The following is a 56,444-nucleotide window of genomic DNA, read 5'->3' as shown; positions in this document are numbered from 1 at the left end:
CTTGAGCTCCTGCAATGCGCCTTCGGTGCGCGCCATCGATTCGGCGAGCCGCGCCATCAGATCCTGCTGGCTGTAGACGGTTGAGAATGAGCGGGACGTCATCAGCGCCTGAACGACGCCGAAGCTCAGCAGGAAGAATCCGCTTGCGAAGATCGCATGCGCGAGCCACCACATATGATTCCAGGGCTTGCCGAGAATGAATGCGACCGACGACAGCGCGAACCACATCACCGAGATTCCATAGACGAGCATCAGCGGCGTGCGGATGCGGCGCACGAGCAGCAGTGCGACGTTGGCGAGCGACACGATCATCGCGCCGCCCTCCATCGACACCCGCGTCCAGAGATTGCCGGCGATCGGCGAATACGCGATCGCGGCGACGATGAGGCAGACGACGACGTAGCCGGCGATCCACGGCAGCCAGGTCGAGCGCTGCGTACGCCGCTCGCGCGGTTCGGCGTCCTTGAAGTAAGTCAGTTGCCCGATAAGCAGCAGGAGCGACATCACGAGGCGCGACGCCGGCCCGTACAGCAGGAATAGCCAGATGTTCCGATGAGCCATCCCGGTGAATGCGCCGTGCAGCGAATAGATCAATGCGAAGCCGAAAAAGCCGAGCGTGAGCCAGCGCAGCAGCGGCTCGCCCGACGACAGGTAGCAGCGCCAGGTCACGTAGGTGACGAAGAGGCCCTCGAGCGTCGCGGCGGCGATCGCCAGTTCGTGAAACTGATGATTCTCGAATGTCAGGTGCGGGTCGATGAAGTACCACAGATATGCGATCAGGATCGCGGGCGCGAGCGCGAAGCCGATCAGCATGCATGCGGTATAGATCCGGGCGATCGTGCCGATCACGCGCGGCGATTCATGGGCGGTGAAGACAGTGCTCACGGTGGCCTCCGCAACGCTGTTCCGTATTTCGATGTGGGAAACCAGCGCGGAACGTCTTGCGGCGAAACGCCGTCACGTCTGGTGTCGCGCTGCCTCGTACCGCTATTCGTTAATCGCTTGTCTGACGAGAGTATAGGCGGCGCCATTCGTTTGACAATACGGTCATACCGGTTTCATGCACTCGGACGCGTGGCCGAAACGGCCGATTGTTCAACTTTGAGCAGCAGACGCGAGCCGCGAAATGGGTGATGAAACATTCGTGCGCGGCGAACGTGCGCGCCGGCGGGCCGTGACGCTCATCCGGATGCGTGTCGCGAGTAGTCGAAGCGAGCGACGCGGGACTGATCGGCGCGTTGGATGCGTTGCGGTCCGGCACCCTGCAGGCGGTGGCCGCGCGCATCCGGCGCGGCGCGATTTGTCGCGGCAACCCGTTTCGAGACGCGCTCGACATCCCGAAACGCGAACGCGGATTGCAAGCCGATCGCATCGCATCGATGCGGTGCTCGGTAAATGGAAAAACGGCGAACGGCGAACGCGAACGACGGCAAAAACAAGACGAATCGCCGTACGGTCCGCCTAGGGTTTTCATATGCCGCGAACGGCCCGCCGTGTCGAATCAACGTGAATATAGTTAACCGATGGACCGGCTCGAATCCGGTGGTTTCGTCGCGGTGGAGGTCATCATGAGCTACAGCCTGGAGGGACGCATACTGGAAGTGTGCGATTGCAAGGTGCTTTGCCCGTGCTGGATCGGCGAGGATCCGGACAACGGCACGTGTCGGGCGACGGTCGCCTACCACTACGACAAGGGAAGGGTCGACGACGTGGACGTGTCGGGGCTGACGGTCGCATTCGCCGCGTTCGTTCCGGGCAACATTCTGCAGGGCAATTGGCGGGTGATCATCTTCATCGACGATCGCGCGACCGACGCGCAGTTCGACGCGCTCGCGAGCGTCTATCGCGGCGAACGCGGCGGGCCGCTTGCCGACTTCTCGCAGCTCTTCGGCGACATCGTCGCGATCGAGCGCGCGGCGATCGATTTCGACGTGCGCGACGGCAAGGGCACGCTCAAAGTGGGCAACACCACGTACGCGGAGCTCGAACCCTATCTGGGGCCGACCGGCGAGCCGACGAAGCTCGTCGAGAGCATCTTCTCGACGATTCCCGGATCGCCGGCCTACGTCGGCAAGGCCAGCACGTTTCGCATGCGTGAACAGAAGCTCGGCATCGATCTCGATCTGAGCGGGCAGAATGCGATCCAGGGTTTCTTCACGTTCCATTCGTGATACGTATCCACGCCGACGCGGTCTTGCGCATGCGAGCCGTGCCTCGCCATGAACGCAACATCGTCGCGCCGCGTGTTCGTGCCGCTGGCGATCGCGATGATCGCCGCGGCATGGGTCACGCTGTGGATGTGGGATAGCAGCCCTTACGCGCGCTTTCTCCACCATGTCGACTGGTCCGAAACGAATCTCGCCGGGTTATGCCGGCTGATTCCGGCGGGCGATGCGATCGTGCCCGCGATGCTGCATGCCGCCGCGTGGCTGCTGATGATCGTCGCGATGATGTTGCCGACCGTGCTTCCGCTGTTGCGAACGTTCGAGCGCCTGACGGCCGCGCGGCCGGACCGGAACCGTCTGATGCTGCTGGTGGTGCTCGGCTATCTCGCGGTGTGGAGCATGTTCGGGCTGGCCGTCGATGCGGGCGACGCCGGCCTGCACGCGCTTGCGCGGCGCACGCCGTGGCTTGCATGGCACGGATGGCTAGTCGGCGCGATCGTGATGACGCTCGCCGGCGCTTATCAATTCAGTTCGCTCAAGTATCGATGCCTCGACAAGTGCCGGTCGCCGCTGATGTTCGTCAGCGAGCAGTGGCGGGGCGGAAGCGCGCGGCGGGACAGCTTCCTGCTCGGCGTGCGGCACGGCCTCTTTTGCGTCGGATGCTGCTGGATGCTGATGTGTCTGATGTTTGCAGTGGGGGCGGGCAGCGTCGGCTGGATGCTGGCGCTCGGGGCCGTGATGGCGGTCGAGAAGAATCTGCCGCGTGGCGGGCGATTGAGCGCGCCACTGGGTGTCGCGTTGCTCGGATGGGCGGCGTCGATCGTCGTGACGGGACTTCGCCTGGTTTGATCCGCGGGTGCGGTGCGAGGGCGTGCGCGTTAGCCCGTCCGCGGCGCGATCGAATCGGACCTTATGACAGTGGAGGGACGCTCACGAGCGGATCACGACCGGCGCGGCCGATGCCGCATCGGCCGCGTAGCGGGGCGCTGCGCGCAATGCCGGCACCGCGACGCGCGGCGGGGCGGCCTCGAGCAGGCGATAGCGGGGCTCGGTTATGGATCGAACGTCGCCGCCAACTGCTTGTGCCGGCGACATGCTCGTTTCGTGTCTTCCGGCGATGGTCGCTTCGCGTTCGGCCCGCTGAAAACAGACTTGCCCTGAACGAGTGGCGCGGTGGCGGGGCGACGCGAGCATCGGCGGATCGGAACGGCGACCGCCCGTTTTCCGCTTCGTTGAAAAGCTCGTCAGGAATGCGATCGAATGCCGCCGAATTGCCGGCACATGACCGGCGACGCTGGGGCAACGATCGAGACGGCGTTCAAGGATGACGACATTCAGGATCGGGAACGAAATGCGCGCGACGGCGACACCGGCTCGCTTATTCCGGTTTCTCCGTCGCCCGTGCGAGCATCGCATCGCCGATCAGATCGTTCCCGCGCGCCTTCAGTGCTTCGGCGGCCCCGCGGATGTCGCGCACTTCCTTGTTCTGCCCGAGCTTGTATTTGCCGACGAGCCGCGTAATGTCGATCTGCAGGCCGACGATCGACTGGAGCATCGTGTCGATGTAGTCCTTCGGCGCGTCGATCATCTTCCACGGCTCGGGCAGCGCTGCCTCGTGCGTGCGCGTCAGCCGGGCGACCACGCCGCGCACGAATTTCTCGTCGTCGCGAACGGTGATGCGTCCGTGAGCATGGACGACGACATAGTTCCACGTCGGCACTTGCCGGTGGAACGCGTGCTTGCTCGGATACCAGGTCGGCGAAATGTACGCGTCGCCCGCACGGAACACGACGAGCACCTCGTCGCCGCCCGACACGTCCTGCCATATCGGATTCGCGCGAGCGACGTGCGCGCTCAGCACGCCGAGTGGTCCTTCGCCGGCGGCGAGCTCGAACGGAATGTGGTTCGCGTCGAGTCCGCCCGTTCCGTGCGTGATCAGGATCCCGAACGGGTGTTGCGTGATTAGTGCGTGCAGGACGTCGGTGCGACGCTCGTCGAAATGGGCGGGGACGTACATGGCGGCTCCACGGTCGGGCTGCGTTTGCGCAGCGCGCGGGGTTGAATGATTCAGCCATTGTCGTGCGAAACGGATTTATTCTGTAGAGCCAATTTGGATATCTTCTGATGAACCGGAATGATGGCGAGAATCGCCCGGATCATTGAGATTGCGTCGATCGGCGTGCTCGACCGCTCGGCCGGAAACCTGAGTCGGCAGTTGGCGCAGGCGCTGCGGGACGCCGTCCGCAAGGGCGACGTCAAACCCGGCGATGCGCTGCCGTCCACGCGGCTGCTCGCGGCTTCGCTGCGGATTGCGCGCGGCACGGTGGTCGATGCGTACGAGCAACTGATCGCGGAGGAGTTTCTGGAGTTGCCCGGCGGCACCCGGTAGCGCTGCGTCGACCCGGCATCGACGTCGTAGCGCACGACACCGCGCGGCTCCGCATGGGTCGGCTGCTCCGTCGCGTACAGGAAGCGATGGCGGCGGCCGGCCCGGCTCGTTGATGCGGGGCAGCTCGATGCCGGCGTCGTCGAGCGGCTGCTCGGCGACGATCCCCGTGTCGCGATCGATCACGTAGCGCCACAGCACGCCGACCGGGTTGTCGTCGAACGCGCGGCCGCCGCCGGCGACGCGCAGGAACCACGGATAGCGGACGACGTCGAGCACGATTGCCGAACGATCCCCGTCGTATGTATTGACTGCGTGCTGGATGAAGCACGGCGCGATGTCGAACCAGCGCACGTCGCCGCCGTGACGCGGCAGGACGCCGATGCGCGCGCGGCGCTCGTCGTGCCAGCGCAGCGGCATCCGGTGGCCGCGCGACAGCATCGAGAAGTCGTATGCGGCGTTCAAGTCGAACACGATGCTGTGCGTCGCGGTGATCGCGATGTCGTGCACCATCGACGGCGCCGGCCCCTCGATGTCGATGTCGACGGTCTGCACGCCCGCCGCGTCCGCTACGCCGTAGCGCAGCCACGGTCTGCTCCAGTCGGCGCGAAACGCGATCAGCTCGCCGGTTTGCGGATCGACTTTCGGATGCGCCGCCATTCCGTGCGCGAGACCCGGATGGCGGCGCGACGCGCCGAGGCTGTCGAGGCCGGCCGTGATCGCGAGCGGCGCGCCGCCTTCGGCGAGGGCGAGGATTTCGCCCGCGTGAATGAGCACGTTGACGTTCGGATTCGTGTCGACGAGCGACGGCGCGCGATCCGGGGCGTACACGCGCGCCCAGCGCTGCGTGCGCGCCCGGCGATTCCGGTAGCGCGCCGCGCGGCCGTCCTGGAGCGCCACCGCGTGCAGCATCGCGTCTTCCGGCCACCACGACAGCACGTCGTCGCCTTCGAAGCAGCCGCGCAGCGGATTGGGCCCGTTGCGCACGAGTACGCCGTTCAGGTCGCGCGGAATCGCGCCGGTCACCGGAAGGTCGACGAGGTCGACTTCGTCGGCGACGGGCGCCAATGCGCCCGCATTCAAGTCTATGGCTGTCATGTTCTCGGGCGTGGATTCAGCGCGCGGCGGGCGGCGGCGTGGCGTCGTCGTTCGCGAACGCAAGCGCGATCGCGTGGTCGCGCACGTCGGCGGGCCACGCGGCGACCCGTTCGCGCAGGCGCGCGCCGTCGTTCGCGAAGAGCGCGCGCGTCGCCTCCTCGAAGCCGGGCATGTCGCCCGCGATCGCCGACATGAAGTGGTACGCGCGCTCCTGCGTCCGGCGGTTGCGGTCCTGGTGCGCGTGCGTGCGGCGGGCTTCGTCGACGAGGCGGCGCAGCACGACGGACGCGCCGCCCGGCTGCGTTGCGAGCCATTCCCAATGGCGCGGCAGCAGCGTGACTTCGCGGGCGACGACGCCGAGCTTCGGACGGCCGCGGCCGCGCGGCTCGCTCGTGCCGCCATTTGCGTCGGGCGCGTCGGGTGCGCCGGAGGCGGATTCGCGAGCCGCGCCGTCGCGTCGCGCGTCGGCGTCGTCGGCCGACTCGGCCTGCGCGGCCTGCGCGTAGCGGGCCGTGATGTCGTCGTCCGAGCCTCGCGTGTCGATGTCGATCGAGCGCCCGGTCGCGTTGTCGAAGATCAGGACCGTGCCGCCGACGGCGTCGTTTTCGACGGCCCGCTTGACTGCGATTGCAACCGTCGACAGCGGGCCGGCCGCAAGCCGCCGATAGCCGTCGAAGGCGATGTGGGAAGGGAGAGGGGCGCTCATCATTGCATTGACCTCGAAAAATTCGAACAATGCGAATTTATACCCGGGTATAAATTGACAGTCAATAATACCCGGATAATATTTGCCGCCGAGCAAGCCGAGCAAGCCGAGCAAGCCGAGCAAGCCGAGCAAGCCGAGCAAGCCGAGCAAGCCGAGCAAGCACGCAGCCTGACAGCCGATGCGGCGCCCGCCGCGCCTGCCGAAATCAGGCGCGGCGAGCGCCCCAACCTACAAGGACCGTCGCCTTCAGCAGCGTCTCCAGCCAATCCGCGAACACGTGAAACCGCCGAGACAGATGCTGCCGATGCGGATAGAGCAGCGTCATCGGCATCGGCGCCGCGCGATGGTCCGGCAGCACTTCGACGAGCTCGCCCGCGCGCAGATGCGTGTCGACGTCGTACGCGGGAATCTGGATGAGCCCGAGTCCCGACAGGCAGCACGCGATATAAGCCTCCGCGCTGTTCACGGTCACGCGCCCCTGCAGCGCGAGCCGCTCGACCGTATCGCCTTCGACCCATTCCCAAGGCGCGACGCGCCCGCTCGACGGCGATGCGTAGTTGATCGGCCGATGGCGCGCGAGATCGGCGGGCGTGCGCGGCACGCCGTGGCGCGCGAGATACGCGGGGCTCGCGACGTTGATGAGCGGCAGGTCGCCGATCGCGCGCGCAATGAGGCCCGAGTCGCTCAGCGTGCCGACGCGCAGCGCGCAGTCGACGCGCTCCTCGATCAGATTCACCGTGCGATCGGTGACGCCGAGATCGATGCTGATCTGCGGATATTGGTCGAGAAACCCGGGCAGCGCGGGCGCGACGATCAGGCGTCCGATGCGGCCCGGCATGTCGACGCGCAGCGTGCCGCTCGGCCCGACGGTCGAATGACGGAACAGGTTCTCGGTTTCCTCGACGTCGGCGATGAGGCGCAGGCAGCGCTCGTAGAGCGCGGTGCCATCCTGCGTCGGCGTCACCTTGCGGGTCGTCCGGTTGAGGAGCCGCGCGCCGACCCGGCCCTCCAGTTCCTGGATCGCCGCCGACACCGACGAGCGCGGCATCCCGAGCGTGTCGGCCGCGCGCGTGAAGTTCGCGCATTCGACGACGCGCGCGAACACGCGAAAGAGGTCAATGCGATCCATCGGCGTCTCCGTGGCGAAGCGCGAGCGGAGACGGCGCGCGACGCGTGCCGGGCGCGGCGAACGGCGCGGGTAAGAGAGCGAGCTGGGTCATCGTCGTGGGATCGAGCGTGCGGCAATCGGTAATTGTTCGATTTCTCTGACGGGTGATGTCAGAAGTGATGGCTTTATAAGGATTTTATGGAATATATCATTCGAACGCATGCGAGGCGGCATCCGGCGGCCTCGCGTGTCGGAAACGGAGAGCAACCATGGCAGACCACAGCATCAAGGGCAAAACCGTCATCGTCGCGGGCGGCGCGAAGAATCTCGGTGGATTGATCGCGCGCGATCTCGCCGAGCATGGCGCGAAGGCGGTCGTGATCCATTACAACAGCCCGGGCACGAAGGCCGATGCGGAAGCGACTGTCGCCGCCGTTAAGGCGGCGGGCGCGCAGGCGGTCGCGCTGCAGGCGGACCTGACGACGGCGGGCGCCGTCGAGAAGCTGTTCGCCGACGCGGTGTCGGCGGTCGGCCGTCCGGACATCGCGATCAACACGGTCGGCAAGGTGCTGAAGAAGCCGTTCGTCGAGATCACCGAAGCCGAATACGACGAGATGGCGGCCGTCAATTCGAAGTCGGCGTTCTTCTTCCTGAGGGAAGCGGGCAAGCACGTCAACGACAACGGCAAGATCCTCACGCTCGTGACGTCGCTGCTCGGCGCGTTCACGCCGTTCTACGCGGCCTACGCGGGGATGAAGGCGCCCGTCGAGCACTTCACGCGCGCGGCGGCGAAGGAATTCGGCGCGCGCGGCATTTCGGTGACGGCGGTCGGCCCCGGCCCGATGGACACGCCGTTCTTCTATCCGGCCGAAGGCGCGGACGCGGTCGCGTATCACAAGACGGCCGCCGCGTTGTCGCCGTTCTCGAAGACGGGGCTGACCGACATCGAGGATGTCGTGCCGTTCATTCGCCATCTCGTCAGCGACGGGTGGTGGGTCACCGGGCAGACGATCCTGATCAACGGCGGGCATACGACGAAGTAAGCGACAAAGCAGGCGACGCGGTACGACGCGGAGAAGCTTGCGTCCGATGCGTGGCGATCGGCGGGAGATCTGGCGGGGAAGGGCGATCAGTTCGCGTTGACGTCGTTGGCGGCGGATTGCGTTGCGTTTTCCGTAGTCGCTGGGTCCGTCACGGCGGGCGCCGGTGCAGGTGCATGTGCGCCGCCGGCCGCTGTCGGCGTGGCGGTCTCCGCCTGCGTCGTTTCCGCCGGGACGGGCGCATTGGTGGCCGACTCGGGCGGCGGTGCGATCGGCGGCGCCGAAATCGACGGCTGCGCCGATTGAGACGACGACGCCACCGGCGCCGCCGACGGCGTGATCGACGACGAAGGGCTCGCTGAAGGCGCCGGAGCAGGCGGGGCGGTCGGCGCCGGTGCGGACGTCGGCGCGGGAGCCGATGCCGCGGCAGGCGCGGACGCGGACGCCGGAGCCGAAGTTGCCGCAGGCGCGGAAGCGGGCGGCTGCGCGGACTTCGGTGCGGGCATGGACGCCGTCGCGGGAGCCGACGCAGCAGCAGGCATCGAAGCCGCCGCCGGCGCCCCCTCGGGCGCGGCCGCGGACGGATGCACGGGCTCCGCCGGCGGCGTCGGCGCGGCCGGCGTCTTCAGCTTCAACGGCGCGCCTTCGGCCGTCTCCGCCGGCTCCGGCAGCGGCGCGACGCGTTCCTTCTCGGCCGCCTTGATCGCGGCCTTGTCGCGCCGCGTCGGATCGATCTTCAGAAAGTGATCGACGAGATTGAAGAAGCGTTCGTAGAACACGCCGGCGGGAATGGTCTCGCTCGCGATCTTGACCATCGCGTCGTCGCTCGAGCCGATCGGCAGCGACAGCGAGCCGAACACGCTCAGTCCGACGCTCGCCGACGTGTTGCTCTTCTTCAGCGAGTAGCGGTCCTGCACGGCGTTCACGTAGGCGATGCTCGACGCGCCGTCGACGTCCGCGTCCGCGCACACGACGTGGAATTCGATGACGACGTGCGAGTCGTTGCTCGGCTGGAAGTTCTTGCTGCCTTCGACCGCGTCCGGGCGCGTCGCGCTCGCCATATAGCCCTGGCTCAGCAGCGCGCGGCGTGCGGCTTCGCACGTCGCGGCCGATTTTTCGCGGAACGTGCGCGCGTACGGGCTCGCGGTCGCGTCGAATTGCTCCTGCTGATACAGGGGCTTGGGCGCGGACGAGCAGGCGGACAGCACGGTCGCGATCGCAACGGCGGACGGGACGAGGAACGGTCGGAATCGGTTGTGCATGGCGTAATTCAAAGGGGCCGGTCATGCGCCGCGCGAGCGGGCCCGGGCGGGGCGCCCGGGCTCGACGCCGCCGATCGGCGCGGGCGCGCGAGCGAATCGGCGCGGCGATCCGCGGGGCCTTCCGCACGCCGTGTCGGCCGACGCGATGTGGCATGGCGAGCCGGCTATTATAGTTTTTCTTGATGCGCGGCAGCATGAACGCGCGATCGCAACCGTCACGGACCGTTCTTTCGTACGCCTTTCGACGCGAATGATCGCGCCGCGACACGCATCGCGTGACGCCGGTTCAGCGGAGCCGGCGCGCGTCGGCCGCGCGGATTCGCCACGGCTGCCGGCGCACCGCGGCGTCCGTATGCAAGCACGGTTCCCGTATCGTTCGGCGCGCGACGGGCCGTCGCTCCGCAACGGGCGCAGCGTCGAATACGGCGGTCCCCGGCGGCGGCGTCGACGCTTGGGACGCCGCCGTCGCGTGCCGGCGGCGAATCGGCCGAATGCGGCGGATGCCGGGCGTTTTCATCGGTGCGGATCTCGTCGTCCGTTCGCGTGATCCGGCACAGCGCCGTCCGTCACGCGTTAATGCGCGTTTGCTTGCGCCGATACGCCGCGCTGATAGAACCCGGCGAACCGTTCGAGCTGCCGCCGCGCGGCGTCGATGTCGGCGCCGTCGGCGAGCACGGCGCTCGAAAAGCCCATCCGCTCCATCTGCAGCAGTTGATCGATCAGCACGTCGCCCGTCGCGCGCAGGTCGCCCGTGAAGCCGAAGCGCTTGCGCAGCAGATACGCCTGGCTGTATGCGCGGCCGTCGGTGAACGCCGGAAAATGCAGGTCGATGCGTGTCGCGCGCGCGATGCGCGCCGCAAGCGGCGTCAGATCCTCGTCGTTCGACACGGCGAGCGTCGCGTCGCCGCTCGCCGGCGCGGCGCGCGTCTCTTCGTCGTGGGCGCTCGCGGTCAGCAAGCGGAGGCGGTTCTGCGGATTCATGCGGCGCTCGTCGCGAAATGGCGCGCCGCGTTCGCGGCGGCCCTGAAGGGTTCCGGGCCGACGCGCCGGTACGCGTCGATGAAGCGCTCGCGGCGTCCCGCTTCGGTCTGCCGTACGCGCAGATAGGTCGCGACGATCGCGTCGACGACGTCGACGATCTCGTCGGCCGAGAACGACGGCCCGATCACCTTGCCCGGCTGCGCGGGGCCGCTCGCGGCCGTGCCGTCGGAGCCGCCGAGCGTCACCTGGTACCACTCGTCGCCGTCCTTGTCGACGCCGAGAATGCCGATGTGGCCGCTGTGATGGTGTCCGCACGAGTTGATGCAGCCGCTGATGTGCAGGCCGATGTCGCCGATGTCGTTCAACTCGTCGAGATCGTCGAAGCGCTCGGCGATCGCGTCGGCGATCGGGATCGAGCGCGCATTCGCGAGCGCGCAGAAGTCGCCGCCGGGGCACGCGATCATGTCGGTCAGGAGGCGCGCGTTCGCGCTCGCGAGGCCCGCGTCGCGCGCCGCTTCCCACAGAGGATGCAGATCGTCGACGTGCACCCACGGCAGCACGACGTTCTGCGCGTGCGTGACGCGCGCCTCGCCGGCGGAGAAGCGGTCGACGAGGTGGGCGAGCGCGTCGAGCTGTTCGGGCGATGCGTCGCCGGGCGCCTGGAGCCGGCGCTTGAACGACAGCGTGACGATCCGCAGTGAAGGATCCTTGTGTCGCGCGACGTTGCGCTCGAGCCAGCGCGCGAACGCAGGCAGGGGGGGCGGCGAGCGTTCGCACGCGCGCGAGCGCGGCACCGGCATCGGCATCGGCCGATCGCCGCGGCGGCGCGGGCGGCACGAACGACGCGCTCACGCGATCGAGCTCCGCCTGCGTAATCGTGTGCGGCCCGCCGTCGTGCTCGACGATCTGCCGAAACTCTTCCTCGACGTCATCGAGATAGCGCCGGCCTTCGGCTTTCACGAGGATCTTGAGGCGCGCCTTGTACTTGTTGTCGCGGCGGCCGTAGCGGTTGTAGACGCGCACGACCGCCTCGATGTAGTTCATCACGTGCCGCCACGGCAGGAATGCGCGCAAGAGCGTCGCCGTCATCGGCGTGCGCCCCATGCCGCCGCCGACGCTCACGCGAAAGCCGAGCTCGCCCGCCGCGTCGCGCACGAGCTTCAGGCCGACGTCGTGCCAGTCGGTCGCCGCGCGATCCTCGGCCGCGCCGGTGATCGCGATCTTGAACTTGCGCGGCAGGAACGCGAATTCGGGATGCAGCGTCGTCCATTGGCGCATCACTTCGGCGAACGGCCGCGGATCGGCGATTTCGTCGGGCGCGACGCCCGCGCGCTCGTCGCACGAGATGTTGCGGATGCAGTTGCCGCTCGTCTGGATGCCGTGCATGTCGACGGTCGCGAGGAGATCCATCACGTCGGCCGCCTTCGACAGCGGAATCCAGTTGAACTGCACGTTCGTGCGCGTCGTGAAGTGCGCGTTGCGCGTCGGCAGGCGCGCGGTGCCGAGCCGCGCTTGCGCATCGCAAGCGGCGCGGTAGAGCGCGGGGTCCGGCACGTCGTAGTCGCGCGCGATGCGGGCGAGCACGCGGATCTGCGCGCTCGACAACTCGCCGTACGGCACCGCGACGCGCAGCATCGGCGCGTGGCGCTGCACGTACCAGCCGTTCTGCAGGCGCAGCGGGCGGAATGCGTCTTCGCTCAGCGCGCCTTGCTGCCAGCGATCGACCTGATCGCGAAACTGGGCGGCGCGGCTGCGCACGAACGCCTTGTCGAACTCGGTGTATCGGTACATGGTTGAAAAAAAATGCGGTGGGCAGGACGCGCGACGATGCGCGTCGATCGTGATGCGCCGCAGCGGCGGCGCGAAGGTCTCAAAGAGTAGGGAGCGCGGCTGCGCGAAACAAGCAGCAGATTCGAGCGAATCTTGCGCAGCAGATGCGGATGCGCAGCCGCGGCGCGGGATTCGCGAGAAGGCGGCGCAGCGGCGATGGCCGCGGCGGTGAAGCGGCGGCCGAGCGACGGCGCGCGGTGACGCGCCGCGAAGCTGCTGCGCGAAAACAGTCGCGAACTGCTGCTTTCATCGCTCGACGCGTGCGTCTATCGTGATGCGCATGAAGAGCGGCTCGATTCCGTTGGCCGCGATAGCGGAGGATTGCGATGGGGCTGGCGAGAATGTTGCGAATGGTGCTGTGGAGTTTCTTCGGCGTGCGCAAGGGGGCCGAGCATCAGGCCGATCTCGCGTCGGTGAAGCTGCCCTGGGTGCCGGTGATGGCGGTGATGCTCGCCGCCTGCTTCGGCGGCTTCCTGTTTGCGATGGCGAAGATCGCGACCACCATGATGCACTGAGCGCGGGGCCGGCCCGCCGCATGAGCGCTCGATATCGTGCGCGGGCAGTCAGCGCCGCTTGCGCACGGACGGCTGCGCGACGAGCTCGCCGACGATGCGGATCGCGTCGTCGACGCCGGCGGTCCACGGATGGCCGAAGTTGAGCCGCACGCAGCGCTCGAAAGCATGCGCGGCGGAAAAGAGCGGTCCCGGCGCGACGCTGACGCCGCGCCGGATCGCCTGGCGATGCAGCTCCATCGCGTCGATCGCGTCGGGAAACGCCAGCCACAGGAAATAGCCGCCGTCGGGCAGCGTCCAGTGCACGTCGGGCGGCAGACGGCGCATCAGCGCATCGTTCATCCGCGCTATCTGGCTGCGCAGCGCGCCGCGCAGCTTGCGCAGATGCCGGTCGTAGCCGCCGTGCTCGAGATAATCGGCGATGCCGGCCTGCGCGGGAATGCTCGCGGACAGCGTCGTCATCAACTTGAGCCGCCGCACCCTTTCGGCGAAGCGGCCGGCCGACGCCCAGCCGATCCGGTAGCCGGGCGCGAGCGTCTTCGAGAACGAGCTGCAGTGCATGACGAGCCCGTGCTTGTCGAATGCGCGCGCGGGCGGCGGATAGTCCGGCCCGTGGTGCAGCTCGCCGTAGACATCGTCTTCGATCAGCGGCACCTCGCGCGCGGCGAGCAGATCGACGAGCGCTTTCTTCTTGTCGACCGGCAGCGTGACGCCTGTCGGATTCTGGAAGTTCGTCATGAACCAGCACGCGCGCACGTCGTGGCGGTCGAGCGCCGCCGCGAGCGCGTCGAGGTCGAGGCCCGTGCGCGGATCGACCGGAATCTCGACCGCGCGCAGGTCGAGCCGCTCGATCGCCTGCAGCGCCGCATAGAAGCCGGGCGCCTCGACGGCGACCACGTCGCCGGGCCGCGTGACGGCCATCAGACAGAGATTGAGCGCCTCGAGCGCGCCGTTCGTCACGACGATCTCGTCGATCGGCTGCGATACGCCGATGCCGAGGTAGCGCAGCGCGATCTGGCGGCGCAACTGCTCGTTGCCGGGCGGCAGATCGACGACGGCGCTCCACGGGCTCACGAGCCGCGTTGCTTGCGCGAGCGATTTCGCGAGGCGCGGCAGCGGAAACAGGTGCGGCGACGGAAACGCGGAGCCGAGCGGCGCGATGCCCGGATGCGTCGCGGCTTCGAGCACGGAGAACACGAGATCGCTGATGTCGACCTTGCGCGATTCGGCGGGCGCGCCGCCGCGTGTCTCCGGGACGGCCGGCGCCGTGCGGCCGGTGCTCGCGCCGGTGCTCGCCTGCGCGCTGTGCGCGACGTAGTAGCCCGAGCGTTCGCGCGCGCGGATCAAGCCCCACTGCTCGAGCAGGTAGTACGCACGAAACACCGTCGACTGGCTGACGCGATGTTGGGCGATCATCTGGCGCAGCGACGGCATGCGCATGCCGGCCGCGATGTTGCCGGAGCGGATGTCGTCGGCCATCGCGCGGGCGAGCGTTTCGTAACGTTTCATCGACGAAGAGCGGATTGAACGGCGGCGCGCCGGCGGCGGCCGGCTGGCGCCGTGCCGGCACGGCGGCTCATTGTCTTATGCGGTGCCGCAAAAGAAAAGCCGCGGCGGGGCGGCGGCGAGCGCGCGAGCGAGCGACTACAGGCCGTGCCGCATCGCGACGCGCAGACGGCGCTCCTCGCTCGCGTAGAGCTTCTTCAGGAAATCGCGTCGCGAGCACGTGCCGCCGTCGAGCACGGCGAGGTCGATTTCGAGGAAGAACGCCTCGGGCTCGCGAAACAGGATCTCGCGATAGGCGATGTCGATGAATGCCCGGTTGGGCTCGGCGGCCGCCGTGTCGATCAGGTGCGTCCAGTCCGTCTGCTTCGACGCGCGCACGGCGAAGAGCCAGTGATCGACGAGCTTGAATTCGTCGATCTCGAAACCGGCGGCGATGACGTGCGCCTTCAGCGTCGATTCGGTGAAGCCCGTGTAGTGAAAGTCGCCCGCGTGGACTTGATTGCCGAACAGGAAGCTCGTGAATTTCTCCTGATCGGCGTAGTTCTGATGCTGCTGGATCAGGTCGGCGACACCGAGGATGCTCGATGTCTCGAGCTCGAGCACGCCGCCCGGCGCGATGAGATCGGCCCATTCGAGAATCGCGTTCGCCGTTTCGGCGCGCGGAATGTGCTCGATGACATCCTTGGCGAGCAATTCGCTGAATTGCTTTCGCGGCAGCTCGCTGAAATTGTTGTCGGTAATCAGGATGTCGGGCTGGCACGTCGGGTCCATGTCGACGTTCAAATAGTCTGGCCGCTTGTCGTGGCCGCAGCCGATATTGATTTTGTCATGCGACGCAACAGCTCCATTGCGGATATCCATTTTCCCCCCAAGAAAGGTCGCGCAAAATCGGTTCGCGGCATTTTAGCCGAAGCGTCCGGTATTTGTGACACTCTTACGAAAGGCATGCGGTAGATATTGGAAAGGGAGGCGGTAAACCCGATGATCGAAGGGGCGGTATGCTCGTATTCCTCCGATCGTTCGTCAAGCGCGGCCGAGCGAAGCGTTGCACGTTTGCTGCGAGGATGCGCGCATCGAATGTTCCTTCGGTATCGCGAAGAAGGAGACGATTCGGAATCCGCATCTTAGGGATCCTGAGGTAGATTGAAGCAATCCGCTCGGCCGAATCAGGTTCGTCAATGGCGAACTGGCAGGGACCCGCTTCCAATAGCACTTATATTGCATTGCAACAGTTTCGTATCATTAATTTATTTGAAAAATAAATAATCTTCCCGTGATGTAATATGACCTCTGCAAGGTAGGAGTCCTTCAACAATATTTCAACGAGAAGCGCCGTGAAAGAAAAGTGGCTGGTCATATCGAATTGCCAGACTGCCGGCGTAATGCAGTCGCTGTCTATGATTTGCCCCCATGTGAAAGTCGATGCGTGCGACTACTGGGGCTTCCAGGCCAATGCGGATTTCTGGCGGCAGCAGGTTGCGACCTACGATCACATAATTGTCAATCCGGAAATCCAGCAGTTAGGGATCGTCGATTTTTCCGCGTTGCCGAATGTGACGCTGCTGCCGGCCATCCGGTTCCGCGCCTATCATCCGGATTTGCAAAACGTATTTCACGAAGGAAAATCGGTAAAAACGCCACTCGATGATTATCATTCGACGATCATTTTTGCCGCCTACAAGCTCGGCTGCACGGCCGAGCAGGCCAAGGCGTTCTTCAACGAGGAGACTTACGAGACGCTTCAGTATTTCGCGCTTTGGGACGTCGAGAGGAAGATCTTTCTCGACATGTATGCGGAGTACGGCTGGGATCTTTCTTCCGAATTGAGCAAGTGGACGCGCGGCGGCTCGTTCATGCACAGCATGAATCATCCGAAGGCGCATGCGCTATACGACGTCGCGTTGATGGTCGCGAGGAAGGTCGCGGGGGACCGCGTCATCGATTCGGGCATCGTTCCGCACGACACGCTGGTCCAGGCGCCCGTTTATCCGGTCTTCCCCGAGCTGGCCGAGCGCTTCGGCGCCGGGCGCGGAAGCTATCTGTTCAAGGGCCTGAACTATCAGTTGCTGACGCTCGAAGAGTTCATCGAAGGATCGTTCGCGGCGTATGCGAACTTCGACAAGGACCAGCTGCTCGGCAACAGCCCGCATCTCGCGAGCGCGCTGCAAACCATCGAGGCCGCACTGTGACGAATCCCTACACGCATCTTCCGCCGCACCAGTTCTGGCGCAAGGCGGTCGCGAACGTCGACATGCACGCGTTCGATCCGGTCGTCGAGCCGAGATTCACGATCGGCGCCGCGCAGAAGGTGAGCACGGCGGGCAGTTGCTTCGCGCAGCACATCTCGCGGCGTCTGTCCGGCATCGGCTTCAATTACTTCGTGCCGGAGGCGGGGGCGCATCTGCCGGCCGGCGAGCGCGCGCGGCTCGGCTACGGCGTGTTTTCCGCGCGCTTCGGCAACCTCTATACGGTGCGTCAGCTACTCCAGCTCTTCGAGGAGGCGATGGGGCGGCGCACGAAAATGGAGGTTGCATGGCAGCGGGCGGACGGGCGCTACGTCGATGCGTTCCGGCCGACGGTCACGCCCGAAGGCCATGACAGCAGAAGCGCGGTCGCCGACGCGCGCGCCGAGCATCTGCAGCACGTGAAGACGATGTTCGTCGAGTCGGACGTCTTCGTGTTCACGCTGGGTCTGACCGAAAGCTGGTCGAACCGCGCGTACGGCGAAGTGTTTCCGCTCGCGCCGGGCGTCGCGGGCGGCGTCTACGACGATAGCGCATATCGTTTCACGAACCTGAGCGTGTTCGACGTCGCGGGCGATCTGCGTTCGTTCCTCGTCCAGCTCAAGGAAGTGAATCCGCGCGTCAACGTGCTGCTGACGGTGTCGCCGGTGCCGCTCATCGCGACCTACGAGAACAAGAACGCGCTCGTCGCGACCACGTACAGCAAGTCGGTGTTGAGAGTCGCAGCGGAGATGGCCTGCAACGAGTTCGACTGGGTGGACTACTTCCCGTCGTACGAGATCATCACCGGCAACTTCAACGCGGGACGCTATTACGAAAACGATTTGCGTGAGATCAACAGCATGGGCGTGAGCCATGCGATGCGGTGCTTCCTCGAGCACTACACGACAAATGCGGCAGCGGCGACCGCAACGGCAGCGTCTGCTACGGCTGCCGCGACGGCGGGCGCGACAGCGATGGTTGCCGCCGTCGCGAGCGTCGAAGCCGAAGCGTCGTCTCCCGGGAGTCCGCAGCCCGCTGCGCCTGCGCTCGGAAGCGTGGTCTGCGACGAGGAGCTGATCGAGCGGGTCTCTCGCTAGGCCGATCGTGTTTCGACGATCACGAACGTCGACCGGGCCGCGACGCAGCCCGTTCGATGCGCTCGCCGTCGCGCGTGCTTGCGACGGCGAGCGTTTCCGTTCGAGGCAACGTCACTTCACGTCGATGCGCCGCGGACGCGCCTCGTCGCGGCGCGGAATCGTCAGCTTCAATACGCCATCCTGAAGATTCGCTTCGATCTTCGACGTGTCGAAATCGGGGCTCAACTGGAACGTGCGCGCGAAATGCGGCTCGCGCACTTCGACGTGATGCGCGCGCAAGCCCGCCTGCATCGGCGACGCCGCGTGCGCGTCGATCGACAGATGGCCGTCCTGGACCTTCACCTCGAGGCGCTCCTTCGGAACGCCGGGCAGGTCGGCCCATAGCGTCACGCCGTGCCTGTCTTCGTATACGTCGACGGCCGGGGTGACCGTGATGGTGCGCGGCGCGTCGCCCGCGTCGCGGCGAACGGGGGCGGCGGCTTGACGTTCTGCGACTGGATTGCTGGTATTCACGATCGACTCCTTGATGCGGGGGTGACGGGACTCATTGAACGGCGATCGCGCGCGGCTTCGACGCCTCGCGCTTGCCGACGCTGATCGACAGGCAGCCGTTTTCGTAACGGGCCCGGACCTTGTCGGGATCGGCGTTCTGCGGCAGCTCGACGACGCGGCGAAAGGCGCCGCTATAACGCTCCTGCGCGTAGGCGCGCGCATCGCCTTCCGCGCTTTGCGCGGACTTGCGCTCGCCGCTGATCGTCAACAGCCCCTTGTCGATCGACACGTCGAAATCGGCGGCGCGCATGCCGGGCGCGAACGCGACGATTTCGATCGAATCGTCGGTCGTGCCGACGTTGATCTGCGGGAATGCGCCCAATCGGCTCGCGCGAATGCTGGCAGGGAGGCCGCCGAACAGGTTCGTCATCTGTCGATGCAGACGGTCGAATTCGCTGAAGAGATCGGCGCCGAAATGGAAATCGCTCATGGTCGTGTCCTCCTGGAACGAGGCCTGCGAACGCGCCGGTCCATACGTACCGGTTCGTTTGCCTGGCCGCGGCAAATCAGTCGAAACACGCAGCGCGCGGGTGCGGCTGCGTCGGCGTTTCGAAGATAGGCGCGGCGCGGGCGATTTCAAGAGGCATTCGGCGATCCGTTCGGCGGACGGCAGACCGTCCGCCGTCGATGTCGCGCGGCAAGCGCCGGACGCGCGAAGTCGGGACCGGTTTCGCGCATTGCGACCACGGTGCCGCTTGCCGCGCGTATCCGGATCGCGATCGGCGAGATGGACGTTCATGGAGATGCTCGCATTCCGAATACGCGGGCGTCATCGCGGCCCTTCGGGCGACGTGATGCTTCACGCGACGAAACGATTGCTTGCACCGACATCGACACCGAAGGCGATTGCACGCGCCGAATCGCGAATCCTCGCATGCGTTGCCCACCGCACACCCACCGTTTCCACACGGCCGCGCCGCGCCGCCGCCGACTTCGACAGGCTCGCCGGACCGCGCGCTCGCGTCGGTAAAAACCCGCGTCGGCCGCATGCTGGATTGTTCCAATTGCGTTCGGCGAGCGGCCCGGCGCGCGTTCGTCGCGACGGAGTCGCCCGTTCGCACGCGGTAGCCGTGTCTTGCTGCAGCGCAGCGCCGCCGCGCGTATCGCGATGGTATGCTGGCTGTCACCTTGATCGTATGGCAGGTGCATGAGCAAGCTTGGCGATACAGTCGTTCCCAACCCTAAAAATAACGAACGCTCCACGATTTTGGGAGTCGGAACGTTGAGTGTGGCGCCCCCAATGCGCGTTCGCGCATGCGTCGCCCCCAGCCATCGCGTAGCGTCGCTACGCCAGCCGTCGCGCGCGTCGTCGCGCCGCGCACGCGCGGAATTCTGGTTCTACAACACGGAGACACTTTCATGACCCGAAGCAATGTGGTCGCGGCGACGCGCACCATTCCGAACGACGTTCCCGAATACGTGAAGCACCGCGGCCTGATCGACTGGGTCGCGCGGATCGCGGCGCTGGCCGAGCCGGATCGCGTCGTCTGGTGCGACGGCTCGCAACAGGAATACGACCGCCTTTGCGACGCGATGGTCGAGCAGGGCACGATGGTGCGCCTCGATCCGGCGAAGCGGCCGAACTCGTTTCTCGCGCTGTCCGATCCGTCCGACGTCGCGCGCGTCGAGGACCGCACGTTCATCTGCAGCGAGCGGCGCGACGACGCCGGCCCGACCAATCACTGGATCGCGCCCGCCGAAATGCGCGCGACGCTGAACGGCCTCTTTCGAGGCGCGATGCGCGGCCGCACACTGTACGTCGTGCCGTTCTCGATGGGGCCGCTCGGCTCGCCGATCGCGCACATCGGCGTCGAGCTGTCGGACAGCCCGTACGTCGTCGCCAACATGCGGATCATGACGCGCATGGGCCGCGACGTGCTCGACGCGCTCGGCGAAAACGGCGAATACGTGCCGTGCGTGCACAGCGTCGGACGGCCGCTCGCCGCGGGCGAGCAAGACGTCTCGTGGCCGTGCAATCCGACCAAGTACATCGTGCATTTTCCCGAGTCCCGCGAGATCTGGAGCTTCGGCTCCGGCTACGGCGGCAACGCGCTGCTCGGCAAGAAATGCTTCGCGCTGCGCATCGCGTCGACGATGGGCCGCGACGAAGGCTGGCTCGCCGAGCACATGCTGATTCTCGGCGTGACGTCGCCCGAGGGCCGGAAATATCACATCGCCGCGGCGTTTCCGTCCGCGTGCGGCAAGACCAATTTCGCGATGCTGATCCCGCCGAAGGGCTTCGAAGGCTGGCGCGTGACGACGATCGGCGACGACATCGCGTGGCTCAAGCCGGGCAAGGACGGACGCCTCTACGCGATCAATCCGGAGGCGGGCTACTTCGGCGTCGCGCCGGGCACGGGCGCGAAGACGAATCCGAACGCGCTCGCGACGCTCACCGAGAACGTGATCTTCACGAACGTCGCGCTGACGGAGGACGGCGACGTCTGGTGGGAAGGGCTCACCGACACGCCGCCCGCGCGCCTCACCGACTGGCAGGGCAATGCGTGGACGCCCGAGATCGGCCGCGAAACCGGCAGGAAGGCCGCGCATCCGAACTCGCGCTTCACGGCGCCCGCGTCGCAATGTCCGTCGATCGACGACGACTGGGAGAACCCGGCCGGCGTGCCGATCGATGCGTTCATCTTCGGCGGCCGCCGCTCGACGACCGTGCCGCTCGTCACCGAGGCGCGCGACTGGGTCGAGGGCGTCTACATGGCGGCGACGATGGGCTCGGAGACGACCGCGGCGGCGGCGGGGCAGCAGGGCGTCGTGCGGCGCGATCCGTTCGCGATGCTGCCGTTCTGCGGCTACAACATGAGCGACTACTTCGCGCACTGGCTGTCGCTCGGCGGCAAGCTCGAGGCGGCGGGCGCGACGCTGCCGAAGATCTATTGCGTGAACTGGTTCCGCAAGGATGCGAACGGCCGCTTCGTGTGGCCGGGCTTCGGCGAGAACATGCGCGTGCTGAAGTGGATGCTCGACCGGATCGACGGGCGGGGCGCGGGCGTCGAGCATGCGTTCGGCGTCACGCCGCGCTACGAGGATCTGCATTGGGAGGGGCTTGCGTTTTCGCCCGCGCAGTTCGAGCAGGTGACGTCGATGGATCCGGCCGAATGGCGCGACGAGCTCGCGCTGCACGCGGAGCTGTTCGACAAGCTGAGCGAGCGGCTGCCGAGCGCGCTCGCCGAGACGAAGGCGAAGATCGAGGCGCGGCTCGCAGTGTGATCGACGGGGCGCGGCACGCTGCGTCCGGTGCGAGTCGCGACGGCCCCGGTGCGTGACGAACGCGCCGATCGCACGGATCGGACGGATCGCGCGATGGAACGAAAAGCCGCATGACGCTTCGGCGTTCATGCGGCTTTCTTTCGTTCGACGGAAGCGCATGTGCGACCCGTGCGCATTCGACAGACGGCGATGCGCAGGTGCGGCCGGCGCGTCGCTGCCGAACGATGGCCCGCGTGCGACAGCGGCCTCGCGTTCGGTGCGGTGAAGCGGCGATGCGCAACCGCAGCGCTCGCGTCCATCGCACGACGGCCGGCTCGCACGGCCGACGCGCCGAAGCCGCACCGCACGCGCGTCGAAGAGCCGAAGACGCGCCGACCTGCGCGGGCGCCGCGCGACGGCACGCTCGATCTCCGATCCGACACCCGCGCGCACGCACCGCTATGCGCTCGGCGCGCGCGTTGGCCCTTGCGCTCGCGCGCCGCGCGCAGCCGTCGCCGTTCGATGCGACAATCGTCCGCGCATTCGAAAACCAAGGAGACACCGCCCATGAAGATTCAACGGATCGCCGTCGTCGGCGCCGGCGTGATCGGCGCGAGCTGGACCGCGTTTTATCTGTCGAAGGGCTTCGACGTCGCCGTTACCGATCCCGCGCCCGACGCCCGCACGCGGCTCGACGCCGCGCTCTCGAACTTTCTCGGCGAGCGCGCCGCGACGCTCGCTTCACGGCTCGCGTTCGAACCGACGCTCGACGCCGCGCTCGACGGCGCGGACTTCGTGCAGGAGAACGGCCCCGAGCGTCTCGACTTCAAACGCGACCTGTATCGCCGGATCGACGCGCTGCTGCCCGCGCACGTGCTCGTCGCGTCGAGTTCGTCGGGGCTCAGGATGTCGGACATCCAGCGCGCATGCGACGCGCATCCGCAGCGCTGTCTCGTCGCGCATCCGTTCAATCCGCCGCATCTGATTCCGCTCGTCGAGCTGGTTGGCGGCGCGGCGACGTCGGCCGACGCGATCGCGCAAGCGAAGCGCTTCTACGACGGCCTCGGCAAAGTGACGATCGTGCTCAACAAGGAGATGGCGGGCCACGTCGCGAACCGGCTCGCGGCCGCGCTCTTTCGCGAGGTGTATCACTTGGTCGGCGAGGGCGTCGTGAGCGTCGAGGATGCGGACAAGGCCGTGTCGTGGGGGCCGGGCCTGCGCTGGGGGCTGATGGGGCAGAGCCTCGTCTACCATCTCGGCGGCGGTGAAGGCGGCATCGAACATTTTCTCGAGCACCTGTCGGGCCCGATGACGACGTGGTGGAGCGATCTCGGCGCGCCGTCGTTCTCGCCCGACGTCGACCGCAAGCTGATCGACGCGCTGCGCGAGATCCAGGGCGCGCGCTCGATGGCCGAACTCGGCGCGGAGCGCGATCGTCTGCTCGTCGAATTGATCGACGCGCGGCGCGACAGCTTCCTGCCCTGAGCGTCGCCGATCGGCGGCCGGACGCGCGCCGGCGACGCCGGGCCGCGTCGCGTCGAATCGAATCGAATCGAATCGCGTCGCGTTCACGCGCGCGTCCCGGCGGGCGATTACTGCTGTTCCCGCGCCCACGCGGGATTGGCCGCCGCGAGGCGCGCGCGGTTCGCGTCGATCGTCGCCTGGCTCGGCGGATAGTCGCCGTCCGACGTCGGGATCACGCCGTCGCGGTACGCCTGGATCAGCTCCGCGCGCACCTGTGCACGCGTCTTGCCTAGCGACGCATCGGACGTCGATGCGAGCGCCGACGTCGCGGTCAGCACGGACGTCGCGACGGCGGCCGTCGTGACGAGAAAGCGTAGCGTATTCATCGAAAGCTCCAGAAAGGTGACGGGATCGGGAAGCGAAGCGTCGTGACTTCGTCTTCCGATGAGTCGCATTCTGAAGAGGGGCGCCTGAGCGGACGATGACCGCATCATGACGATTTGGTCAGGCAGCGGGCGAGCCCGCCCGCTGTGTGCGGCGCGATTCGGGAGCGGTGGCGGCCGGTCGACGCAAGCGGGGCGGCGGGTCGGTCCGATTGGGTGTCTGCCGGTCGTCTTCGCGCGGGACCCGGACGGCTTGGATGACCCGGATGGCTCAGACGGCTCAGACGGCTCGGACGACCCGGACGACCCGGACGACCCGGACGGCTCGGAGACGCAAACGGCCGATTCGCAATCGGCTCGATCCCCGTTCCGCCCGCGCCCGATTGCATGTTTGCGCGCTCGCCGGCCGTCGCGGCCGGCACAGTCGAATCGTCGGCGGCGTCGCGATCTCACCGCCGCACGTCGAGCCCGCGCATGCGCAGCCGGCCGGCGAACCGGCGTCGACCGCCTCTCGCCGTCAGAACTCGTGCGCGGCCGCGACGAGCGTCGCCTCGAGCGCGAGCGCCGAGCGCGACGCGTTCGCGGGCCGGTCGATCACGTATTCGAGATCGCCGAGCGGCGGCAGATCGGCTTCGAGTTTCGCGAGCCCGTGCGGGATCACGTATCCGGCGAACGCGCTGACGCCGAGCCCCGCGCTCGCCGCCGCGCGCAGCACCGCGATGCTGCTGCTCGCGACGGCGATCCGGTGCGGCCGTCCGATGGCGTCGAGCGTTTCGAGCACGCGCCGACGCGACACGCTCGGCTCCGGATGCAGCGCGAGCGGCAGCACCGGCTCGCGTCCCGTGAGCGGAGAATCGGGGCCCGTGCACCAGTACAGCGGCTCGGTGCGGATCACGCGCCCGCGCCGGCTGCCCGCAATCCGTTTCGCGAACACGAGATCGTGCCGGCCGGCATCGAGCGCGTCGAACAGATCGCCGGACAAGCCCGTCGCGATCTCGAGCTCGACCTCCGGATTGCGCTGCACGAAGCTCACGAGCGCGGCCGTCAGGTGCGTCAACGCGAAATCCTCCGACAAGCCGAGCCGCACCTTGCCCGACAGCGGCGGCCCGCAGACCGACGCGACGGCTTCGTCCATCAGCTCGAGAATGCGCACCGCGTAGCGGAACAGGGCTTCGCCGTTCGGCGCGAGCCGCACGTTGCGGGTGTCGCGCTCGAAGAGCGGCCGGTCGAGCAGCTCTTCGAGGCGGCGGATGTGCTGGCTCACCGTCGATTGCGACAGGCTCACGCGCTCGGACGCGGCGGTGAAGCTGCCCGTCTGTGCGACGGCGACGAAACTGCGCAGCAGTTCAGGCGGTAACGGACGCATTGCTAAACCCACTGAATCGAATTCGACAACTTCATAAATGGCCGCAGGCGGCGGGACTACGATGTGCTTGGCCGAGCCGTCGCGCCGCCCGTTCGCGGGCGCGCCGGCGACGGCCTGCCGCCGCCAGTCTACGGCAACCCGGCGCGGCGGGCCGTCGGGTCTTTCACGCTATTGCCATCGCCGCCCGAGAACGCGCTTCGCACGACGAGCCGCCGGGCCGCGGCGCCCACGCCGCGACGATCCATCATCAGGAATCAGGAGACAAGCATGATCATCTACGGAACCGCGCTGCTCGCGTTCTGCCATCTGGCCGGGCTCTTCCTCGGCGATCTATTGGGCGCCGCGATCGGCGCGAAGACCAACGTCGGCGGCGTCGGCATCGCGATGCTGCTCCTCATCGGCCTGCGGCTCTACCTGCATCGGCGCGGCTGGCTGCCGAAGGAGACCGAGTCCGGCATCGCGTTCTGGGGCGCGATGTACATCCCGGTCGTCGTCGCGATGGCGGCCAATCAGAACGTCGTCGCCGCATTGAAGGGCGGACCCGTCGCGCTGTTGTCGGCGGCGGGCGCGGTCGCCGTGTGCGCGGTCTGCATCGCGGTGCTCGCGCGCGTCGGCCGCGACGCGACCGCGCTGTCGGCGCTGCCGCAACCCGAAGAGAACTGAGCGGGAGGCGGCCATGATCGACATGCTCGGAAAAGTCGTCGCGCATAACGGACTCGTCGCGTCGTTTGCGCTCGTCGGCTGCATCATGTTCGCGTCGGCGGCGCTGTCGAAGCAGCTCACGTTCGGCCGCGTGCACGGCTCGGCGATCGCGATCCTGATCGGCCTCGCGCTCGCGTACGTCGGCGGCGCGTACACGGGCGGCGAAAAGGGAATCGCCGACGTGCCGTTCTTCGCGGGCGTCGGCCTGATGGGCGGCGCGATGCTGCGCGACTTCGCGATCGTCGCGACCGCGTTCGAAGTGCAGCCCGCCGAGGCGCGCAAGGCGGGGCTCATCGGCGTCGCGTCGCTGCTGCTCGGCACCGTGCTGCCGTTCGTCGTCGGCGCGAGCGTCGCGCGCGCGTTCGGCTATTCGGACGCCGTCAGCATGACGACGATCGGCGCGGGCGCCGTCACGTACATCGTCGGGCCCGTGACGGGCGCGGCGATCGGCGCGAGCTCCGACGTGATCGCGCTCAGCATCGCGACGGGACTCGTGAAGGCGATCATCGTGATGGTCGGCACGCCGTTCGCGGCGAATTTCATGGGGCTGCGCACGCCGCGCGCGGCGATGATCTTCGGCGGGCTCGCGGGCACGGTGAGCGGCGTGAGCGCCGGGCTCGCGGCGACCGACCGGCGCCTCGTGCCTTATGGCGCGCTGATCGCGACGTTCCATACGGGCGTTGGCTGCCTGCTCGGGCCGTCGCTGCTGTTCTTCGCGACGAAGGCGGCGGTGGGCGCATGATGCCGTGCGAAATCGCTTGCGGCGATGCTGCGGAATGGCGAACGCGTTCGCGGCTTGAAGGCTGAAGGCTGAAGGCTGAAGGCGGTGCGGACGCGGAACGTTGCGTGAGCGTTCGACGTGCGCGGTGAGTGGTGCGCGGCAAGTAGTGAGTGACGAGTGGCGCGCGGTAAGTGGTGAGTAGTGAGTAGTGAGTAGTGAGCGCGGCGCGCCCGGCGCGTGCAGCGTAGCGACCGTTCGATGCAAGCGCGCCGCGGGCTCGTTCGCCCCGCACGGCGCATGCGCGGCCGGCCGCGCGCGCATCCCCGCGCTCGCCCATCCATCGCCCGCGCCACTGAGTCGCATCACGCAACATCATCAATCGCCGCGGCGGCGCGGCTTACAATGCCGCAGAACCAACCGGACAGACTTCGCAGGAGACGACTCTATGACGGGATGGAACGACGCCCGCGACGCACGCGCCGCGCGCCTCGCGGCGGCCGCGCCGCTCGCGCAGCGCAAGCGGGTGGCCGCGCGCGACGCGACCGCGCTGCTCGAGGCGGTGCTGCGGCCGGGCGACCGCGTCTGCATCGAAGGAGACAACCAGAAGCAGGCGGACCTCCTCGCCGCGGCGCTCGCCGCCGTCGACGGCGCGAAGGTGCACGACCTGCACATGGTGCAGTCGGGCGTCGTGCTGCCCGAGCATCTCGACGTGTTCGAGCGCGGGATCGCGAAGCGGCTCGACTATGCCTACTCGGGCCCGCAGTCGCAGCGGATCGCGAAGCTCCTGTTCGGCGGCAAGATCGAGCTCGGCGCGGTGCACACGTATCTCGAGCTCTTCGCGCGCTACTTCATCGACCTGACGCCGCACGTCGCGCTCGTCGCCGCGGTGAGCGCGGACGCCGACGGCAATCTCTACACCGGCCCGAACACCGAGGACACGCCGACCGTCGTCGAAGCGACCGCGTTCAAGCACGGCGTCGTGATCGCGCAGGTCGAGAAGATCGTCGATCGCGTGCCGCGTGTCGACATTCCGGGCGACCGCGTGCACTTCGTCGTCGAAGCGGGGCGGCCGTTCTACGTCGAGCCGCTCTTCACGCGCGATCCGGCGGGCATCACCGAGACGCAGATCCTCACCGCGATGCTCGCGCTCAAGGGCATCTACGCGCGCTACGGCGTGAAGCGCCTCAATCACGGGATCGGCTTCAACACGGCGGCGATCGAGCTCTTGCTGCCGACCTACGGCGAGCGGCTCGGGCTCAAGGGCAAGGTCTGCACGCACTGGGCGCTGAACCCGCATCCGACGCTCATTCCCGCGATCGAGTCCGGCTGGGTCGAGCAGATCCATTGCTTCGGCTCCGAAGTCGGGATGGACGACTACATTCGCGCGCGCTCCGACATCTTCTTCACGGGCGTCGACGGCTCGCTGCGCTCGAACCGCGCGTTCTGCCAGACGGCGGGCCTCTACGCGTGCGACATGTTCATCGGCTCGACGCTGCAGATCGATCTCGCGGGCCACTCGTCGACGGTCACGAGCGAGCGGATCGCGGGCTTCGGCGGCGCGCCGAACATGGGCAGCGACGCGCGCGGGCGGCGTCATCCGAGCGAGCCGTGGATCAAGGCGGGCGAGGAGGCCGATCCGGCAACGCCCGCGGCGCTGCGGCGCGGGCGCAAGCTCGTCGTCCAGATCGGCGAGACGTTCGGCGAACGGAATGCGCCGATGTTCGTCGAGAAGCTCGATGCGCTGCGGCTCGCCGGCAGGCTGTCGCTCGATCTCGCGCCGGTGATGGTGTACGGCGACGACGTCACGCACGTCGTGACCGAGGAGGGAATCGCGAACCTGCTGCTGTGCCGCGACGCCGACGAGCGCGAGCACGCGATCCGCGGCGTCGCCGGCTACACGGAGATCGGCCGCGGGCGCGACCGCAGGCTCGTCGAGCGGCTGCGCGAGCGCGGCGTGATCCGGCGCCCGGAGGATCTCGGCATCGATCCGCTCGACGCCGACCGGCGGCTCCTCGCCGCGCGCTCGATCAAGGATCTCGTGCATTGGTCGGACGGCCTGTACGCGCCGCCGTCCCGATTCCGCAATTGGTGAGAATGGGTGAGGAGCGTTTCGCCATGGAACAGTTGAACTACCGCCACACCGCGCATGCGCGCGCGAAGGGCGACGCGGGGTGGGCGCTCGTCGGCGTCGTCGCGTCGGGCAATCTCGAAGTGCTCGTCGAGCGCGTGCTGCCCGACACCGAATGCGAAGTCGACATCCGCACGGCCGCCGTGGGCTTCGGCGACGTCTGGCAGGCGGTCGTCGCCGATTTCGTCGAGCGCCGCTCGCCGGGCGGGCTGCGCCTGTCCGTCAACGACGGCGGCGCGCGGCCCGACATGGTGTCGCTGCGGCTCGCGCAGGCGGTGCGCGCGATCGAAGGAGACGTGCGATGAACGCGGCGGCCGCGACGGCACATCCGAAGGTCGCGCCGGCGGGCGCGAGCTGGTTCGAGGCGTCGGCGCGGCAGCGGCTCGCGGGCCTCGTCGACGCGGGCTCGTTCGAGGAATTCATCGGCCCGCAGGATCGGCTGACGAGCCCGCATCTGCCGCTCTTCGACCTGCCGCAGCAGTTCGACGACGGGATGATCGTCGGCCGCGCGGCGCTCGACGGCGAGCCCGTGCTCGTCGCCGCGCAGGAAGGGCGCTTCATGGGCGGCGCGTTCGGCGAGGTGCACGGCGCGAAGCTGACGGGCCTGCTGCGCGCGGCGCGCGAGCTGAGCCCGATGCCCGTGCTGATCCTGTTCGACACGGGCGGCGTGCGGCTGCAGGAAGCGAACGCGGGCGAGATCGCGGTATCCGAGATCATTCGCGCGGTGATCGACGCGCGCGCGGCGGGCGCGCCCGTCGTCGGGCTCGTCGGCGGGCGCGCCGGCTGCTACGGCGGCGGCGGGATCATCGCCGCGTGCTGCTCGGCGCTCGCGGTGTCCGAACAGGGGCGCATCGGCGTGTCCGGGCCGGAGGTGATCGAGAGCCGGCGCGGCGTCGACGAGTTCGACTCGCGCGATCGCGCGCTGATCTGGCGGACGATGGGCGGCAAGCATCGCCGGCTCGTCGGCGGCGCCGAGCGCTTCGTCGACGATACGATCGACGCGTTCCGCGCAGCCGCGATCGCGCTCGTCGCGCGTGCGCGGGCGGGCGCGGCGTTCGGCGCGGCGACGCTCGCGGCGGAGCACGCGCGGCTCGCCGGGCGCATCGCGCGCTTCGGCGAGTGCGGCGACGCGCTCGACGTGTGGCGCGCGCTCGGCGCGCCCGACGCGGACGCGATTCCGTCGCTCGATGGCGCCGCGTTTGCGTCGCTGGCCGACCGACTGGCGGAGGTGCGCAATGACGCTCGATGACGTGTTGGCTTCGCTGTTCCCATCGGGTCACGATGTCGCGATCGACGCCGACGGCCTGCTCGAAGGGCGCGGCATGCTCGCGGGCCGCGCGGTCGACGTGATCGGCGTCGCGCGCGGCGCGGCGCTCGGCGTCGACGGCGCGCTCGCGCTCGCCGCCCGCGTGCTCGCGACGATCGAGCGCGGCGGCGCGACGCCGATCCTCGTGCTCGTCGACGGCGACAGCCAGCGGATGAGCAAGCGCGACGAGCTGCTCGGCCTGAACGAGTGCCTCGCGCATCTCGCGAAGTGCCTGCTGCACGCGGATGCGCTCGGCCATCCGACGATCGGGTTGCTGTACGGGCACGCGGCGGCGGGCGCGTTCATCGCGACGGCGCTCGCGACGCGCACGCTCGTCGCGCTGCCGGGCGCTCAGCCGGAGGTGATGGATCTGCAGGCGATGTCGCGCGTGACGAAGCTGCCCGTCGACGTGCTGCGCGAGAAGGCGCAGTCGACCGCGGTGTTCGCGCCGGGGCTCGACAACTTCGCGACGACGGGCGCGGTCGACGTCGTGCTCGATCCGGCGCGCTCGCTCGCCGAGCAACTGGCCGCGATCGTCGCGCGGCCGACGGATCGCGCCGACCGGCGCGACCGGCTCGGCCACGAGCGCGGCGGCCGGCCGGTGGCGGCCGACGTCGCGCAACGCGTGTATGAGCTCGCGCGCGCCGGCCGCTGATGCGCCGCTCGTGCGGCACACGCTCGTGCGCGTGCGCGCCGACGCGTGGCGCGGGCTGCTCGCCGCGCGCGACGGCGTCGACGCGCTGCCGTTCGTGCGCGACTGGGCGGCGCGCGGCTGGCCGTTGATCGTGCGGCGGCGCTCGCCGTGCGATGCGGGCGTTCCGCTCGGGTTGCCGCTGCCGCCGTCGGCGGGGAAGCGGCGCATCGCGTTCGCGGCCGCGCGCGAGCATATCGACGCGGTCTGCGCGCTGCCGGCGCTCGCCGACGTCGAGCATGAAGCGCCGCTCGCGTGGCGGCCGACGCTCGCGGGCCTGCGTGCGCTTGCCGGCGCGCATCGCGTCGACTGCCGCGTGTTCGGCAGCCTCGCGTGGCAGACGCTGACGGGGCTGCGTTATCTGCGCGACGGCTCGGATCTCGATATTGTGCTGATGCCGTCGCGTTCGTCTGCGTCGTTGCCCGGGCCTTTGCCGGTGTCGTCGGCATCGGCATCGGCATCGGCATCGTTTTCGTCTTCGGTTCCGTTGCAGCGCGAGGCGATCGCGTCGTTCCTCTCGGCGCTCGCCGAGCTCGACGCTCACGCGCCGATGCGCATCGACGGCGAGCTGCTGCGCGCCGACGGCGCAGGCGTGAACTGGCGCGAGCTGCATGCCGGCGAGCATGAGGTCGCGATGAAAACCGCGACGGGCGTCGAGCTGTGCGCGCCGGGGGCATTTCTGGAGACGTGGCGATGAAGCGGAGCGCATGCGTGGCGCGGACGGCGGCTCGGCGCGCAGCGGCGCGCGGCGATTCGGCGCACGCGCTTGACGAAGCGGGCGGGGCGGGTACGCTGCTGAATGCGTCGAATGCGTCGAATGCGTCGAATGCGTCGAATGCGTCGAATGCGTCGAATGCGTCGAATGCGTCGAATGCGTCGAATGCGTCGAATGCGTCGAATGCGTCGAATGCGTCGAATGCGTCGAATGCGTCGAATATGGCGGTCATGCGGAATACGCCGAGCGCGCCTGATCCTTCGGATGGGCAGCGCGTGTTCGATCCATCGCATGCGCTGTCCGCATCGGACCATTCCGGGCCTTCGACACGCGAGCCGCATCGACGAGCCTCGCCGGCGGCGGATGCCATCGCCGCCCGCGCGACGCGCTGCCTGCGCCTCGAAATCGACACATGGCCGAAGCCGGGCCTCGTGAGCCACGTCGACGCGGGCAGCCACGACGACATGACCGCCGGCACGTTCTACCGCAGCGCGGCGGCGCTCGAACCGTTCTTCGCCGAACTCGCCGCAGCCGGCGCGCGCGATGCCGACATGCCGGCGCTGCGCAAGATCGGCCTGCGCGCGGAGCGCGCGATGCTCGCGGCGACGGGCGGCGTGAACACGCATCGCGGCGCGATCTTCGGGCTCGGCCTGCTGTGCGCGGCCGCGGGCCGGCGCGCGTCGGACGAACGCGGGCGATACGCCCGTGCGACGCTCGGCGCGCTCGTCGCCGCTCGCTGGGGAGGCGAGATCGTCGCCGGCCCGCGCCTCGCCGACAGCCACGGCGAACGCGCGGGCCGCTGCTACGGCGTCGGCGGCGCACGCGCGGAGGCGGCAGGCGGTTTCGCGAGCGTCTACGCGATCGGCGTGCCGGCGCTGCGCGATGCCGCGCGGCTCGCGCCGGGCGACGCCGAGGCGGCGCGCGTGCACGCGTGCTTCGCGCTGATTGCCGCGGTCGACGACACGAATCTGCTGCATCGCGGCGGTCGCGACGGCCTCGGCTTCGCGCAGCGGACCGCATGCGAATTTCTCGAGCGCGGCGGAGTGGGCGCGGCCGACTGGCGCGCGCACGCGGCCGCCGCGCATCGGGCGTTCGTCGCGCGTCGGCTGAGCCCGGGCGGCGCGGCGGATTTGCTCGCGATGAGCTTGTTCGTCGCTGCACGCGACGTCGCGGCGCCCGACGCGGAGCGCCTGCCGTGACGATCGCGATTCTCTGCTCGGGTCAGGGCTGCCAGCGCGCCGGCATGTTCGAGCTGACGGCCGATCTGCCGGAAGCCGCGCCGCTTTTCGCGCACGCGGCCACGCTGCTCGGCGCCGATCCGCGCGACTGGGTGCGCGATGCCGACGACGACGCATTGCGCGGGAACTTCGCCGCGCAACTCGTCTGCACGCTGCAGGCGGTGAGCGCGATGGCGCGGCTCGACGCGCTGCTGCCGCGCCGGCGCTGCGTCGCGGGTTACAGCGTCGGCGAGGTCGCCGCGTGGAGCGTCGCGGGGCTCGTCGACGCGCGAGCCGCGCTCGATCTCGTCGCGGTTCGCGCGCGCGCGATGGACGCGGTGAGCGACGGCGATGCGCGAATGCTGTTCGTGCGCGGTCTGTCGCGCGACGTGATCGACGCATCGTGCGCGACGCACGGCGCCGCGGTCGCGATCGTCAATCCGGGCGACGCATACGTGGTCGCCGGGCCGCGTGCGGCGCTCGACGGGCTCGCCGCGGACGCGCGCGCGCGAGGCGCGGTGCGCGTCGCACTGGTCGGCGTCCACGTCGCGTCGCATACGCGCTGGCTCGGCGCGGCGGTGCCGCGGTTTCGCGCGGCGCTCGCCGGCGCGCGGATCGCGCGCGCGCCCGTCGCCGGCACGCGGCTCCTGTCCGGCATCGACGGCGCGCCGGTGCTCGACGTCGATGCCGGCGTCGACAAGCTCGCGCGCCAGATCGCCGAGCCGATCGACTGGGCCGGGTGCCTCGCGGGCTGCGTCGAGGCGGGCGCGCGCGCGTTCGTCGAGCTCGGCCCGGGCCGCGCGCTCGCGGTAATGGCGGCCGCCGCGTATCCCGCGCTGCCGGCGCGCAGTCTCGCCGATTTCCGCTCGTGGGACGGCGTGCGCGCGTGGCTTTCCCGCGTCGATCTCGACGCCTAGCGCGCATCGTGCGCACGCGCGGCGACGCGTCGCGCGCGCCTCCTCGACGAAACGGTTTGCAACGGTATTGGACGTGGCTACAATTGCCGCCCCATGACATACCGCGTTCGTTTCGCTTCCGTCTTTTCCTCGGTTTGCGCACTTCTTTGCGTAGCTTCGGCGCTCGAATTGGCGCGCGCAGCACAGATTCCGTCGCGCGATCCCGCGCTCGGCGCGTATTTCGATGCCGACGCCGGGTCGACCGACATCGAAGTCGCGCTGATCCGCCGCGCCCGTACGCGCGTGCTTGTCGCGGGCGGCGCGTCGGTGCCGGCTGCCGTCGCGGCGGCGCTGTGCGCGGCGCGCGGGCGCGGCGTCGACGTGCGGGTCGTGCTCGACAGGACGGGGCACGCAGCGAAGTACAGCGGCGCGGGATTTCTCGCGAGCGCGGGCGTCGACGTCGCGCTCAGCGACCGCGTGCCGAACGTGCACGGCTCGTTCGTCGTCGTCGACGACGCGGTCGTGCTCGGCACCGTGAGCTTCGTGCAGGCGAGCGACGAGCGCGCGGCGGGCAACTTCAATGTCTTCTATCGCGCGCCGCAACTCGCGCAGTCGTATGCGGCGGAATTCCGGCGACTTTACGGCCTGTCGCGCCGGTATTGAGCGGCGTCCTCCGCGCGCTCGCGCGGATCGCGGGCGGCCTGTCGGCCGTGCTCGGCAGGGCGGACGGAGGCGTGGCATCGACGCGAGCGCTTCGATGCCCGTCCCCGCCGCGCCGAGCGCCGAGCGCCGAGCGCCGAGCGCCGAGCGCCGAGCGCCGAGCGCCGAGCGCCGAGCGCCGAGCGCCGAGCGCCGAGCGCCGAGCGCCGAGCGCCGAGCGCCGAGCGCGGTCAGACCGGCGCGACCGGTTCCGCTTCGCGCCCCCGCGTCGCCGCCGATGCGGAGGGCGGCTGGCGGGCAATCGCGTTCGCTTGCACAATAGCCGCTCGATAGCGAGGATGTCGATGCACGAACGACCGCCGATCACGGCCGAGACGACACGGTTTGCCGCGCTGGACGGCCGACTGCTGACGGGGACTTTCCATTTGCCGGGCACGCCCGCGGCGAGCAACGGCCGCAGCGTGCTCGTGAGCGGCGCGCTCGGCGCGCCGCGCGGCTTCTATGAGCGCTACGCGCGCTTCCTGGCGGGCGACGGCTTCACCGTGCTGACCTACGATTACCGCGGCGTCGGCGATTCGCGCAAGGGGCCGTCCGAAGTCGACACGGCGACGCTGCGCGACTGGGGCGAAGCCGATCTGCCCGGCGCGCTCGACCATCTCGCGGCGCGCGCGCCGTCGCAGCGGCTGCTCGCGGTCGGCCACAGCGTCGGCGGACAGATGTTCGGCCTCGCGCACAACAACGGCCGCGCGGCCGCGCTGCTGTCGATCTGCTGTCCGAGCGGCTACTGGCAGCTCTGGCCATGGCAGCATCGGCTGATGCTCGCGCCGCTGTGGTTCGGTGTCGTGCCGGTGCTGGGCGGCGTGCTGTCGCATCTGCCGACACGGCGCCTCGGACTGGGCGGCGGCGTCGATCTGCCGGCCGGCGTGATGCGCGAATGGGCGCGCTGGTGCCGCCATCCGGACTATCTGGTCGACGGCGCGGGCCGACCGCTGCGCGAGCATTTCCGCGGCTACCGCGGCCGGATTCTCGCGTATACGATCAGCGACGACTGGATGGCGCCCGCCGCCGCGGTGCAGGCGCTGCACCGCTTCTATTCGAGCGCGCAGATCGAGCATCGCGAGATCTCGCCGGATCGCAGGCAGCACGCGATCGGCCATTTCGGCTATTTCCGCGACGACAACCGCGCATTGTGGCCGCTCGGCGCGGCGTGGCTGCGCGAACAGTGAGCGGCGAGGGCATCGCGTCACGTCGGATTGCACGGACGGCGTGCGCAGCATGTGCCCGCGGTTCCCGCGTTTTTCGGCGACCGCTAGGCGAAGCGCGCGCGACGCGCTACAGTCGACAGTCCCCCGTCAAACGGAGCATTACCGATGAAGCTGATTGGCATGTTGGATTCCCCGTTCGTGCGGCGCGTCGCAATTTCGGCGAAGCTGCTCGGTCTACCGTTCGAGCACAGCGCGTTGTCGGTGTTTCGCCAGTTCGACGAGTTCAAGTCGCTCAATCCGGTCGTGAAGGCGCCGACGCTCTTCATCGACGACGGCACGATGCTCGTCGATTCGTCGCTGATCGTCGATTACTTCGATCGGCTCGTCGCGCCCGAGCGGCGGCTGATGCCGGAAGATCCGCCGGCGCGCGTGCGCGCGCTCGAGCTGACGGGCCTCGCGCTCGCGGCGGCGGAAAAGACGGTGCAGGTCGTCTACGAGCATGGGCTGCGGCCGGGCGACAAGCAGCACCAGCCGTGGCTCGATCGCGTGCTCGGCCAGCTCGACGGCGCGTACGGCGCGCTCGAGGCGCGCATCGCGGGCGCGAGCGGCTGGCTCGTCGGCGAGCGGATCACGCAGGCGGACGTCACGGTCGCCGTGGCGTGGCGCTTCACGCAGTTCATGAAGCGCGACTACCCGGATCTCGCGCGCATCGATCCGGCGCGCTATCCGGCGCTCGCCGCGCTGTCCGCGCGTGCGGAGGCGCTGCCTGCGTTCGAGAGCACGCCGCTCGATTGAGTCGAGCGGCGCGGGCGGGGCGCCGCGGCGGGGCATGGGCGTGATTCGCCCCGCCCGTTGCTCGACGCTCGATCGATATTCGGCACCGGGCCCGAGCGAGGCGCCGCGAACCCTGGTTCCGGCCGGCCATCGCCGAGCGAAAAAAAGACGGAGGCGGCCTCGCCACGCCGATCGGGCGTCGCGAGACCGCCTCCGCGGTCCATCATCGAATGGCGTGCCTACGCGCTCGCGTATTCAACTTCACGCACGCAGCGCGGCAGCGGGTGCGTAGCCGCCGTCGTCGCGCTCGTCCGCCTCGCGGCGCTTGATCTCGCGCGCGAGCGCATGCGCCTCGCGATGCGACGCGACGGCAGGCGGCGAGCCCTTCAGCGGCTGGCGCGCGCTCTCCGGCAGCGCGAGCACCGAGATCGCGCCGATCACGGCGGCGCCCATCAGGTAATACGCGGGCATCATCAGGTTGCCCGTCGTATCGACGAGCCAGGCGGCCGCGAGCGGCGTCGTGCCGCCGAACAGCGACACCGACACGTTGAAGCCGATCGCGAGCGCGCCATAGCGGATCTCGGTCGGGAAAAGCGCGGGCAGCGCCGACGGCATCACGCCCGTGAAGCACGACAGCAGCGCGCCGAGGATCAAGAGGCCGCCGAACACGAGCGACGTCTCGCCCGTGCGGATCAGGAGCAGCGCGGGGATCGCGAGCGCGAAGAGCCCGATGCAGCCGGCGAGCATCACCGGCTTGCGGCCGACCGCGTCCGACAGGCGGCCCGTCGCGAGCGTCATCGGCATCATCAGCACCATCACGATCAGGATCAGCACGAGGCCGTGCGCCTCGTCGAAGTGCAGCGTCGACGACAGGTAGCTCGGCAGGTACGACAGCGCCATGTAATCGGCGACGTTGAAGATCAGCACGAGGCCGACGCACAGCAGCAGCGCGCGCCAGTGACGCACGAGCTGCCGGCGGAAATGCGTCTTCGGCACGGCCTTGTCCTGCGCTTCGCGCGCTTCGGCCTGACGCTTGAATGCGGGCGTCTCTTCGAGCTTCAATCGGATGTAGAGGCCGATCAGGCCGAGCGGGCCGGCGACGAGGAACGGCACGCGCCAGCCCCACGACAAGAGCGCGTCGTGCGACAGCGACGCCGTCAGCAGCGCGACGACGCCCGCGCCCATCACGTAGCCGATCAGCGTGCCGAACTCGAGGAAGCTGCCCATGAAGCCGCGGCGCTTGTCGGTCGAGAACTCGGCGATGAAGGTCGCCGCGCCGCCGTATTCGCCGCCCGTCGAGAAGCCCTGCACGAGGCGCGCGACGAGGAGCAGCACGGGCGCCAGGATGCCGATCGAGTCGTAGCTCGGGATGAGGCCGATCGCGAACGTGCCGACCGCCATCATGATCATCGTCATCGCGAGCACGCGCTGGCGGCCGATGCGGTCGCCGAGCGGGCCGAACACCATCCCGCCGAGCGGGCGCACGAGGAACGCGGCGGCGAACGTGCCGAAGGTCGCGAGCAGTTGCGCGGACGGGTTGCTCGACGGAAAGAACACTTGGCCGAGCGTGACGGCGATGTAGCTGTAGACGCCGAAGTCGAACCATTCCATCGCGTTGCCGAGGGCCATCGCGCCGACGGCGCGCTTCAGGAGCCCCTGGTCGACGACCGTGATGTCGTGCGGGGCGGCGGCTGACGCGCCGTCGGCGGACGCGGTTGACGAAATAGACGGGGCGGGTGTTGCAGTCAAGGTCGAAAACTCCTGTGACGGCGGCCGAATCGCGCGAGGGGACGCGCGGTTCGCCACGGGTTGCCGGTGAGTGCGGGTCGCGATCGAGCGAGGGTCGCGAGCGTGAAAGGGCGAATGAAACGCTTAATCCAAAAGGAAGCCGATCCGGCGCGGACCCGATGGTCGTCGCGCACTCGCACTCGTGAGAAAAGACCGCCGTACGGGGACGGTCGGCGAACCGGCGCATCACGTGGCGTTCGCGGCCGGCTGGATGCCCTTCAAGGGCGTTGAAACGAAAAAAGCTGCCCGAAGGCGCGCTTTCTTGTGAGCGAAATTCCGGGCGACCCGTTGCGGCGCAACGCCGAACGATCTGGTGACCGAAATAAATGACAGACGTAGGCTGTTTAAAGAAGCGACATGATAGCACGATGACGGAGGATCGCGCAAATTGCCGCGGGCGCCGGTTTTTTCGGGCGTCGGCTCGGCTATGATCGCGCTCGTTGCCGCGGCGTTGCGCGGCGTTTTCGACGCGCGCCTCGCGCGTTTCCCGACATGCTTTCACTCGCGAAGATCGCCGCGCTTTTCGTCTTGACCGCCGTCGCAGAGATCGTCGGCTGCTATCTGCCGTGGCTCGTGCTGAAGGCGGGGAAGCCGGCCTGGCTGCTCGCGCCCGCGGCGCTGTCGCTCGCGTTGTTCGCGTGGCTTCTGACGCTGCATCCGGCCGCCGCCGCGCGCACCTATGCGGCGTACGGCGGCGTCTATATCGCGGTCGCGCTCGCGTGGCTGCGGGTCGTCGACGGCGTGCCGCTGTCGCGCTGGGACGCGGCGGGCGCGGCGCTCGCGCTCGCCGGGATGTCGGTGATCGCGCTGCAGCCGCGCGGGTGATGCCGAGGGCGATGCTGCGATGCTGCGATGCGCGTCGGGTGGGTGTCGATGCGGCGCGTGCGGCAGGGCGAATCGGGGGGCTTTGGCGATCGGGGGTGCCGATCTCGGCGTGCCGGTCGGCCGTCGGGCGAAACGAATGTCGACCGGCCGCTTGTGACCCGATCGGCCGGCGGTCGTTGAGCGCTGCCGTTGCCAAGGCCGGCCTGCGGCGGAACGATTGCCGGACGGCAGCCAAATGAAAGCGGTGTGCAGCAGGATGCCCGTCGGGCTGGATGATGCGCGGCAGGCCGACGGTCAAGAAACCAATCGATTGAAGGTCAATTGCCGGGGGGATCGCCGGCAAGCCCGCACGACGCGCGTCGTGCGAGCGAGGGAGGAAGTCCGCCGCCCGCCCGCCGATCCCCCGGCGGCAATCGATCTCGTCAAGCCTCGCTGCCCGCTTCCTTGCGCCACACGCACGCGCCCTTGACCGACTTGTCGAGCGCGTCGAGCTGCGCCTCGTGCGCGGCGAGCTCGTCGTCGGTCGCGGCGAGCACCGGCAGGTCGAGCCCGCTGAACGCCATCCGCGGCGCGTCGCCGTTGCGGTGCGCGTCGCCGCCTTCGTCGAGCATGTCGATGACGAGGCTTTCCTGCCCGCGCGTCATCGCGAGATACACCTCGGCGAGCAGCTCGGAGTCGAGCAGCGCGCCGTGCAGCGTCCGGTGCGCGTTGCTGATGCCGAAGCGGTCGCACAGCGCGTCGAGCGAGTTGCGCTTGCCGGGGAACATCTGCTTCGCCTGAACGAGCGTGTCGATCACGCCTGCGCAGTGGTCGGTGAAGGTCGGCAGGCCGAGCAGCGAGAACTCGGCGTCGAGAAATCCGAGGTCGAACGGCGCGTTGTGGATGATGAGCTCCGCGTCGCGGACGAAGTCGCGCAGCTCGTCGACGATTTCGGCGAACTTCGGCTTGTCGCTCAGGAACTCGGTGGTGAGCCCGTGCACCGCGAGCGCGCCCGGATCGCTGTCGCGCCCGGGGTTCACGTAGAAGTGCAGGTTGTTGCCGGTGAGCCGCCGGTTCAGCAGCTCGACGCAGCCGATTTCGATGACGCGGTCGCCCGCGCGTGCGTTGAGGCCGGTGGTTTCGGTATCGAGGATGATCTGGCGCATGTCTGAAAAAACGGGATTCGAGTCAGTCGTGAAGCGAAAAGGGGTGCGCAAGCGGGCTCATGCCCGATCGAGCGATTCGACGCCGCGGTTCGCGAGCGCGTCCGCACGCTCGTTCTCCGGGTGGCCGGCGTGTCCCTTCACCCAGCGCCATTCGATGTCGTGCTGCGCGACGAGCGCGTCGAGCCGCTGCCAGAGATCCGCGTTCTTCACGGGCGTCTTCGCGGCGGTGACCCAGCCTTTCTTCTTCCAGCCGTGGATCCATTCGCTGATGCCTTTCTGCACGTATTGCGAATCGGTGTGGACGACCACCTTGCACGGGCGCTTCAGCACCTCGAGCGCGGCGATCACGGCGGTGAGCTCCATCCGGTTGTTGGTCGTGCCGGCTTCGCCGCCGAAGAGTTCCTTCTCCTGCGCGCCGTAGCGCAGCAATGCGCCCCAGCCGCCGGGGCCGGGATTGCCCTTGCAGGCGCCGTCGGTATAGATGTCGATGGTTTGCAGCGTCATGAATGTTCTTGGTGAGTGGTCGGGGTGGCCGCGGGCGTGAGGCCCGGCGCGAGCACCGGCTTTTTCATCTTGATCGGGCCGACGAGCCGCATTCCGCGCACGCGCTTGATCGCCGTCACCATGTAGACGGCGCCGAAGATCGGCCACCAGCGGTCGCCCGCGGCCTCCATGAACGCGTAGCGGGACAGCCACTTGTCGGTGGCGAGGGGCGGCCGGTAGCAGCCGAAGCGGCCGCGCTCGAGATCGAAGCCGAGCAGCTTGATCCAGTCCTTCAGCCGGATGAACGTGATCTGGTCGCGCGTCGCGGGCACGAACGGCCGGTTCGCCATCTTGCCGACCGACTGCCGCGCGCCCCAAAGGCTCAGCGAGTTGAAGCCCGTGATCACGAGCTGGCCTTCCGGCATCAGCACGCGCTCCGCCTCGCGCAGCAGCCGGTGCGGATCGGACGTGAATTCGAGCGTGTGCGGCATCACGATCAGGTCGACGCTCTGCGACTCGAACGGCAGATCGAGCAGGTCGCACCAGACGGTGCTGCGCCCGGCGGGCGCATGCTCGGCGCTGTGCGCCTCGCGCGCCCACGGATAGTGGTAGGGCGCGCTCGCGCCGCTCGCCGGATCGAGCACGAGGCCGCGGCACGGCATGCGGTTCTCGCGCAGCGCGTCGAGCTGCGGCAGCCCGAGCTGCAGCGCGTGGAAGCCGAACACGTCGGACACGGTGCGGTCGAGCTGCGCCTGCTCCCAGTCGAGCACATAGCGCCCGGGCGGGGAGTCGGTCCAGGCGGGCCAGTCTATAATCGAACGGTCAGACATATCTCGGTGGTTGCGCGCCCATGAACGAGCTGGAATACGTGCCGGTGCCGGCATTCGACGACAACTACATCTGGCTCGTGTCGGACGGCAGCGATGCGGTCGCCGTCGATCCGGGCGAAGCCGCCCCGGTGCGCCGCTATCTCGACGCGCGAGGTTGGCGGCTGACCGCTATTTTACTCACGCACCATCATGGCGACCACGTCGGCGGAGTGGCCGAGCTGCTCGCGACCTCGCGCGGCGGCGAATCCGTCGCGGTGTTCGGCCCCGCGCACGAGGCGATCGAGCACGTGACGCGCCGCCTCGCGGGCGGCGAGCGCGTGCGCATCGGCTCGCCCGCGCTCGAATTCGACGTGATCGACGTGCCGGGCCACACGCGCGGCCACATCGCGTATTTCCAGGCGGCCGGCGCAGGCCCGGCGGGGCCGGCGAATGCCGCGCCGCACCTCTTTTGCGGCGACACGCTGTTCTCGTGCGGCTGCGGCCGCCTCTTCGAAGGCACGCCCGCGCAAATGCTCGCGTCGCTCGACGCGCTCGCGGCGCTGCCGGGCGACACGCGCGTGCACTGCGCGCACGAGTACACGCTGTCGAACATCAAGTTCGCGCTCGCGTGCGAGCCGGACAACGCGGCGCTCGCCGCATGGCGCGACGAAGCGAGCGCGCGCCGCGCGCGCAACGAGCCGACGCTGCCGACGACGATCGCGCACGAGCGGGCGGTGAACCCGTTCCTGCGCGCGGACAGCCCGTCGATCCGCGCGACGCTCGAAACGCAGTTGCACGAGGCGGCGCCCGACCGGCTCGCCGCGTTCACGCTGATGCGCGAGTGGAAAAATCGTTTTCGTTAACCCGGAGGACAGTCGGGTCAAGCTCAACCAGAATCTGGAGAATCGGCCCCAAATACCCGATTTAGCAGGTTTTTTCGGTGTTTTTATTGACGCGAACCACACACTTTCGTACTATCGCCTGCAATTTCCAGCCGTTGGAAGCCGAGATTTTCATGCGATTCCTCCTCAGTGCGCTATTGGTCCTGACGCTCGCCGCGTGCGCGGGCACGGGACCGAGCGCCCAAAATCCCGCGGCCTCCGACCCGCAAGCCGCTTCGACCTTCCTGCGCAAGTCCGCCACCGCGAAAGAAACCGTCGACGTCGACAAGCAATCGGTCGGCGACCTGACCACCACCGACAGCGATCTCTGGGCGCGCATCCGCCGCGGCTTCCAGGTGCCGGATCTGCAGAGCGACCTCGTCGACATGCAGACCACGTGGTATACGCAGCGCCCCGATTACGTGCAGCGGATGACCGAGCGCTCGCAGAAGTACCTGTACCACATCGTCGAGGAGCTCGAGGCGCGCCACATGCCGACCGAGCTCGCGCTCTTGCCGTTCATCGAGTCCGCGTACAACCCGCAGGCGCTGTCGGTCGCGAAGGCGGCCGGCATGTGGCAGTTCATGCCGGGCACGGGCCGCACGTACAACCTGAAGCGGAACATGTGGCAGGACGAGCGGCGCGACGTGCTCGCATCGACGAGCGCGGCGCTCGACTATCTTTCGCGCCTGCACGACATGTTCGGCGACTGGTATCTCGCGCTCGCCGCGTACAACTGGGGCGAGGGCAACGTGCAGCGCGCGATCGCGCGCAACCAGGCGGCCGGCCTGCCGACCGACTACCAGAGCCTGCGGATGCCGAACGAGACGCGCAACTACGTGCCGAAGCTGCAGGCCGTGAAGAACATCATCGCGAATCCGCAGCAGTACGGCCTCACGCTGCCGGATATCCCGAACCACCCGTATTTCGTGACGGTGACGACGTCGCGCGACATCGACGTGACGGTCGCCGCGAAGCTCGCGAACCTGCCGCTCGACGAATTCAAGTCGCTCAATCCGTCGTTCTCGAAGCCCGTGATCCTCGGCGCGACGCAGCCGCAGATCCTGCTGCCGTTCGACAACGCGACGGCGTTCGAGAAAGGCCTGAAGTCGTATGACGGCCAGCTGTCGTCGTGGACCGCGTACACGGTGACCGAGCGCTCGCGGCCCGCCGCGATCGCGGAGAAGATCGGCGTCGACGCGGACACGCTGATGCAGGTGAACAAGATTCCGGCCGGCATGCGCCTGAAGCCCGGTTCGACGATCGTCGTGCCGCGCACCGACGACGACGACGAGGACATCAGCGCCGACGTCGCCGAGAACGGCGCGCTCGCGATGGAGCCGGACGTGCCGGATACGCGCAAGATGCTGATCCGCGTGCGCCGCAAGCAGTCGATGGAAGCGCTCGCGAGCCGCTACGGCGTGTCGGTCGCGCAGCTTCGCGGGTGGAACCGCACGCGCCGTGCCGTCGTGATGCCGGGCCAGACGATGGTGCTGCACGTGCCGGTCGGCCGCGCGGTGCCGGCCGAGCCGGGTCCGGAGCGGATCGCGACGTCGGTCTCGGGCGGCCGCATCGAGCGCGCGAGCCTGCATACGGGCGGCAAGGCGAGCCGCGGCCGCAAGGCGGCGCCCGTCGCCGCGAAGGCCGCGAAGAAGAACGGCGCGAAGGCCGCGCCCGCGAAGACCGCGAGCCACAAGGCGAAGAAAAAGTAAGACGAAAGGGCGCGCGCGCCGCGGGGGCTTTTCGATCCCCGGCGAGCAATCGACTATCATCGCCGGACGCCGTCACCTGGGTGACGGCGTTTTCGTTTGTGCGCTTCGCCGCAGGTCCGCCGGCCGGGCGCTTCATCGGTGATCATGATGTCCCTTCTCCAATTTCGCGTATTCGCGCTGTTCGCGATCGGCTATTTCGTTTCGTACGTCTTTCGCGGCGTGAATCTCGGCTTCGCGCCGCTCATCACGCGCGACCTCGGCCTGTCCGCCGCCGACCTCGGCCTGCTGACGAGTCTCTATTTCCTCGGCTTCGCGTGCGCGCAGATTCCGGCGGGCGTGCTGCTCGACCGCTACGGTCCGCGCCGCGTGAGCGCCGCGCTGTTGCTCGTCGCGGCGGCGGGCGCGTGGGTGTTCGGCGCCGCGCATGACGTCGGCACGATGATGGCCGGCCGGCTTCTGATCGGCGTCGGCGTGTCGGTGTGTCTCGGCGGCGCGTTCAAGGCGCTCGCGCAGCATTTCCCGGTCGCGCGGCTGCCGCTCCTGAACGGCTTCGTGATGGCGGTGGGCGGCCTGGGCGGCGTCGCGGTCGGCTCGCCGCTCGAATGGCTGCTCGGCTTCGCCGGCTGGCGTGCGGTGTGCGCGGGGCTCGGCGCGTTCACGGTGGCGGTCGCGGCCGCGTTGTGGGCGTTCGCGCCCGAAGCGGAGCAGGGCCGTCAGAACGCGAGCGCCGCCGCGCAGTTCGCCGGCACCTGGCGGATCATCGCGGACCGCACGTTCTGGAAGATCGCGTCGTTCTCGGTCGTCACGCAGGGCGTGTTTTATGCGATGCAGTCGCTGTGGGTCGGGGCGTATCTGCGCGACGTGAGCGGCTACGCGCCGCGCGACGCGGCCGCGCTCGTGTCCGTGTTCGGCTTCGCGATGATGGCGGGCTGCGTCGGCTTCGGCGCGGCGGCGCGCGGGCTCGAGCGGCGCGGCGTGTCGCTGTACGCGTTCTGCGGAGTCGGAATGGCGCTCTTCGTCGCGACGCAGCTCGCGATCATGCTGCGCGCGCCGCTGCCCGCCGTCGTGCTGTGGGCCGCGTACGGCGTGTTCGGCGGCGTCGGCATCCTGAGCTACGCGGTGCTCGCCGAGTACTTTCCCGTCCATCTGATCGGCCGCGCGAACACGACGCTCACGCTCGTCATCTTCGTGCTGATCTTCGGCTTTCAGGTCGGTGTGGGCGCGGTGCTGTCGCGGTGGCCGACGCACGCGGGGCACTATCCGGCGGGCGCGCATCTGGCCGCGTGGGGCGTGCTCGTCGCGCTGCAGATCGCGAGCGCGGTCTGGTACGTGCTGCCCGACCGCGCGCTCGACAAGTCGGCGCGGCACGCGGGCTGACGCGCGCGTCAGCCCGCGCATGGCGCGGGCGAAGTGGCATGCCGGTCCGGATCGCGGCGGCGAAAGGCGCGCGCGACGCCGCGCGTTCGTTTTTCGGCGGCCGCGACCGCGCGCCGCCGGCATCGCACGCTTCATCTGCGCTGGTCGACGTACTCGATGTATCCGCGTCCGCTCGCCGGCCGGCCGTCGCGCTCGCCTTCCCAGCGATAGCCGCCGACGTAGCCTGTGCCGATGCCGAACAGCATCGGCGTGTCGACCGTCGCGTCGATCGCGAACAGATTGCGGCCTCGCCGGTCGCGCACGCGCCAGGCGAATGTTTCGGGCAGCCGCATCTCGGAGCCGTCCGGCGCGACGGCCGGTCGCGCCTGCGTGCTCAGCACCCGGAAATGGACATCGGCGTCGAGCCGGTGAGCACATTTGCCGACGATGCGCAGATACGCGCTCGTCAGCGCCGGATGGCCGTCGACCTGGACGTGCGCGAGCAGCAGCTGCGTATCGGCGTCGAGATCGATCACCTGATAGCTGAACACGTCCCAGGGCAGCTTTGCGGCTTTCGGCAGGAAGCGGTTGTAGAGCAGATACGGCGACGTGCCGCGCGCGTATTCATAGGTGCAGAGGCCTGACACTTCGGTCGCCGCGCCTTTGTGCTCGATCGTGCCCCGATAGCGTGTGACGAGTGCGATGTGTTCATAGAAGAGGCCTTTCGCGAACCACGTGACGTCGCCCGTGGCCGTTAGCGACAGATCGACCGCGAAGTCCTGGCGACGGCTCTTCAGCCGGAACTCGGGATAGCGGCCGCTCAGCTCCAGATCCTTGCCGAGGCGCAGCAGGCTGCCGTCCGCGCGCCATTCCGTGTCGCGCGGGATCGAATAGCGCGTGAAGTGACGATCGACGGCGGCCGCCGTGCCGTGCACGAGCGTCGCGGTCTGCAGCGGGCCGTCGCCCGGCGCGGCCGCGAAATCGGTATCGAAGACGCGCATGCCTGCGCTGCCGAGGATGATCGCGCTGGCCATGAAATAGTGGGGCGCCGGCAGATCCGGAATCATGATTCCGTAGTGCATCAGGCCGAACCGGCGCGCACCGCCGTACGGCGGAAAGATCGTCGGCGTGGGCAAGCCGTGGCGCACGGATGGCTCGACGGGCCGCAGAATCTGTGTGGCCACCTTGGCCAACGCGTAGCCGCGCAACCCGCGCCAGCCGCGGTGGCGGTGCGCGCTGTCGATCAGTGGCAACTCGGGCGCGGTGGAGGCGCTCGTGTCGATGGTGGTGCTCATGTCGTCCCCTGTTTGTCGTGCTGGAAAAAGTGCCTGGTGCGCGGGTGCCGCGATGCGCCGTCGGCCGCCGTGGCCGCCGGGTGCGCCGACAGGGCAGTGGCGCGGGCAACGACGGTGCGCGGCCCTCCGGGGTGGGGGCGTCGTCGAGGCCCGGACCGTGCGGGAAAGATCGCATTGAACGTTACATTGGGCAATGGCATATTGGGCGCGTTCCGGACATTTGAGGCCACCATGACGGTCAAGCTTGCTCGCTGGGATTTCGTTCGCCCCGTCAACACGACGCGCGTGCTGGTGGACGTGGGCGTCGAGCAAGGACTGGGCGTACGTCAGTGCCTGGATGGCAGCGGCGTCGCGCCTGAACTGCTCGATCGGCCGGAAGCCACCGTGGCCGCGGCACAGGAGTTGCGCATCGTGCGCAATCTGATGCGGCTTCTGGGGCCGGATTTTCCGCTCGGCATCGAAATCGGCCGGCGCTACCACGCGACCGCTTACGGAATCTGGGGATTCGCGCTCCTGAGCAGCGCGACGTTCGCCGATGCCGTGTCGGTCGGATTGCGCTACCTTCAACTGACGTCGACCTTCTGCGACATCCGGCCGACCGCGCGCGGCGAAGACGCGACGCTCGTGATCGACGACCATGACCTGCCCGGCGACGTGCGCGACGTGCTGGTCGAAATCACCGTGGCCGCATTGATCACGCTGCAGGTCGATCTCGATGCGGCGAACTTGCCGGTCAAGCGCCTTGCGTTCAAGATGGAGGCGCCGTCGTATGCCGATCGTTTCCGGACGCTGTTCGCCGCGTCGCCCGAGTTCGGCGCGGCGGAAAACGCGTTGACGGTCGATGTGCGTTGTCTGGATCTGAAGCTGCCGCAGCGCAACTCGCTGACGCGGCGGCTTTGCGAAGACGAATGTCGGCGCGTGCTCGAACGCCGCCGTCGCAGCGAAGGCTGGGCCGGGCGCGTGCGCCGGCACCTCGCGGGCGATTCGGCACGCCGCCCGACGATGGCGGCGCTTGCGGCGGAGCTTGGCGTGAGCGCGCGCACGTTGCGGCGGCGGCTCGCGGGCGAGGGGACGGATTACGAGACGGTCGTCGACGAGATTCGCGAAACGCTGGCCGAAGAGCTGCTCGCGACCACGACATTGACCGTCGCGGAGATCTCGGAGCGGCTCGGCTATTCGGAGCCGTCCGCGTTCGCGCGCGCGTTCAGGCGATGGAAGGCGATGTCGCCCAGCGAATATCGGTGGTCCGCGTGACGCGGAGCGGGCGGGCCGGGCGCGGCGCGTGCCTGTTCGCCGCGGTCGGCGAAGGCGTGGGCGATGCCCGCCGCGCCGGCGCCCGGGCAAGCGCGAGCCGGCACGAAATGCGCCGATCGATTGAAGATAAGGCCAATTTCACGCTATAATTTGAAAGTTTGTGCTAATCAACCTCGCACCCTAGCGCCTACCTCCTTCATCCCGTTCGTCCGCCGCACGCCGCTTGACGCAGGCGATGCCGCGAAACCCGCGCCCGCGCGCGCCGTTTCGCGCTCGACCGCAAGCCCCGCGCGCGCGAGCGCCCACGCGCGCCGTGATGCGTCACGCGCCCGCGAACGCGCGGCAGGATAAACAGGTCGGCGGCAAGGGTGTCCCCCAAGGAGCCCCCCGTGTTGCCGTCTTTTTCTCCCGCTTTGCTCGCACTCGCCGACGGCACGGTCTTTCGTGGTTATTCGATCGGCGCGGCCGGCCATACGATCGGCGAAGTCGTGTTCAACACCGCGATCACCGGCTATCAGGAAATCCTCACTGATCCGAGCTATGCGCGCCAGATCGTCACGCTGACCTATCCGCACGTCGGCAATGTCGGCGTGAACGCCGAAGACGTCGAAGCGACGAAAGTCCATGCCGCCGGCCTCATCGTGCGCGATCTCCCGGCGCTCGCGTCGAACTTCCGGATGGAGCGTTCGCTCGGCGATTACCTGCGCGACGAAGGCGTCGTCGCCATTGCCGGCCTCGACACCCGCAAGCTGACCCGCATCCTGCGCGACAAGGGCGCGCAAAACGGCTGCATCCTGACGGGCTCCGACGACGAAGCAAAGGCGATCGCGCTCGCGCGCTCGTTCCCGGGCCTCGCGGGGATGGATCTCGCGAAGGTCGTGTCGACGACGAAGCCGTTCGAGTGGAAGCAGACCGAATGGCGCCTCGGCAGCGGCTACGGGATGCAGGAGACGCCGCGCTACCGCGTCGTCGCATACGACTTCGGCGTGAAATACAACATCCTGCGCATGCTCGCCGAGCGCGGCTGCCACGTGACGGTGCTGCCCGCGCAATCGAGCGCGGCCGACGCGCTCGCGCTCAATCCGGACGGCATCTTCCTGTCGAACGGCCCCGGCGATCCGGAGCCGTGCGACTACGCGATCGCCGCGACGAAGGAATTCATCGAGCGCGGCGTGCCGACCTTCGGCATCTGCCTTGGCCACCAGATCATGGGCCTCGCGGTCGGCGCGAAAACGCTCAAGATGAAGACGGGCCACCACGGCGCGAACCATCCGGTGAAGGATCTCGCGAACGGCCGCGTCGTGATCACGTCGCAGAACCACGGCTTCGCGGTCGACGCCGATTCGCTGCCCGCGAACGCGCGCGCGACGCACGTGTCGCTGTTCGACGGCACGCTGCAAGGCTTCGAGCTGACCGACAAGCCCGCGTTCTGCTTCCAGGGTCACCCGGAAGCGTCGCCCGGCCCGCACGACATCGGCTATCTGTTCGACCGCTTCACCGCGCTGATGGACGCGGCGAAGGCGCGTAGCGCCTGACGCCGCCGCATTTCGATCAAGGAGTCTCGCATCATGTTCGGCCACGCACTCGGCATCACGGATCTCTGGACCTACGTGTTCGGAGTGGTGTTCATCATCCTGCTGCCGGGGCCGAACTCGATGTACGTGCTGTCGCTTGCCGCGCAGCGCGGCGTGAAGGCCGGCTATCGGGCCGCGTGCGGCGTGTTCCTCGGCGACGCGGTGCTGATGGTGCTGTCGGCCGCGGGCGTCGCGTCGCTGCTGAAGGCGAACCCGCTGCTGTTCTCGGTCGTCAAGTACGGCGGCGCGGCGTACCTGCTGTACATCGGCGCCGGCATGCTGCGCGGCGCGTGGCGCAAGCTCGCCCGGCCCGCCGACGCGGGCGGCGACGCGCCGCCCGCGGTCGACGGCGAGCGGCCGTTCCGAAAGGCGCTCGTCGTGAGCCTCCTGAATCCGAAGGCGATCCTGTTCTTCATCTCGTTCTTCATCCAGTTCGTCGATCCGGCCTACGCGCATCCGGCGCTGTCGTTCGTCGTGCTGGGCGCGATCGCGCAGCTCGCGAGCTTCCTGTACCTGAGCACGCTGATCTTCGCGGGCGCGCGTCTCGCCGACCATTTCCGACGCCGCCGCAAGCTCGCGGCGAGCGCGTCGGGCGGCGTGGGCGGCCTGTTCGTCGGCTTTTCCATGAAGCTCGCGCTCGCGACGATGAGCTGAGCGCCACCGCCTGCCGATCGCGCATCAACGATTATTTTTTGAATCCCAAGAGCCATGCCAAAACGCACAGACATCAACAGCATCCTCATCATCGGCGCCGGCCCGATCATCATCGGCCAGGCGTGCGAGTTCGACTATTCGGGCGCGCAGGCATGCAAGGCGTTGCGTGAAGAGGGCTACAAGGTCATCCTCGTCAACAGCAATCCGGCGACGATCATGACCGATCCGAACACGGCCGACGTCACGTACATCGAGCCGATCACGTGGGAAGTCGTCGAGCGCATCATCGAGAAGGAGCGCCCGGACGCGATCCTGCCGACGATGGGCGGCCAGACCGCGCTCAACTGCGCGCTCGATCTGCATCACCACGGCGTGCTCGAGAAGTACGGGGTGGAGCTGATCGGCGCGTCGCCCGCGGCGATCGACAAGGCGGAAGACCGCCAGAAATTCAAGGACGCGATGACGAAGATCGGCCTCGGCTCGGCGAAGTCCGGCATCGCGCACTCGATGGAAGAGGCGCTGAAGGTGCACGCTGAAATCGCGGCGGCCACGGGCGGCAGCGGCTACCCGGCGGTGATCCGTCCGTCGTTCACGCTGGGCGGCTCGGGCGGCGGCATCGCGTACAACCGCGAAGAGTTCGAAGAGATCTGCAAGCGCGGTCTCGACCTGTCGCCGACGCGCGAGCTGCTGATCGAAGAGTCGCTGCTCGGCTGGAAGGAATACGAGATGGAAGTCGTGCGCGACCGCGCCGACAACTGCATCATCGTCTGCTCGATCGAGAACCTCGACCCGATGGGCGTGCACACCGGCGACTCGATCACGGTCGCGCCGGCGCAGACGCTCACCGACAAGGAATACCAGATCCTGCGCAACGCGTCGCTCGCGGTGCTGCGCGAGATCGGCGTCGACACGGGCGGCTCGAACGTGCAGTTCGCGATCAATCCGAGGGACGGCCGGATGGTCGTCATCGAGATGAATCCGCGCGTGTCGCGTTCGTCGGCGCTCGCATCGAAGGCGACCGGCTTCCCGATCGCGAAGGTCGCGGCGAAGCTCGCGATCGGCTACACGCTCGACGAGCTGAAGAACGAGATCACGGGCGGCCAGACGCCGGCGTCGTTCGAGCCGACGATCGACTACGTCGTGACGAAGATCCCGCGCTTCGCGTTCGAGAAATTCCGTGAGGCCGATTCGCGCCTGACGACGCAGATGAAGTCGGTCGGCGAAGTGATGGCGATCGGCCGCACGTTCCAGGAGTCGTTCCAGAAGGCGCTGCGCGGCCTCGAAGTCGGCGTCGACGGCCTCGACGAGAAGACGACGAGCAGCGACGAGATCATCCGCGAAATCGGCGAGCCGGGTCCGGACCGGATCTGGTACGTCGGCGATGCGTTCCGCGTCGGCATGTCGCGCGAGCAGATCTTCGAGGAGACGGCGATCGATCCGTGGTTCCTCGAGCAGATCGAGCAGATCGTGCTGAAGGAGAAGGCGCTCGCGGGCCGCACGCTCGCGAGCCTGACGAAGGACGAACTGCATTATCTGAAGCAGAGCGGCTTCTCCGACCGCCGCCTCGCGAAGCTGCTCGGCGCGACGCCCGCCGACGTGCGCGCGCGCCGTCTCGAGCTGAACGTGCGCCCGGTCTACAAGCGCGTCGATACCTGCGCGGCCGAGTTCGCGACGAAGACGGCGTACATGTACTCGACCTACGAGGAAGAGTGCGAGGCGCAGCCGACGACGAACAAGAAGATCATGGTGCTGGGCGGCGGCCCGAACCGGATCGGCCAGGGCATCGAGTTCGACTACTGCTGCGTGCACGCGGCGCTCGCGATGCGCGAGGACGGCTACGAGACGATCATGGTCAACTGCAACCCGGAAACGGTGTCGACCGACTACGACACGTCCGATCGTCTGTACTTCGAACCGCTGACGCTCGAAGACGTGCTCGAGATCGTCGACAAGGAAAAGCCCGTCGGCGTGATCGTCCAGTACGGCGGCCAGACGCCGCTCAAGCTCGCGCTCGATCTCGAGGCGCACGGCGTGCCGATCATCGGCACGTCGCCCGACATGATCGACGCGGCCGAAGACCGCGAGCGCTTCCAGAAGCTCTTGCAGGACCTCGACCTGCGCCAGCCGCCGAACCGCACCGCGCGCGCCGAGGACGAAGCGCTCGCGCTCGCCGAGGAAATCGGCTATCCGCTCGTCGTGCGCCCGTCGTACGTGCTCGGCGGCCGCGCGATGGAAATCGTCCACGAGCCGCGCGATCTCGAGCGCTACATGCGCGAAGCGGTGAAGGTGTCGAACGATTCGCCGGTGCTGCTCGACCGCTTCCTGAACGACGCGATCGAATGCGACGTCGACTGCATCTGCGACGGCGATGCGGTGTTCATCGGCGGCGTGATGGAGCACATCGAGCAGGCGGGCGTCCACTCGGGCGATTCGGCATGCTCGCTGCCGCCGTACTCGCTGTCGAAGGAGACGGTCGCCGAGCTCAAGCGCCAGACTGGCGCGATGGCGAAGGCGCTGAACGTCGTCGGCCTGATGAACGTGCAGTTCGCGATTCAGCAGGTGCCGGCCGACGCAAATGCGACGGACGGTCCGAAAGAGGACATCATCTACGTGCTCGAAGTGAACCCGCGCGCATCGCGCACGGTGCCGTACGTGTCGAAGGCGACGAGCCTGCCGCTCGCGAAGATCGCCGCGCGCGCGATGGTCGGCCAGACGCTCGCGGAGCAGGGCGTGACGAAGGAAGTCGAGCCGCCGTACTTCAGCGTGAAGGAAGCGGTGTTCCCGTTCATCAAGTTCCCGACCGTCGACCCGGTGCTCGGGCCGGAGATGCGCTCGACGGGCGAGGTGATGGGCGTCGGCACGACGTTCGGCGAAGCGCTCTTCAAGTCGCAGCTCGCGGCGGGCTCGCGGCTGCCGGAGTCGGGCACGGTGCTCCTCACGGTGATGGACGCGGACAAGCCGAAGGCGGTCGAGGTCGCGCGGATGCTACACGATCTCGGCTATCCGCTCGTCGCGACGCGCGGCACCGCCGCCGCGATCGAGGCCGCTGGCGTGCCGGTGAAGGTCGTCAACAAGGTGAAGGACGGTCGTCCGCACATCGTCGACATGATCAAGAACGGCGAGATCGCGCTCGTGTTCACGACCGTCGACGAGACGCGCGCGGCCATCGCCGATTCGCGTTCGATCCGGATGAGCGCGCAGGCGCACAAGGTCACGTATTACACGACGATGTCCGGCGCACGCGCGGCGGTGGAGGGTCTTCGCTACCTGAAGAACTTGGAAGTCTATGATTTACAAGGTCTGCATGGTCGCCTAAACTAAGCCTCCAGTTACCTGTCGAAGCAACACGTGCCGCGATTAAGCGGCGTTTCCGGTGTTCCGGAAATGCGCTTAATCGCGGTGATTTTTTTTATGGCCGTTATTAGCTATTGAATCGTTTATGAGCACCATTCCGTTGACGAAGCGTGGCGCAGATCAACTGCGCGACGAATTGCAGCGCCTCAAGTCGGTTGAGCGACCGGCCGTCATCAACGCGATCGCCGAAGCGCGTGCGCAGGGTGACTTGTCCGAAAACGCAGAATACGACGCCGCGAAGGAAAAACAGGGCTTCATCGAGGGTCGTATCGCGGAAATCGAATCGAAGCTGTCGGCCGCGCAGATCATCGATCCGACCGCCGTCGACGCCGACGGCCGCGTGGTGTTCGCCGCGACGGTCGAACTCGAGGATCTCGAAACGGGCAACACCGTCAAGTACCAGATCGTCGGCGACGACGAAGCCGACATCGACCACGGCCTGATCTCGGTCAGCTCGCCGATTGCGCGCGCGCTGATCGGCAAGTCCGAAGGCGACGTCGCGGCGGTTCAGGCGCCGAGCGGCGTGCGCGAGTACGAGATCATTTCGGTGCTTTACATCTGATGGCTGCTTCCGCCGCGCCGCACCGGCTGTTTCGCCTGCTGGCGACGGTCTGGGTCGGCAGTCTGCTGACGATCGGCTATGCGGTCGCGCCGGTGCTGTTCGCGACGCTCGAGCGGATGACGGCCGGCTCCGTCGCCGCGCGGCTCTTCAGCATCGAAGCGACGATCGGCGCGGTGTGCGGCGTGCTGCTGATCGGCCTGTCGAATCTGCTCGTGCGGCGCGGCCACGACGCCTATCGGCCGCTGCGCTTGGTGCTCGCGGCGATGCTCGGCTGCGTGCTGATCGGCTATTTCGCGCTGCAGCCGTTCATGAATGCGCTGCGGGTCGCGGCGCTCGAGGCGGGCACCGACGTCGGCCATTCCGCATACGCGGGGCGCTTCGCGCTCCTGCACGGCGTGTCGAGCTTCTTCTATCTCGTCGAGAGCCTGCTCGGCGCATGGCTGATCTGGCGGCTGCCGGGGAAGGGCGACGCGAGCCCGCGCGGCGACGAACGGCGCGTCTGAGCCGGCGCGCCGCTTGCGTGCTTCGGCGCGCGGGGGCTTGTCGGCCGGCCAGGCCGCGCGACAAGCCCGGCGATGATCACTTCTCGTTCTGGTGCTGGCGCTTCGCGCTCGACTGGCGCTTCTTCGCACGCTTGACGTTGCCGCCCGCCGTCACGCGCTCGTTGCCGAGCACGCGCACCTGCTGCGGCTTCGGCCGGCGCGCCGGCTTGTCCGGCGACTGCTTGACCACCTTGACGACGCGCGGCGCGCGGCCCTTGGCGGCGCGGTCGTCGTCAGCTGCCTGCCGAGCGCCTGCGCGGGCGGCTTCGCGTGCGCTCGGCACGCCGCGGCGGCCGCGCTGCGGCGCCTCTTCAGCCTGCTCGGGCTTCCAGATCACGAGCAGCTTGCCGATGTGCTGGATCGGCGCGGCGCTCAGGCGGTCGCAGATTTCGTCGTAGATCGCGACGCGCTCGTCGCGCTCGTCGCCGAACACGCGGATCTTGATCAACTGGTGCGCGGCGAGGTGGACCTTGATCTCGGCGAGCACGGCGTCGGTGAGCCCTTCGGCGCCGATCAGCACGACGGGCTTGAGCGCATGGGCTTGGGAACGCAGCGCGGAGCGCTCGGCGGGGGAAAGCGAAAGGGCGGGCATCGGAATGAGGAATTCGAATCAAATTGAAGGCGGACCAACCGGGGCAAGCGGCGAAGCTTTTCCGCGGCGGCGCGCCGAAACCACGTAAAATCGCGGCTTGGGCCCGTCGGGGCCGAAAGCCGCGCCAATAAGAGCCGTATTATCCGCCAAAAGCGCGGCTTCACGAAGCAATCGGCAGCAATCTCTCCATCGCATGGCAAAGAACCGCTTTAACCAATCCTGGTTGCATGACCACATCAACGACCCGTACGTCAAAATGGCGCAGCGGGAGGGCTATCGCGCGCGCGCGGCGTACAAGCTGAAGGAAATCGACGAGCAGGACAAGCTGATCCGTCCGGGCCAGGTGATCGTCGATCTGGGCGCGGCGCCGGGGAGCTGGAGCCAGTACGCGCGCAACAAGCTCGCGCAGGGCAAGCGGCGCGACACGGTGCGCGAGGGCGGCATCGACGGGACGATCATCGCGCTCGACATGCTGCCGATGGAGCCCATCGCCGACGTCCATTTCATCCAGGGCGACTTCCGCGAGGACGACGTGCTGGGCCAATTGGAGGAATTGCTCGCCGGACGCCCGGTCGACCTTGTAATTTCCGACATGGCACCCAACCTGTCCGGCGTGGCGGTCGCGGATGCGGCGCGCATCGAGCATGTTTGCGATCTGGCGCTCGAATTTGCGCAAAATCATCTGAAACCGGATGGCGCCCTTTTAGTGAAGTGCTTTCACGGCAGCGGCTACAGCCAGATTGTCGAGAAATTCAAACACCAATTTAAAATGGTGGCGCCGCGCAAGCCAAAAGCTTCCCGCGACAAATCGTCCGAAACATTTATTTTGGGTCGGCATCTGAAGCAACCCCGCTGAAGTGGCATGGCGCGGCAGGATGCGCCGGAGCCCTTGCCAGTCGTGCCGCGCGCCTATCGGCGCGGTAGCGAATCATTATGGCGAGGGGCTGCGGACTGGATTAGAATGCCTGAGGGGCGCCGCAAGGCAAATGTAGGCGCTCGTCTATGAGTGAAGGAGTGGTGCTTTGAACAACAATATGTTTTCGAAGGCAGCAGTGTGGCTCGTGATCGCACTGGTGCTGTTTACGGTGTTCAAGCAGTTCGACAAGCCCCGCGTCCAGGAAGGCGTCTCCTATTCGCAGTTCATGGATGACGCGAAGAACGGCAAGGTCAAGAACGTCGTCGTGCAGGGGCGCAACCTCACCGTCACTCCCGCAGATGGTCAGAAATATCAGATCGTGTCGCCGGGCGACATCTGGATGGTCGGCGATCTGATGAAGTACGGCGTGCAGGTCAGCGGCAAGGCCGACGACGAGCCGAACGCGCTCGTCTCCGCGCTCTACTATCTCGGTCCCACGCTGCTCATCATCGTGTTCTGGTTCTACATGATGAGGCAGATGCAGGGGGGCGGTAAGGGCGGCGCGTTCTCGTTCGGCAAATCGCGCGCGCGGCTCATCGACGAGAACAACAATGCGGTCAACTTCTCCGACGTCGCCGGCTGCGACGAAGCGAAGGAGGAAGTGTCCGAGCTCGTCGACTTCCTGCGCGATCCGCAGAAATTCCAGAAGCTCGGCGGCCGCATTCCGCGCGGCGTGCTGCTCGTCGGGCCTCCCGGCACCGGTAAGACGCTGCTCGCGCGCGCCATCGCGGGCGAGGCGAAGGTGCCGTTCTTCAGCATCTCGGGTTCTGACTTCGTCGAAATGTTCGTCGGCGTCGGCGCG

52 protein-coding genes and 3 pseudogenes (2 of these 55 cut by a window edge) are annotated in these 56,444 nt (G+C 68.1%); 34 read left to right on the top strand and 21 right to left on the bottom strand.

Going from position 1 to position 56,444, the window contains the following annotated elements; translation table 11 throughout:
* Positions 1-849: the 5' portion of a sensor domain-containing diguanylate cyclase gene (locus BG90_RS01280; RefSeq protein WP_010114781.1), read on the bottom strand. It extends 516 nt beyond the left edge of the window; only the first 849 of its 1,365 coding nucleotides appear in the window; it begins with the start codon at positions 847-849; its stop codon lies beyond the left edge, outside the window.
* A gap of 344 nt (positions 850-1,193) precedes the next feature.
* Here BG90_RS01280 and BG90_RS36055 point away from each other — a divergent pair, with 344 nt between their 5' ends.
* The 3 genes from BG90_RS36055 to BG90_RS01270 are packed head-to-tail and all read left to right on the top strand — an operon-like array spanning position 1,194 to position 3,014.
* Positions 1,194-1,520: a hypothetical protein gene (locus tag BG90_RS36055; protein WP_157135614.1), complete on the top strand. Its 327-nt coding sequence runs from the start codon at positions 1,194-1,196 to the stop codon at positions 1,518-1,520.
* A gap of 48 nt (positions 1,521-1,568) precedes the next feature.
* Positions 1,569-2,171, top strand: a complete 603-nt coding sequence (locus BG90_RS01275; RefSeq protein ID WP_010114785.1) for a DUF1326 domain-containing protein — start codon at positions 1,569-1,571, stop codon at positions 2,169-2,171.
* Positions 2,172-2,219: 48 nt separating this feature from the next.
* Entirely contained in the window at positions 2,220-3,014 is a 795-nt protein-coding gene (locus tag BG90_RS01270; RefSeq protein WP_010114787.1) for a DUF2182 domain-containing protein, read from the top strand.
* A gap of 81 nt (positions 3,015-3,095) precedes the next feature.
* Here BG90_RS01270 and BG90_RS36050 read toward each other — a convergent pair whose 3' ends face one another.
* Both BG90_RS36050 and BG90_RS01265 read right to left on the bottom strand, forming a co-directional pair.
* Positions 3,096-3,260: a hypothetical protein gene (locus BG90_RS36050; RefSeq protein WP_158335876.1), complete on the bottom strand. Its 165-nt coding sequence runs from the start codon at positions 3,258-3,260 to the stop codon at positions 3,096-3,098.
* Positions 3,261-3,543: 283 nt separating this feature from the next.
* Positions 3,544-4,182 (bottom strand): FMN-binding negative transcriptional regulator, encoded by a 639-nt coding sequence (locus BG90_RS01265; RefSeq protein ID WP_010102735.1) that lies wholly within the window; start codon positions 4,180-4,182, stop codon positions 3,544-3,546.
* A 120-nt stretch (positions 4,183-4,302) separates the two neighbouring features.
* On the opposite strand from BG90_RS01265, the pseudogene BG90_RS31520 reads away from it, so the two are divergent.
* A pseudogene (locus BG90_RS31520) lies at positions 4,303-4,545 on the top strand (GntR family transcriptional regulator); the annotation flags it as partial.
* On the opposite strand, the pseudogene BG90_RS01260 reads toward BG90_RS31520, so the two are convergent.
* The 3 genes and pseudogenes from BG90_RS01260 to BG90_RS01250 all read right to left on the bottom strand — a co-directional run.
* Positions 4,524-5,649, bottom strand: a pseudogene (locus tag BG90_RS01260) (carotenoid oxygenase family protein); the annotation flags it as partial. The pseudogenes BG90_RS31520 and BG90_RS01260 overlap by 22 nt on opposite strands.
* Positions 5,650-5,665: 16 nt before the next feature.
* On the bottom strand, positions 5,666-6,358 hold the full coding sequence (locus BG90_RS01255) for a DUF2239 family protein (RefSeq protein ID WP_025989759.1): 693 nt from the start codon (positions 6,356-6,358) through the stop codon (positions 5,666-5,668).
* Positions 6,359-6,560: 202 nt separating this feature from the next.
* Positions 6,561-7,484, bottom strand: a complete 924-nt coding sequence (locus BG90_RS01250; RefSeq protein WP_010114792.1) for a LysR family transcriptional regulator — start codon at positions 7,482-7,484, stop codon at positions 6,561-6,563.
* Positions 7,485-7,732: 248 nt separating this feature from the next.
* On the opposite strand from BG90_RS01250, the gene BG90_RS01245 reads away from it, so the two are divergent.
* Positions 7,733-8,506: an SDR family oxidoreductase gene (locus BG90_RS01245; protein ID WP_010114793.1), complete on the top strand. Its 774-nt coding sequence runs from the start codon at positions 7,733-7,735 to the stop codon at positions 8,504-8,506.
* Positions 8,507-8,592: 86 nt separating this feature from the next.
* Here BG90_RS01245 and BG90_RS01240 read toward each other — a convergent pair whose 3' ends face one another.
* From BG90_RS01240 to BG90_RS01225, 3 genes and pseudogenes are all read right to left on the bottom strand, one after another.
* Complete coding sequence (locus BG90_RS01240) at positions 8,593-9,765, bottom strand: DUF2242 domain-containing protein (RefSeq protein WP_010102746.1); 1,173 nt, start codon at positions 9,763-9,765, stop codon at positions 8,593-8,595.
* A gap of 573 nt (positions 9,766-10,338) precedes the next feature.
* A complete protein-coding gene (locus BG90_RS01230) occupies positions 10,339-10,746 on the bottom strand; it encodes a DUF934 domain-containing protein (RefSeq protein WP_010102750.1) in 408 nt (135 codons plus the stop codon).
* Positions 10,743-12,537: pseudogene (locus BG90_RS01225) on the bottom strand (nitrite/sulfite reductase). The gene BG90_RS01230 and the pseudogene BG90_RS01225 overlap by 4 nt, the downstream one beginning before the upstream one ends.
* A 365-nt stretch (positions 12,538-12,902) precedes the next feature.
* On the opposite strand from BG90_RS01225, the gene BG90_RS01220 reads away from it, so the two are divergent.
* Entirely contained in the window at positions 12,903-13,091 is a 189-nt protein-coding gene (locus tag BG90_RS01220) for a DUF2970 domain-containing protein (RefSeq protein WP_010102752.1), read from the top strand.
* 48 nt (positions 13,092-13,139) lie between these two features.
* On the opposite strand, the gene BG90_RS01215 is transcribed toward BG90_RS01220, so the two are convergent.
* A complete protein-coding gene (locus BG90_RS01215) occupies positions 13,140-14,597 on the bottom strand; it encodes an aminotransferase-like domain-containing protein (protein WP_010114797.1) in 1,458 nt (485 codons plus the stop codon).
* Between the two features lie 135 nt (positions 14,598-14,732).
* On the bottom strand, positions 14,733-15,365 hold the full coding sequence (locus BG90_RS01210) for a class I SAM-dependent methyltransferase (RefSeq protein WP_232288872.1): 633 nt from the start codon (positions 15,363-15,365) through the stop codon (positions 14,733-14,735).
* Between the two features lie 563 nt (positions 15,366-15,928).
* Here BG90_RS01210 and BG90_RS01205 point away from each other — a divergent pair.
* Both BG90_RS01205 and BG90_RS01200 read left to right on the top strand, forming a co-directional pair.
* A complete protein-coding gene (locus tag BG90_RS01205) occupies positions 15,929-16,783 on the top strand; it encodes a WcbI family polysaccharide biosynthesis putative acetyltransferase (protein ID WP_038801941.1) in 855 nt (284 codons plus the stop codon).
* Entirely contained in the window at positions 16,780-17,916 is a 1,137-nt protein-coding gene (locus tag BG90_RS01200) for a GSCFA domain-containing protein (protein WP_010114801.1), read from the top strand. The genes BG90_RS01205 and BG90_RS01200 overlap by 4 nt, the downstream gene beginning before the upstream one ends.
* 111 nt (positions 17,917-18,027) lie before the next feature.
* On the opposite strand, the gene BG90_RS01195 is transcribed toward BG90_RS01200, so the two are convergent.
* Positions 18,028-18,429, bottom strand: a complete 402-nt coding sequence (locus BG90_RS01195; RefSeq protein ID WP_010114803.1) for an Hsp20/alpha crystallin family protein — start codon at positions 18,427-18,429, stop codon at positions 18,028-18,030.
* A gap of 31 nt (positions 18,430-18,460) precedes the next feature.
* Positions 18,461-18,898, bottom strand: a complete 438-nt coding sequence (locus BG90_RS01190; protein ID WP_010102765.1) for an Hsp20/alpha crystallin family protein — start codon at positions 18,896-18,898, stop codon at positions 18,461-18,463.
* A 929-nt stretch (positions 18,899-19,827) separates the two neighbouring features.
* Between BG90_RS01190 and BG90_RS01185 the strand changes: the two genes are divergently transcribed.
* Together BG90_RS01185 and BG90_RS01175 are read left to right on the top strand one after the other, a co-directional pair.
* Positions 19,828-21,693 carry a phosphoenolpyruvate carboxykinase (GTP) gene (locus tag BG90_RS01185; protein WP_010114807.1) on the top strand — a complete coding sequence of 622 codons (1,866 nt, stop codon included), beginning with the start codon at positions 19,828-19,830 and terminating at the stop codon, positions 21,691-21,693.
* 546 nt (positions 21,694-22,239) lie between these two features.
* A complete protein-coding gene (locus tag BG90_RS01175; protein WP_010114811.1) occupies positions 22,240-23,157 on the top strand; it encodes a 3-hydroxyacyl-CoA dehydrogenase NAD-binding domain-containing protein in 918 nt (305 codons plus the stop codon).
* A 107-nt stretch (positions 23,158-23,264) separates the two neighbouring features.
* Here BG90_RS01175 and BG90_RS01170 read toward each other — a convergent pair whose 3' ends face one another.
* Complete coding sequence (locus BG90_RS01170; RefSeq protein WP_010102771.1) at positions 23,265-23,522, bottom strand: DUF4148 domain-containing protein; 258 nt, start codon at positions 23,520-23,522, stop codon at positions 23,265-23,267.
* A gap of 514 nt (positions 23,523-24,036) precedes the next feature.
* Complete coding sequence (locus BG90_RS01165) at positions 24,037-24,897, bottom strand: LysR substrate-binding domain-containing protein (RefSeq protein WP_010102772.1); 861 nt, start codon at positions 24,895-24,897, stop codon at positions 24,037-24,039.
* A gap of 255 nt (positions 24,898-25,152) precedes the next feature.
* Here BG90_RS01165 and madL point away from each other — a divergent pair, with 255 nt between their 5' ends.
* The 12 genes from madL (at position 25,153) to BG90_RS01105 (ending at position 35,921) form a co-directional block, all read left to right on the top strand.
* Positions 25,153-25,548, top strand: a complete 396-nt coding sequence (gene madL, locus BG90_RS01160; RefSeq protein WP_010114813.1) for a malonate transporter subunit MadL — start codon at positions 25,153-25,155, stop codon at positions 25,546-25,548.
* Positions 25,549-25,561: 13 nt separating this feature from the next.
* Positions 25,562-26,329: a malonate transporter subunit MadM gene (gene madM, locus BG90_RS01155; protein ID WP_010102774.1), complete on the top strand. Its 768-nt coding sequence runs from the start codon at positions 25,562-25,564 to the stop codon at positions 26,327-26,329.
* Positions 26,330-26,753: 424 nt separating this feature from the next.
* A complete protein-coding gene (mdcA, locus tag BG90_RS01150; RefSeq protein ID WP_010114815.1) occupies positions 26,754-28,400 on the top strand; it encodes a malonate decarboxylase subunit alpha in 1,647 nt (548 codons plus the stop codon).
* Between the two features lie 23 nt (positions 28,401-28,423).
* Complete coding sequence (gene mdcC / locus BG90_RS01145) at positions 28,424-28,741, top strand: malonate decarboxylase acyl carrier protein (protein WP_010102783.1); 318 nt, start codon at positions 28,424-28,426, stop codon at positions 28,739-28,741.
* Entirely contained in the window at positions 28,738-29,685 is a 948-nt protein-coding gene (locus BG90_RS01140) for a biotin-independent malonate decarboxylase subunit beta (RefSeq protein WP_010114816.1), read from the top strand. The genes mdcC and BG90_RS01140 overlap by 4 nt, the downstream gene beginning before the upstream one ends.
* Positions 29,672-30,397 carry a biotin-independent malonate decarboxylase subunit gamma gene (gene mdcE, locus BG90_RS01135; protein ID WP_038802550.1) on the top strand — a complete coding sequence of 242 codons (726 nt, stop codon included), beginning with the start codon at positions 29,672-29,674 and terminating at the stop codon, positions 30,395-30,397. Before BG90_RS01140 ends, mdcE begins: the two co-directional genes overlap by 14 nt.
* Positions 30,372-31,130 (top strand): malonate decarboxylase holo-[acyl-carrier-protein] synthase, encoded by a 759-nt coding sequence (gene mdcG, locus BG90_RS01130; protein WP_045568021.1) that lies wholly within the window; start codon positions 30,372-30,374, stop codon positions 31,128-31,130. The genes mdcE and mdcG overlap by 26 nt, the downstream gene beginning before the upstream one ends.
* Positions 31,127-32,347, top strand: a complete 1,221-nt coding sequence (gene mdcB / locus BG90_RS01125; protein ID WP_107950892.1) for a triphosphoribosyl-dephospho-CoA synthase MdcB — start codon at positions 31,127-31,129, stop codon at positions 32,345-32,347. The genes mdcG and mdcB overlap by 4 nt, the downstream gene beginning before the upstream one ends.
* Positions 32,344-33,282 (top strand): malonate decarboxylase subunit epsilon, encoded by a 939-nt coding sequence (mdcH, locus tag BG90_RS01120; RefSeq protein ID WP_045568020.1) that lies wholly within the window; start codon positions 32,344-32,346, stop codon positions 33,280-33,282. The genes mdcB and mdcH overlap by 4 nt, the downstream gene beginning before the upstream one ends.
* Before the next feature lie 93 nt (positions 33,283-33,375).
* A complete protein-coding gene (locus BG90_RS01115) occupies positions 33,376-33,924 on the top strand; it encodes a phospholipase D-like domain-containing protein (protein ID WP_045568019.1) in 549 nt (182 codons plus the stop codon).
* 341 nt (positions 33,925-34,265) lie between these two features.
* Positions 34,266-35,147 carry an alpha/beta hydrolase family protein gene (locus tag BG90_RS01110; protein ID WP_010121407.1) on the top strand — a complete coding sequence of 294 codons (882 nt, stop codon included), beginning with the start codon at positions 34,266-34,268 and terminating at the stop codon, positions 35,145-35,147.
* A gap of 144 nt (positions 35,148-35,291) precedes the next feature.
* Positions 35,292-35,921 carry a glutathione S-transferase family protein gene (locus tag BG90_RS01105; RefSeq protein WP_010102807.1) on the top strand — a complete coding sequence of 210 codons (630 nt, stop codon included), beginning with the start codon at positions 35,292-35,294 and terminating at the stop codon, positions 35,919-35,921.
* A gap of 240 nt (positions 35,922-36,161) precedes the next feature.
* On the opposite strand, the gene proP is transcribed toward BG90_RS01105, so the two are convergent.
* Positions 36,162-37,649 (bottom strand): glycine betaine/L-proline transporter ProP, encoded by a 1,488-nt coding sequence (proP, locus tag BG90_RS01100; RefSeq protein ID WP_025990464.1) that lies wholly within the window; start codon positions 37,647-37,649, stop codon positions 36,162-36,164.
* A gap of 531 nt (positions 37,650-38,180) precedes the next feature.
* Between proP and BG90_RS01095 the strand changes: the two genes are divergently transcribed.
* Entirely contained in the window at positions 38,181-38,513 is a 333-nt protein-coding gene (locus tag BG90_RS01095; RefSeq protein ID WP_010121404.1) for a YnfA family protein, read from the top strand.
* A gap of 422 nt (positions 38,514-38,935) precedes the next feature.
* Here the strand turns inward: BG90_RS01095 and dnaQ are convergent, their stop codons facing one another.
* From dnaQ to BG90_RS01080, 3 genes are read right to left on the bottom strand one after another with little or no spacing between them, the layout of a single operon-like run.
* Complete coding sequence (gene dnaQ, locus BG90_RS01090; RefSeq protein WP_010102810.1) at positions 38,936-39,658, bottom strand: DNA polymerase III subunit epsilon; 723 nt, start codon at positions 39,656-39,658, stop codon at positions 38,936-38,938.
* Between the two features lie 57 nt (positions 39,659-39,715).
* Positions 39,716-40,162 carry a ribonuclease HI gene (gene rnhA, locus BG90_RS01085; protein WP_010102811.1) on the bottom strand — a complete coding sequence of 149 codons (447 nt, stop codon included), beginning with the start codon at positions 40,160-40,162 and terminating at the stop codon, positions 39,716-39,718.
* The gene (locus BG90_RS01080) at positions 40,159-40,971 is read right to left on the bottom strand and encodes a class I SAM-dependent methyltransferase (RefSeq protein ID WP_010102812.1); all 813 of its coding nucleotides are present in this window, start codon (positions 40,969-40,971) and stop codon (positions 40,159-40,161) included. Before BG90_RS01080 ends, rnhA begins: the two co-directional genes overlap by 4 nt.
* Before the next feature lie 20 nt (positions 40,972-40,991).
* On the opposite strand from BG90_RS01080, the gene gloB reads away from it, so the two are divergent.
* From gloB to BG90_RS01065, 3 genes are all read left to right on the top strand, one after another.
* Positions 40,992-41,813, top strand: coding sequence for a hydroxyacylglutathione hydrolase (gene gloB / locus BG90_RS01075; RefSeq protein ID WP_010102813.1), 822 nt, complete (start codon positions 40,992-40,994; stop codon positions 41,811-41,813).
* 152 nt (positions 41,814-41,965) lie between these two features.
* A complete protein-coding gene (locus BG90_RS01070; protein WP_025990463.1) occupies positions 41,966-43,543 on the top strand; it encodes a transglycosylase SLT domain-containing protein in 1,578 nt (525 codons plus the stop codon).
* Positions 43,544-43,681: 138 nt separating this feature from the next.
* Entirely contained in the window at positions 43,682-44,920 is a 1,239-nt protein-coding gene (locus BG90_RS01065) for an MFS transporter (RefSeq protein ID WP_010121400.1), read from the top strand.
* Between the two features lie 131 nt (positions 44,921-45,051).
* On the opposite strand, the gene BG90_RS01060 is transcribed toward BG90_RS01065, so the two are convergent.
* Positions 45,052-46,194, bottom strand: a complete 1,143-nt coding sequence (locus BG90_RS01060) for a DUF6670 family protein (protein ID WP_010121398.1) — start codon at positions 46,192-46,194, stop codon at positions 45,052-45,054.
* 231 nt (positions 46,195-46,425) lie between these two features.
* Between BG90_RS01060 and BG90_RS01055 the strand changes: the two genes are divergently transcribed.
* The 6 genes from BG90_RS01055 (at position 46,426) to BG90_RS01030 (ending at position 54,095) form a co-directional block, all read left to right on the top strand.
* Positions 46,426-47,448: an AraC family transcriptional regulator gene (locus tag BG90_RS01055; RefSeq protein WP_010121396.1), complete on the top strand. Its 1,023-nt coding sequence runs from the start codon at positions 46,426-46,428 to the stop codon at positions 47,446-47,448.
* A gap of 389 nt (positions 47,449-47,837) precedes the next feature.
* Entirely contained in the window at positions 47,838-48,983 is a 1,146-nt protein-coding gene (gene carA, locus BG90_RS01050; protein ID WP_010121395.1) for a glutamine-hydrolyzing carbamoyl-phosphate synthase small subunit, read from the top strand.
* A gap of 33 nt (positions 48,984-49,016) precedes the next feature.
* Positions 49,017-49,676 (top strand): leucine efflux protein LeuE, encoded by a 660-nt coding sequence (gene leuE, locus BG90_RS01045; protein ID WP_010102829.1) that lies wholly within the window; start codon positions 49,017-49,019, stop codon positions 49,674-49,676.
* Between the two features lie 54 nt (positions 49,677-49,730).
* Entirely contained in the window at positions 49,731-52,997 is a 3,267-nt protein-coding gene (carB, locus tag BG90_RS01040; protein WP_010121393.1) for a carbamoyl-phosphate synthase large subunit, read from the top strand.
* Positions 52,998-53,115: 118 nt separating this feature from the next.
* Positions 53,116-53,592, top strand: coding sequence for a transcription elongation factor GreA (gene greA, locus BG90_RS01035; protein ID WP_010102831.1), 477 nt, complete (start codon positions 53,116-53,118; stop codon positions 53,590-53,592).
* Positions 53,592-54,095 carry a DUF4149 domain-containing protein gene (locus BG90_RS01030; RefSeq protein WP_010121391.1) on the top strand — a complete coding sequence of 168 codons (504 nt, stop codon included), beginning with the start codon at positions 53,592-53,594 and terminating at the stop codon, positions 54,093-54,095. The genes greA and BG90_RS01030 overlap by 1 nt, the downstream gene beginning before the upstream one ends.
* 76 nt (positions 54,096-54,171) lie before the next feature.
* Here the strand turns inward: BG90_RS01030 and BG90_RS01025 are convergent, their stop codons facing one another.
* Complete coding sequence (locus BG90_RS01025) at positions 54,172-54,726, bottom strand: YhbY family RNA-binding protein (protein ID WP_010102835.1); 555 nt, start codon at positions 54,724-54,726, stop codon at positions 54,172-54,174.
* A 193-nt stretch (positions 54,727-54,919) separates the two neighbouring features.
* On the opposite strand from BG90_RS01025, the gene BG90_RS01020 reads away from it, so the two are divergent.
* Both BG90_RS01020 and ftsH read left to right on the top strand, forming a co-directional pair.
* A complete protein-coding gene (locus BG90_RS01020; protein ID WP_010102837.1) occupies positions 54,920-55,582 on the top strand; it encodes an RlmE family RNA methyltransferase in 663 nt (220 codons plus the stop codon).
* A 166-nt stretch (positions 55,583-55,748) separates the two neighbouring features.
* Positions 55,749-56,444 carry the 5' end (the start) of an ATP-dependent zinc metalloprotease FtsH gene (gene ftsH / locus BG90_RS01015; protein ID WP_010102839.1) on the top strand. It continues 1,191 nt past the right edge of the window, so only the first 696 of its 1,887 coding nucleotides appear in the window; its start codon is at positions 55,749-55,751; its stop codon lies off the right edge, out of view.

This window comes from Burkholderia oklahomensis C6786 (assembly GCF_000959365.1).
In the GTDB taxonomy this organism is placed as follows: domain Bacteria; phylum Pseudomonadota; class Gammaproteobacteria; order Burkholderiales; family Burkholderiaceae; genus Burkholderia; species Burkholderia oklahomensis.
Note: the sequence above shows the minus strand (reverse complement) of the source record. Positions and strands in the feature narration are given on the sequence as shown.

Bases quoted from the DNA above. Each gene is read 5' to 3' on its own strand.
- BG90_RS01275 (WP_010114785.1), top strand. From the start codon at position 1,569: ATGAGCTACAGCCTGGAGGGACGCATACTGGAAGTGTGCGATTGCAAG.
- BG90_RS01270 (WP_010114787.1), top strand. From the start codon at position 2,220: ATGAACGCAACATCGTCGCGCCGCGTGTTCGTGCCGCTGGCGATCGCG.
- BG90_RS36050 (WP_158335876.1), bottom strand. From the start codon at position 3,260: ATGTCGCCGGCACAAGCAGTTGGCGGCGACGTTCGATCCATAACCGAG.
- BG90_RS01265 (WP_010102735.1), bottom strand. From the start codon at position 4,182: ATGTACGTCCCCGCCCATTTCGACGAGCGTCGCACCGACGTCCTGCAC.
- BG90_RS01255 (WP_025989759.1), bottom strand. From the start codon at position 6,358: ATGATGAGCGCCCCTCTCCCTTCCCACATCGCCTTCGACGGCTATCGG.
- BG90_RS01250 (WP_010114792.1), bottom strand. From the start codon at position 7,484: ATGGATCGCATTGACCTCTTTCGCGTGTTCGCGCGCGTCGTCGAATGC.
- BG90_RS01245 (WP_010114793.1), top strand. From the start codon at position 7,733: ATGGCAGACCACAGCATCAAGGGCAAAACCGTCATCGTCGCGGGCGGC.
- BG90_RS01240 (WP_010102746.1), bottom strand. From the start codon at position 9,765: ATGCACAACCGATTCCGACCGTTCCTCGTCCCGTCCGCCGTTGCGATC.
- BG90_RS01230 (WP_010102750.1), bottom strand. From the start codon at position 10,746: ATGAATCCGCAGAACCGCCTCCGCTTGCTGACCGCGAGCGCCCACGAC.
- BG90_RS01220 (WP_010102752.1), top strand. From the start codon at position 12,903: ATGGGGCTGGCGAGAATGTTGCGAATGGTGCTGTGGAGTTTCTTCGGC.
- BG90_RS01215 (WP_010114797.1), bottom strand. From the start codon at position 14,597: ATGAAACGTTACGAAACGCTCGCCCGCGCGATGGCCGACGACATCCGC.
- BG90_RS01210 (WP_232288872.1), bottom strand. From the start codon at position 15,365: ATGGACCCGACGTGCCAGCCCGACATCCTGATTACCGACAACAATTTC.
- BG90_RS01190 (WP_010102765.1), bottom strand. From the start codon at position 18,898: ATGAGCGATTTCCATTTCGGCGCCGATCTCTTCAGCGAATTCGACCGT.
- BG90_RS01185 (WP_010114807.1), top strand. From the start codon at position 19,828: ATGACCCGAAGCAATGTGGTCGCGGCGACGCGCACCATTCCGAACGAC.
- BG90_RS01175 (WP_010114811.1), top strand. From the start codon at position 22,240: ATGAAGATTCAACGGATCGCCGTCGTCGGCGCCGGCGTGATCGGCGCG.
- BG90_RS01170 (WP_010102771.1), bottom strand. From the start codon at position 23,522: ATGAATACGCTACGCTTTCTCGTCACGACGGCCGCCGTCGCGACGTCC.
- madL (WP_010114813.1), top strand. From the start codon at position 25,153: ATGATCATCTACGGAACCGCGCTGCTCGCGTTCTGCCATCTGGCCGGG.
- madM (WP_010102774.1), top strand. From the start codon at position 25,562: ATGATCGACATGCTCGGAAAAGTCGTCGCGCATAACGGACTCGTCGCG.
- mdcA (WP_010114815.1), top strand. From the start codon at position 26,754: ATGACGGGATGGAACGACGCCCGCGACGCACGCGCCGCGCGCCTCGCG.
- mdcC (WP_010102783.1), top strand. From the start codon at position 28,424: ATGGAACAGTTGAACTACCGCCACACCGCGCATGCGCGCGCGAAGGGC.
- BG90_RS01140 (WP_010114816.1), top strand. From the start codon at position 28,738: ATGAACGCGGCGGCCGCGACGGCACATCCGAAGGTCGCGCCGGCGGGC.
- mdcE (WP_038802550.1), top strand. From the start codon at position 29,672: ATGACGCTCGATGACGTGTTGGCTTCGCTGTTCCCATCGGGTCACGAT.
- mdcG (WP_045568021.1), top strand. From the start codon at position 30,372: ATGAGCTCGCGCGCGCCGGCCGCTGATGCGCCGCTCGTGCGGCACACG.
- mdcB (WP_107950892.1), top strand. From the start codon at position 31,127: ATGAAGCGGAGCGCATGCGTGGCGCGGACGGCGGCTCGGCGCGCAGCG.
- BG90_RS01115 (WP_045568019.1), top strand. From the start codon at position 33,376: ATGACATACCGCGTTCGTTTCGCTTCCGTCTTTTCCTCGGTTTGCGCA.
- BG90_RS01110 (WP_010121407.1), top strand. From the start codon at position 34,266: ATGCACGAACGACCGCCGATCACGGCCGAGACGACACGGTTTGCCGCG.
- BG90_RS01105 (WP_010102807.1), top strand. From the start codon at position 35,292: ATGAAGCTGATTGGCATGTTGGATTCCCCGTTCGTGCGGCGCGTCGCA.
- BG90_RS01095 (WP_010121404.1), top strand. From the start codon at position 38,181: ATGCTTTCACTCGCGAAGATCGCCGCGCTTTTCGTCTTGACCGCCGTC.
- dnaQ (WP_010102810.1), bottom strand. From the start codon at position 39,658: ATGCGCCAGATCATCCTCGATACCGAAACCACCGGCCTCAACGCACGC.
- rnhA (WP_010102811.1), bottom strand. From the start codon at position 40,162: ATGACGCTGCAAACCATCGACATCTATACCGACGGCGCCTGCAAGGGC.
- BG90_RS01080 (WP_010102812.1), bottom strand. From the start codon at position 40,971: ATGTCTGACCGTTCGATTATAGACTGGCCCGCCTGGACCGACTCCCCG.
- gloB (WP_010102813.1), top strand. From the start codon at position 40,992: ATGAACGAGCTGGAATACGTGCCGGTGCCGGCATTCGACGACAACTAC.
- BG90_RS01070 (WP_025990463.1), top strand. From the start codon at position 41,966: ATGCGATTCCTCCTCAGTGCGCTATTGGTCCTGACGCTCGCCGCGTGC.
- BG90_RS01060 (WP_010121398.1), bottom strand. From the start codon at position 46,194: ATGAGCACCACCATCGACACGAGCGCCTCCACCGCGCCCGAGTTGCCA.
- BG90_RS01055 (WP_010121396.1), top strand. From the start codon at position 46,426: ATGACGGTCAAGCTTGCTCGCTGGGATTTCGTTCGCCCCGTCAACACG.
- leuE (WP_010102829.1), top strand. From the start codon at position 49,017: ATGTTCGGCCACGCACTCGGCATCACGGATCTCTGGACCTACGTGTTC.
- carB (WP_010121393.1), top strand. From the start codon at position 49,731: ATGCCAAAACGCACAGACATCAACAGCATCCTCATCATCGGCGCCGGC.
- greA (WP_010102831.1), top strand. From the start codon at position 53,116: ATGAGCACCATTCCGTTGACGAAGCGTGGCGCAGATCAACTGCGCGAC.
- BG90_RS01030 (WP_010121391.1), top strand. From the start codon at position 53,592: ATGGCTGCTTCCGCCGCGCCGCACCGGCTGTTTCGCCTGCTGGCGACG.
- BG90_RS01025 (WP_010102835.1), bottom strand. From the start codon at position 54,726: ATGCCCGCCCTTTCGCTTTCCCCCGCCGAGCGCTCCGCGCTGCGTTCC.
- BG90_RS01020 (WP_010102837.1), top strand. From the start codon at position 54,920: ATGGCAAAGAACCGCTTTAACCAATCCTGGTTGCATGACCACATCAAC.